This window comes from Allorhodopirellula solitaria, assembly GCF_007859855.1.
Lineage (GTDB): Bacteria > Planctomycetota > Planctomycetia > Pirellulales > Pirellulaceae > Rhodopirellula > Rhodopirellula solitaria.
Genome location: NZ_SJPK01000023.1, coordinates 1 through 45,823, shown reverse-complemented (window position 1 = coordinate 45,823; position 45,823 = coordinate 1). Strand labels below are relative to the sequence as shown.

At 58.9% G+C, this 45,823-nt stretch carries 29 protein-coding genes; 13 read left to right on the top strand and 16 right to left on the bottom strand.

The window, feature by feature from the left end:
- Nucleotides 1–250 (bottom strand): hypothetical protein (locus tag CA85_RS22730; RefSeq protein WP_222435506.1); only part of this gene is annotated, 250 nt, incomplete at its 3' end.
- A gap of 613 nt (nucleotides 251–863) precedes the next feature.
- On the opposite strand from CA85_RS22730, the gene CA85_RS22725 reads away from it, so the two are divergent.
- Together CA85_RS22725 and CA85_RS22720 are read left to right on the top strand one after the other, a co-directional pair.
- The gene (locus tag CA85_RS22725) at nucleotides 864–1,280 is read left to right on the top strand and encodes a BlaI/MecI/CopY family transcriptional regulator (protein WP_146393687.1); all 417 of its coding nucleotides are present in this window, start codon (nucleotides 864–866) and stop codon (nucleotides 1,278–1,280) included.
- A 1-nt stretch (nucleotide 1,281) separates the two neighbouring features.
- The gene (locus tag CA85_RS22720) at nucleotides 1,282–3,843 is read left to right on the top strand and encodes a M56 family metallopeptidase (RefSeq protein ID WP_146393685.1); all 2,562 of its coding nucleotides are present in this window, start codon (nucleotides 1,282–1,284) and stop codon (nucleotides 3,841–3,843) included.
- A 561-nt stretch (nucleotides 3,844–4,404) separates the two neighbouring features.
- Here CA85_RS22720 and CA85_RS22715 read toward each other — a convergent pair.
- From CA85_RS22715 to CA85_RS22705, 3 genes are all read right to left on the bottom strand, one after another.
- Complete coding sequence (locus CA85_RS22715) at nucleotides 4,405–5,052, bottom strand: Uma2 family endonuclease (RefSeq protein ID WP_186775148.1); 648 nt, start codon at nucleotides 5,050–5,052, stop codon at nucleotides 4,405–4,407.
- Between the two features lie 283 nt (nucleotides 5,053–5,335).
- Nucleotides 5,336–6,721, bottom strand: coding sequence for a phospholipase D-like domain-containing protein (locus tag CA85_RS22710; RefSeq protein WP_146393682.1), 1,386 nt, complete (start codon nucleotides 6,719–6,721; stop codon nucleotides 5,336–5,338).
- A 39-nt stretch (nucleotides 6,722–6,760) separates the two neighbouring features.
- Nucleotides 6,761–7,192 (bottom strand): DoxX family protein, encoded by a 432-nt coding sequence (locus tag CA85_RS22705; RefSeq protein WP_146393680.1) that lies wholly within the window; start codon nucleotides 7,190–7,192, stop codon nucleotides 6,761–6,763.
- 814 nt (nucleotides 7,193–8,006) lie between these two features.
- On the opposite strand from CA85_RS22705, the gene CA85_RS22700 reads away from it, so the two are divergent.
- Together CA85_RS22700 and CA85_RS22695 are read left to right on the top strand one after the other, a co-directional pair.
- A complete protein-coding gene (locus CA85_RS22700) occupies nucleotides 8,007–8,222 on the top strand; it encodes a hypothetical protein (protein WP_146393678.1) in 216 nt (71 codons plus the stop codon).
- A 174-nt stretch (nucleotides 8,223–8,396) separates the two neighbouring features.
- The gene (locus tag CA85_RS22695; RefSeq protein ID WP_146393676.1) at nucleotides 8,397–9,629 is read left to right on the top strand and encodes a DUF1559 family PulG-like putative transporter; all 1,233 of its coding nucleotides are present in this window, start codon (nucleotides 8,397–8,399) and stop codon (nucleotides 9,627–9,629) included.
- Nucleotides 9,630–9,701: 72 nt separating this feature from the next.
- On the opposite strand, the gene CA85_RS22690 is transcribed toward CA85_RS22695, so the two are convergent.
- The 3 genes from CA85_RS22690 to CA85_RS22680 are packed head-to-tail and all read right to left on the bottom strand — an operon-like array spanning nucleotide 9,702 to nucleotide 12,744.
- Nucleotides 9,702–11,396, bottom strand: coding sequence for a hypothetical protein (locus tag CA85_RS22690; protein ID WP_146393674.1), 1,695 nt, complete (start codon nucleotides 11,394–11,396; stop codon nucleotides 9,702–9,704).
- Entirely contained in the window at nucleotides 11,393–12,337 is a 945-nt protein-coding gene (locus tag CA85_RS22685) for an ABC transporter ATP-binding protein (protein ID WP_146393672.1), read from the bottom strand. Before CA85_RS22685 ends, CA85_RS22690 begins: the two co-directional genes overlap by 4 nt.
- Entirely contained in the window at nucleotides 12,334–12,744 is a 411-nt protein-coding gene (locus CA85_RS22680) for a GntR family transcriptional regulator (protein ID WP_146393670.1), read from the bottom strand. The genes CA85_RS22685 and CA85_RS22680 overlap by 4 nt, the downstream gene beginning before the upstream one ends.
- 320 nt (nucleotides 12,745–13,064) lie before the next feature.
- Between CA85_RS22680 and CA85_RS22675 the strand changes: the two genes are divergently transcribed.
- From CA85_RS22675 to CA85_RS22670, 3 genes are all read left to right on the top strand, one after another.
- Complete coding sequence (locus tag CA85_RS22675; protein WP_146393668.1) at nucleotides 13,065–14,630, top strand: sulfatase; 1,566 nt, start codon at nucleotides 13,065–13,067, stop codon at nucleotides 14,628–14,630.
- A 138-nt stretch (nucleotides 14,631–14,768) separates the two neighbouring features.
- Complete coding sequence (locus tag CA85_RS25205) at nucleotides 14,769–14,933, top strand: hypothetical protein (RefSeq protein WP_186775146.1); 165 nt, start codon at nucleotides 14,769–14,771, stop codon at nucleotides 14,931–14,933.
- Between the two features lie 425 nt (nucleotides 14,934–15,358).
- A complete protein-coding gene (locus tag CA85_RS22670; protein ID WP_186775145.1) occupies nucleotides 15,359–23,335 on the top strand; it encodes a beta strand repeat-containing protein in 7,977 nt (2,658 codons plus the stop codon).
- Nucleotides 23,336–23,870: 535 nt separating this feature from the next.
- Here CA85_RS22670 and CA85_RS22665 read toward each other — a convergent pair.
- The 8 genes from CA85_RS22665 to CA85_RS22630 all read right to left on the bottom strand — a co-directional run bounded on the left by CA85_RS22665 (nucleotide 23,871) and on the right by CA85_RS22630 (nucleotide 32,753).
- Nucleotides 23,871–24,326, bottom strand: coding sequence for a hypothetical protein (locus tag CA85_RS22665; protein ID WP_146393664.1), 456 nt, complete (start codon nucleotides 24,324–24,326; stop codon nucleotides 23,871–23,873).
- A 33-nt stretch (nucleotides 24,327–24,359) separates the two neighbouring features.
- Nucleotides 24,360–24,812 (bottom strand): acyl-CoA thioesterase, encoded by a 453-nt coding sequence (locus CA85_RS22660; RefSeq protein ID WP_246113083.1) that lies wholly within the window; start codon nucleotides 24,810–24,812, stop codon nucleotides 24,360–24,362.
- 183 nt (nucleotides 24,813–24,995) lie between these two features.
- Complete coding sequence (rpsR, locus tag CA85_RS25900; RefSeq protein ID WP_246113082.1) at nucleotides 24,996–25,274, bottom strand: 30S ribosomal protein S18; 279 nt, start codon at nucleotides 25,272–25,274, stop codon at nucleotides 24,996–24,998.
- A gap of 133 nt (nucleotides 25,275–25,407) precedes the next feature.
- Nucleotides 25,408–29,385: a hydantoinase B/oxoprolinase family protein gene (locus tag CA85_RS22650; RefSeq protein ID WP_246113081.1), complete on the bottom strand. Its 3,978-nt coding sequence runs from the start codon at nucleotides 29,383–29,385 to the stop codon at nucleotides 25,408–25,410.
- 11 nt (nucleotides 29,386–29,396) lie between these two features.
- Nucleotides 29,397–30,743, bottom strand: coding sequence for a Trk system potassium transporter TrkA (gene trkA, locus CA85_RS22645; RefSeq protein WP_146393660.1), 1,347 nt, complete (start codon nucleotides 30,741–30,743; stop codon nucleotides 29,397–29,399).
- A gap of 4 nt (nucleotides 30,744–30,747) precedes the next feature.
- Nucleotides 30,748–30,939 (bottom strand): hypothetical protein, encoded by a 192-nt coding sequence (locus CA85_RS22640; RefSeq protein WP_146393658.1) that lies wholly within the window; start codon nucleotides 30,937–30,939, stop codon nucleotides 30,748–30,750.
- A gap of 397 nt (nucleotides 30,940–31,336) precedes the next feature.
- Complete coding sequence (locus tag CA85_RS22635) at nucleotides 31,337–31,531, bottom strand: hypothetical protein (protein ID WP_146393656.1); 195 nt, start codon at nucleotides 31,529–31,531, stop codon at nucleotides 31,337–31,339.
- Nucleotides 31,532–31,583: 52 nt separating this feature from the next.
- Nucleotides 31,584–32,753, bottom strand: a complete 1,170-nt coding sequence (locus CA85_RS22630) for a DUF1559 domain-containing protein (RefSeq protein ID WP_146393654.1) — start codon at nucleotides 32,751–32,753, stop codon at nucleotides 31,584–31,586.
- A gap of 534 nt (nucleotides 32,754–33,287) precedes the next feature.
- Between CA85_RS22630 and rph the strand changes: the two genes are divergently transcribed.
- Both rph and CA85_RS22620 read left to right on the top strand, forming a co-directional pair.
- A complete protein-coding gene (gene rph / locus CA85_RS22625; RefSeq protein ID WP_146393691.1) occupies nucleotides 33,288–34,055 on the top strand; it encodes a ribonuclease PH in 768 nt (255 codons plus the stop codon).
- 87 nt (nucleotides 34,056–34,142) lie between these two features.
- Nucleotides 34,143–35,519 (top strand): hypothetical protein, encoded by a 1,377-nt coding sequence (locus tag CA85_RS22620; protein WP_146393652.1) that lies wholly within the window; start codon nucleotides 34,143–34,145, stop codon nucleotides 35,517–35,519.
- Between the two features lie 4 nt (nucleotides 35,520–35,523).
- Here CA85_RS22620 and ribD read toward each other — a convergent pair whose 3' ends face one another.
- Complete coding sequence (ribD, locus tag CA85_RS22615; protein WP_146393650.1) at nucleotides 35,524–36,654, bottom strand: bifunctional diaminohydroxyphosphoribosylaminopyrimidine deaminase/5-amino-6-(5-phosphoribosylamino)uracil reductase RibD; 1,131 nt, start codon at nucleotides 36,652–36,654, stop codon at nucleotides 35,524–35,526.
- Between the two features lie 436 nt (nucleotides 36,655–37,090).
- On the opposite strand from ribD, the gene CA85_RS22610 reads away from it, so the two are divergent.
- From CA85_RS22610 to CA85_RS22595, 4 genes are all read left to right on the top strand, one after another.
- Nucleotides 37,091–38,953 (top strand): DmsC/YnfH family molybdoenzyme membrane anchor subunit, encoded by a 1,863-nt coding sequence (locus CA85_RS22610; protein ID WP_146393648.1) that lies wholly within the window; start codon nucleotides 37,091–37,093, stop codon nucleotides 38,951–38,953.
- Between the two features lie 56 nt (nucleotides 38,954–39,009).
- Nucleotides 39,010–41,247, top strand: a complete 2,238-nt coding sequence (locus CA85_RS22605; protein ID WP_146393689.1) for a molybdopterin oxidoreductase family protein — start codon at nucleotides 39,010–39,012, stop codon at nucleotides 41,245–41,247.
- Nucleotides 41,248–41,262: 15 nt separating this feature from the next.
- Complete coding sequence (locus CA85_RS22600; protein ID WP_146393646.1) at nucleotides 41,263–43,089, top strand: NirA family protein; 1,827 nt, start codon at nucleotides 41,263–41,265, stop codon at nucleotides 43,087–43,089.
- Nucleotides 43,090–43,177: 88 nt separating this feature from the next.
- Nucleotides 43,178–44,797: a sulfite reductase subunit alpha gene (locus CA85_RS22595; RefSeq protein WP_146393644.1), complete on the top strand. Its 1,620-nt coding sequence runs from the start codon at nucleotides 43,178–43,180 to the stop codon at nucleotides 44,795–44,797.
- Nucleotides 44,798–45,823: the final 1,026 nt, after the last annotated feature.

Sequence of the window (45,823 nt, the reverse complement as noted above, 5' to 3'; positions counted from 1 at the left end):
GCAGCTGGGGGCTGTAGCGTTGCTCGACGGCTTGCGGCGAAATGCTCACCCCCAAACTGGCGGCGGTGTCAGCGATGTGATCCGCACCGGCGCGAGGATCTGAAAGAAATCCGAGGATGAACGCCTGAGCTAAAGAAACGGGTGAAAACTTCCTAACGCGTTTGACGCATTTGGCGACATCATTGGCCTCAACGGCAACGGTCGAAAAAGTGGTCTGTAGTAAATCGGCCAGCGCCGTTATTCTGTCCATGCGGAAACTCCGTTCTCCGAGGTGACGAGGTTGCAATTCAAGTCACTTTATGAACGGTTTTCCGCTTTTTTTATAGATCAATCCTTAACTTGATGCCTATGAGGTCAGCGCAGCGCCACCTGCGGTTGTTCCGATTAGCGGCTCTCACCCTACTTCGCATGCGGAAATCGGCGGAAGGCAATCGAAATAGAGACGCTGCGCACTGAAGCCGGCTAGGCAAGTGGATCCGAGGGGCACTTGTTGTGCGAGAGTCTTGACCGCCGTTCGACTCGGACGCAAACTACCGTTGATTCAATGAAACCAGCCTTGACTCGGCTGTCAAAACGCTATGTTCTCCTGGTTTTTACAGGGAAACCTCGATTGATACTACGGTTTTCTCTTTTCAAAACGCTGCTTCTCGATTGGCACATACATGAGGGAGCAAGCTTGTGAGGAACTGGCAGAGCAAGACGTGCCTGCGGCATCGCGGGGAAATGGCCTGACCGCCAGGCACGCCGCCCCACAGGAAAACGAGCTCCCACCGGCGCCGGGGTAATTCACTTGACATGGCTACATAATGTAGTCACCATAATGGCTACGCTCTGTAACCATCGTTGCAAAAGGTAGCTTTACCATGGATACGAATCAGCCAGATTTACCGGCCTTGTCCGAGTCGCAGCTTGAGATCATGGAGATCATCTGGGATTTGGGCGAAGCGTCTGCTCGGAATGTTCGCCAGCGACTTCTGAACAAGCGCGAGGTTGCTCGCAATACCGTTCGCACCCTTCTGCAACGGATGGAAGAGAAGGGCTGGCTTACTCATCGTCAGCATGGGCGCACGTATCTGTACACCGCTACCCGATCTCGCGGATGCGCAGTGGGAAAACAGGTGATTGAAATGTTGGATCAAGTTTGTGGGGGATCGCCGGAGGCATTGATGGCAGCAATCATAAACTACCGTGGCCTGAGCTCAGCCGAACTCAATCGAATTCGCGAGATGCTCGACACGGCAAAAACTGAATCGAAAAACTCCCCAAAGCGAGGCAGGTAAAATGAACTGGCAAACGTATTTGTCGGGAACTCAATGGACGCATGCTGCTGGGTTCGCCATCTTGGCTGTCGTTCTGATTTCAACCCTATCGGTTTCCATCGCCCGCGTCGCTCGCAAGCGACCGACCTGGAAGCACGGCATCCTATTGTCGGCACTCGTGGCGTGTTTGCTCGCGGCGGCCTTAGGCACGATCACTGGGATTCGCCCGTTGTCGATCATCGCTGTACCCGTTGCAATAATCCCGAACATCGATGCGGCAGCGGTCACTGTCGGAGATAATTTGGTGTTGGACGACCCTGGACTCATTGGTGTGAAAACGCATCGAGCGGATTCACGTGAACGACCGGTTGCCGAGCCAGACCACACCTCCAGCACGTCAGTGATAAAGCCTGGTCTGGGAGCGAGTGATGGAGCGCTCGCGTCTCTTGAGTACCGTAGAGATTTTCAAATCCAATGGCCGATCATACTCGCGGCACTTTGGTCGTTTGGGACCGCTTGGTTGCTTGCGTTCGCTTTTCGTAGCCACCGCCGTGGTTGGTTGATTCGTCACTGGGCAACGCCACTGAACGTGGCCCGACTGCAGGCATGTTCGACCGTCGCCCGCGATCGTGTTAGATTGAAAAAGATGCCCGCGATTTTGCAGACCGCTGAAGTAGCCTCGCCTGTCGTGCATGGATGCCGCAAGCCAGTTGTTTTGCTCCCGATGGCCATGCTCGATTCCGTTTCGAACGATGAATTGACGGATATTCTTGTTCATGAGTTCGCACACGTTGTTCGTCGAGACACCATGGTGATTGCGGCCGAGACATTTGCGAGAGCCCTGTTTTGGCCGATCATTACGGTCCATCTCATGATTCGAGAACTGGGTCGTGCTCGTGAAGAAGTGTGCGACAATTTTGTACTCTCGTATCGCGATCCGATCACTTACGCTGGGACCCTTCTCAAGATCGCTCAGTCTCTAAAGCCAAGTCGTATTGTGATTCCTTCAGTAGGAGTTTTGCACTGGCGAGGAAGATTCGAGACGCGAGTCGCTGCGATCCTGGATCCGCAGCGGAGTCATTCGCACCATCTTTCGTTGCCCATCTTTATTTTGGTTGCGAGCCTGTTTGTCGCCGCGAGCATTGTGATTTCGGGCACTCGGCTCGTCGCCACGGAGAGGCCAAGCACGATTGAAACCACCGAAAAGAAGGAAACCAACGCGAAGGCAGTTGAATCGAAACCGGTGCAATCGACTCGCGTGATCACGGTCCGGGGCACGACGAAGAACCTGGAGGGAAATCCAATCGCTTACGCGAAAGTTCACTTGATCAGCCTACACACGCCACGTCAGCAAATCGCCGTGACGACCTCGGACGAAACCGGGAACTTTGTTTTCGAGGACGCTGTGATGCCGGTACGACCCGCAACCGGAGTCGGGTCTTTGAATGTCTTCGGATTCGCAGAAGGCTATGGGTTCATTTGGCATGGACTACAGCACGTCGCCCCTGGCGAACGTCCAGAACACGAAGCGAAAGGCCCATATGATAACAATTTCTTCAATGGAGAAGAGATTCGAATGGACTTGAACTTCCCACTGGAAAGAAAGTTATTCGGGCGCGTGCTTGACGACCAGAACGCTCCCGTCGTCGGCGCAGAGGTGTCGATCAACCATCTGGATTACCTTTATACCGAGGGACGGGCGATGCGCGTGATTGAACGTGAATTCTTTGGATTGAAGTTATTGCCGAAATCGAAACGTGTTGTTCAAACGGATGCGAATGGAAATTTCACCTTTACGGGGTTGCCGAAAGACACCGTCGCTTGGGTTCAATTGACCCATGACGACTACGCAGTACAGAAACGGTACGTCGCGATCACCGATCAAGCCATTTCGCAGTACAAGTATGTGATCAACTCCGGCATTACAGTTCGCGATGGCAAGGATGTTCGATTTCCTATCTTCAAGACTCAAGCCGTATCGATGAGTCCGATAGTGTTTCGTGTCGTTGCAAACGAATCGGTTTCAATTCGGATTATCGATGACCAAAACGCCCCGCTTGCTGACGCTTTGATTTTTGCAACATCAGGCGACCGAGGAACGGGGACATCGATATATCAGAAAACGGATGCCGAAGGTGTCGCCCGGTTGGCGCTGCCACCTGGCGAATACCGATTGTCGATTGATCCAGTAAAGCTGACGGAATTCGTTCCGTTCAAACATTCGCTGACGATCCATGCCGACAACGACAATCAACCAATGAACATCACGGCACCACGTGGGGCCGTACTGATCTTCAAAGCGATCGATGCCGACACAGGAAATCCGATCGCAGGCGTCAGTTTCTGGTGTGAGTTGGACGAAAGTGGGGGGAGCCACAGCGTTCAATCCTGGCCTGGCTATGGTAACGACCCGGTGACCGATAGAAACGGGGAATTGCGTATCGTCGTGAATCCAGGCACTCGAGAGTACGGCGTCGATGAGTTGGAAATGCCCACGGGCTACCGCTGCGAATTGCCCGTGCGAAACATCGACTGCCGGTCCGGGAGCACGCTAAGGGTCACATTTGAATTGCAGCAAGAATAGCCGTACAGCCCAATGGGGCAGGCAAGGTCTATCCGTGCCCTTTCGCTCTTTTCTTGGCATTTCGGGGCTCATTCGACACAAGCTTACAACGGCACGATGGTTAAGCGTTTTTTGTTCTGGCAACAGGCAAGAGCGGGGCAGTTTGTTCAGCGAATTCGTGTAGTTGAAAGATGCCTCAGGAGACCTTACATCATGTACCTTCGCACGCTTCGGTCAGAGGAACTCGAATGAATCATTCAAGCTCCTTTTCAGATTCGAGTCCCGGCTCCTTTCCCGCATTTGGAAAACGCCCATCCTTCGCTTTTTCTTGCACCTGACCACTCAATCAATCCGAGCGGTGGCTCGCCTCCAATCTGGGGCACTGCGAGCAGGGAACAGCTCCCCGTGCGTCCCATCGAATCATCGCTAAAACAGTCAGGGCGTCACTCGCAAGCATGCGGTGCCGCTTTTATCGACGCGACCAATCCAATCAAGGGCTGATCTTTGCGCCTCTGCGATTCTGTCAAATCACTTCCATCTGATCCTCCGATCACGCTGAGTTTGAGCGAATCCAACTCAGCATTACTCATTTCTCGCCGCGTCGTAGTCCTCTTCAGTTTCTTGTACGCCACTGGCGGTGAATTCGACACCGTCGTAGGCGTCGCTCATCGGCAAGGTGCAGTCAATGAACGGGAAGTCAATCTTGGTGTCGATCCCCTCGTAGGTCTCTCGCAAGAAACCGTCGCTGGTTCGCCGCATGGCGATCGCGAACGGGATGTGTTGTTCCAAGATGACGTAGCATTCCAGTGACGCGATCTTCAAGTAGACATTGAGCTTTTCATCCAGGTCATAGGCACGAGTCGATGGTGACAGGACTTCGATGATCAAAATCGGTTGGTCCTGAAACAGATCCGTAGGAGCGTTGCTTTTGCAAATGACCTGAAGATCAGGGTAATAGAACCGCTTTGAATGCTGCTGGGTGATGCGGAGCTTCATATCGGAGTCAAAGGGTCGGCAAGGCTTGCCTTTGAGCGAACTGCCAATGGCTAGTCCACAATTCATCTTCACGACATTATGACGGACCGTCGCTCCCGACATCGCGCGCACCCAGCCGTCAATGTACTCGCTCTTGGTGTCCGACAATTCCTCGGCGGCCAGATACTCGTCGACCGTGGTGAATTCAGGTTGCCCAGCAGCACTCATCGTTGGCTCCCCTGCGGTGACTGGCATTTTCAGTTGTCTCTGCTTCCGTGATTTCGATTTGCAATTCATTGTACAGCTAGGGATGGCGAGTTCCCAGCTCGTTTGCCGCGATGCCCGCAGGGAACCTCGGGTGAGGTGATTGCAGGCCCCTGCATGGGACGTCGATTCTCTTCATTCGGCGTTCTCGAGCCCCAACGGGGCGGCTGTATGAAAGCCCAGGGCATCGCCCTGGGTTTGGATAGCGAAATATTTCGGTAGCCCCAACGGGGTGGCCCTCATGTTCGCCCTTTCAAATGGCAGTCAAGTTGATTTACAGTTCCGACGCGAACAGTCGCACGGTGGTGGCCATCATGGCTCGGAAGGTGGATTGGTCGGTCACACCTTCCTCGCACTTGTCCATCAAGTCCGCATACCAATCGCTCAGTCTTTCGATGGTGGGTTGGTCGTGCACGACGACGGACAGTTCGTAGTTGAGAAAGAACGAGCGGACATCGAAGTTCGCCGAGCCGACCAGCGCGGTCATGTCATCGACGATGCCAAGTTTCGCGTGCACCATCCCGCCGCCATAGCGAAAGACTCGCCCGCCATGTTCGACGAGATCGCGGAAGTAGTCATAGCGAGCATAATCGACAGGGCGCAAGTCGCTGACTTGGGGCACCATGATCCGCACATCGATGCCGCGGCGACAGGCCAGTTCGAGGGCCCGCATCGCACTGGGCGGGGGCACACAGTAGGGTGTGCAAATCCAAATGCGTTTCTCGGCATGATGGATGGCAAACTGCCAGAAATCATCGAGGATTTCGGCCGGGCCGTCTGGCCCGATCGGCATCACGGTGAGCTGCGAAGTGGGCTCGCCTTCGATTGCCTCGGCATCTTCGAGTTTCGCTGGGGGTAGTTCCTCCTCGGTTTCAAAGTTCCAATCGCTGCAGAACACGGATTGCAACTGTGGTGCCGCTGGGCCTTCGATCCACAGGCTTAAATCGATCCAGGTATCCTCGGCGTCGCCATCGGTCATCTCATCTTCGACGATATTGGCGCCGCCCAAAATTGCTCGCTGGCCATCACAGACGGCGAGTTTGCGGTGGTTGCGAAAGTTCAGGTAGGCCAATCGGGAGAGCTGCGACATCGCTTTGAATCGTACCGCCCGGCCGCCCGCGTCGCGAAGCCTCTGCAGTTGCTCTTCGGGTACCATGAAAGAACCGAAACCGTCGACGAGCAGCCGTACCTGAACACCCGCCCGCGCCTTCTCACAAAGACGATCGACAATCAGGCTACTGGTTTGTTTGTCATCGAGGATGAACGTCGTGATGTAGATCGCCTCCTTGCCGCTTTCGATTAGGTCCAAGAACGCCTGACGCACGTCGCGGACGTCGGTGAGGATGCGGACGCGGTTTTTTTCGGTAGGTAGGCAGAGATCCCGCGACAGCAACATGCGTTCGAGGGCCGTGTCGGGGCGATCGTCGGATTCCGGTTGCCGCGGCATATCGACCAACCCACGAGACTCGTGCTCGGCCGAGACCTTGCGGCCACCGAGCCATAGGAACAACAGTAACCCGACCGGGGGCGAGAGCAGGACGAGTCCCATCCATCCCACCTTACCAACACTATGACGCTCTTGGTGGCGTATGATCGTCATGGCGATGATGGTCAGGAAGGCGCCAGCGACGGAGCTGAGATAGGCGACAATCCAAATCATGGTACCCTTCGCTCCGCAGTCATCGGGAAGCCAGAGGTTCTAGAAATCGCCGGACCTCTTCCGTTTCTCATCTGCTGGTTCGCGGTTGTCGAGGCTGAAGGCCCCTGATCCATTGGCGATGACGAACAGCATCGTGCCCATCAACGCGAGATTCTTCATGAACTGAATCATCTGTGTCTGACGCTCGGCGCCTTCGAGGGTCCAGAAGTCGTGGAAGTAATAGGTCGCCAGGACCAGGAACACCAATAACAGGGTGGCACCGATTCGAGCCTTGTAGCCAGCGATCAGCGACAACCCGCCAGCGATCAAAAAGACGATCGCACCGGCCAGCATCACTTTGGGCTGAGGCACACCTGCGGCCGCCATGTGCTCGCAAACCTGATTGAAATTAGGGATCTTGTTTCCCACGGCACTGAGCAAGAAGATTGTCGCAATCAGGATGCGACCGATAACCGAAACGATACCTTGCATGGATGCGCTCAGAGTGCTGTGGAAGAGGAAGATGACTTCGACCCCCACCATGATAGTCTTTTTAACAATCCCACCAACCCGGCAAACGGCAGTAGCATAGGCTTCCAGCCTGTGTAAGCCGCGCCCGTCCCTGAGCAGATTCGCAAAGCCGCATGAGCCGAGCTCTGCTGAAAATTTCGACTCTTGTGCCAGCGGGTGACGATGTGGGCGAATCGCGAATACGAGGAAACCAGTCGTTTTTTCCAAGACCGTTGCCACACGATGCGTTTGGCTGATGAGTTCTCGCTGCGTAGCGACTGACCGAGCACCAGCTTTCCGTCCCCCATGCTCTCTTCATTTACGGCTGATCCGACGGAAGCGTGCGCCCGAGGTTTTCAAGGCATGGCTCCCGTATCGAAGGATTTATTTGTGGGATGTGATTATCAATGTTAGACTGGCACTGCCGGGAGAAACGGAGCCGAGCTCTGCAGAGGTGCTGGCTTGGCAAGGGATATCTCGGTCGCCAGCGTTTCCCTGCAAAAGCGGTACGCCAATGGTGTTGTCGGTCCCTGGCGAGCGTTTGTTCGTCAGGGACGCATTTTTGAACGATCATTGGATACGAGAGCCATGCCTCAAAAAACCTTCCGCTGTGCTCTGCGCACGCTTCGGTCGGATGAACCTCATTTACGTGGTTTTGTGTCGTTTTATGTTACTGAAAACGGTGTGCAGCGGCGAGTCGGCCGGGTACAATAGCGGGTGCGTATTGGTTATTCCCCCCATTGCTGTGGGAGTAACCAAATGTGAAGCTTCATTCTTTTTTTCGCGACATTATAAGATGCGTTCTATCTTTTGGCGACGGTTCCGATCTGCCGCCCTGATTGCTCCACTGTTACTGGTTGGCTGTTCCGGCGAGCCCACCCCCAATGCATCGACCAATGAGATCCAGGACTACCTGGCAGAGAACCCCGATGCTGTGGTTAGCGATGAAGACAAGGCTCCCAGCGAGGAGGAGCAGTATCAGATGTCCGAGGAACTCGCACCGACACAATGACTGGTTCGGTCGAATCGAAGTATCCCACCGGGGTGTTGTGTTGGTCGGCGCTGAGCGATCATCACGTTGCTGGCGATCGACTCAGCCTGAATTTTCTTGTGCACGGAGGGATCGGCAGGCTACGTTTAAGCTTGCGCCCCCTCGTCATATTTTTTCTTTTTTGGAGACAGTGCAATGGCTAATCGTCAAACGCGTGTCGGATTCACACTCGTTGAGTTATTGGTGGTGATTGCCATCATCGGAGTCTTGGTGGGATTGTTGCTTCCCGCCGTACAAGCGGCGCGTGAGGCCGCCCGGCGAATGAGTTGCAGTAACAACGTCAAACAGATTGGTTTGGGACTACACAACTACCATTCGGCCTTCCAGCAACTGCCGGTGCAACGCGGCGGAACGTCACTGGTCTTTGGCAACAATGACCCACAGTCACGCGTGCCTACTACAATCAACGGGACGCACGGTGGCAACAACCTCAATAACCTGAGCGCCCTGGTACCGCTCACCGCTTTCATCGAACAGCAACCTCTCTGGCAACAAATCAGCAACCGCTTTGCCGTGACGGATCCACCGTCGGCTGCGGGGACTTACTATTTTAGCGCAATGGGTCCCAATCCCGACATCAACCTGAGCCAGCAGGGGACTTATCGCTACGACCCCTGGATGACGGATATTCCTACCTTTCGTTGTCCAAGTGACCCCGGCACAGGGTTGCCTGGACAGGGCCGAACCAATTACGGAGTTTGCGTGGGAGACGCTCTGGGGTTGCAAAATGATGGGGGAATTAATCAGAACGGGACGGTCAACGCCGTTCGTTTACCGCGTGCCCGGACCAGTTGTCGGGGGATGTTCTTTCCGCGAAACGCGATGCGTTTTCGCGATGTACTCGACGGTCTCGCCAATACGATCATGGCGGGTGAACTCAATACCGACCTCGGTGATCGCCACGCGACCAGCCAGGCTGTCAACGGCAGCAGTGGCGGTAGCATCATCAACGACCCTTCACGATGCCGCAATTACGTCGATCCGAACCGACCACAATTTTGGCAGTCCGGCGCACCTTTGAGTGGTGGCAGCCAGCAACAACGAGGTCTGAAATGGGCCAGCGGCTACACCATCAACACCGGAATCACGACAATCCTGCCTCCCAATAGCCCGCTCTGTACGCATGGCAATGGAACTTGGCGAGAAACCGGGGCGCCCCCGAGCAGCCGGCATCAAGGTGGTGTGCATGTCCTGATGGGCGATGGCGCGGTCAAATTCATCACCGATTCCATCGAAGCGGGAAACCCCAAAGCCGGAAACATCTGGTGGGGAGCCAGCGGCGCTCGCGCACCAGGCCAACCAAGTCCCTATGGTTTATGGGGAGCCCTGGGCACCCGAGCGCTCCGCGAGGTCACTGGCGAGTTCTAAACAGATCTTCTCTGCTCTGAAAACATGGCATTGGCTTCCAGCCTGTGAATTTTATCCACACAGGCTGGAAGCCTATGTTACCTGATGGTGACGGTTGGCTCGGACGGCCAGCGGCCCGGCAAACCAAACCGATAGCGGGATCGCCAGCGATGTCGCCATCAACACCGTGACAAACCGCACGCCACCGAGTGGCCAGAGGGCGTACCAAGCCACCGCTGCCAAAACCACTGCGACACACCACCCGGTGATCCCCGAGGCAAGCTCACGCCACGAGAACATGTTCTTGCTCGCCAGCCAGACCACGCTGGCATCAAAGAGCAACTTGGCGACGATAGCGAGATAGAAGAGCTGGTAGGACCACTGCAGCCAATCGTCGAGGCTGCGGCGGACGTGTTCCCAGTCCCCTTGCTGCATAAACCAGCTCAAGCAACTGATCAGGGTAACGATGCTCGCCATGCAGACGACTCCGATCGTCCACAAAACGAGCGATTGCCTACCTCTGAGCAAGACGCAGCCTTGGCGTAGAGTGAGCCCAAGCATGGTTACCAAGATGGCGAGATAAATCGCGACGACGATTCGTAGGGGAGTCAGCGACGACGCACTGTCTGCTGCGAGCTGGGTCCACCACTGCGAGGCGGCCACGCGGTTGCTCGGCCAAATGAAACAAGTCATCCACAGCAGAGTCATGACGCCTATCGCGGCAGGGTATTCCCTCAAGTAGGCACGCAGCCGCACCCAGGCGATCGTCCGCGTGGGCAATGGGCTAGCGATCAGATAGCTCGGCAGCGAGCTGCGGGCTCCCCACACCGTCGGCTCAAACCTTGCAGACACGGTCCAGCCGACGATGATCGTGACGAACATCAAGGTGATGATCGCAGTGACGGATGAAAACGGCACAAGAAAAATCAAAATGGCGATGACGGGGGAAATCATCAATACCTGCCGTAACTTCGTTGCACGGGATCGCTTGCTGTCGTACCAGTCCAGTGCGTCCACACAGCCGGGGAAAGACCGTGAGGTTGCCGCCACTGCCCGATCGCAGGCAGCCGCTGTCGTGAACTTGGATTGCTGGGACCCTGTCTGCTGGGAATCTGTCTGCTGGAACGCCGCGACCCGAGCGAGCTTCACGCTGGAGTAGGCAATCGCAATCGACGCGATGTAGCAGGCCACGATCCCGAAGGCTGCCCATGGCATCCATTCTGGAATACTCGCGAACACGATCATCGCCCCCAAGCCAACGAAATACAACATTGGAATGGCGACAATCAGTAACGCGATCCGCAGCCATGCGGCGCGAAAGGGCATCCACACGAGAGAACACATGGCAATCGCACACGCCGACATGCCGAGCGATTGAGGAACGATCACCAGTGCAAAGGGCGGGATGTCCTGACCTCCAAACATCTGGACGATGAGCAAGACAATCGCCCACAGCATTGAAATCCAAGCGGTGATCAATCCGGCCGGGATGATAGCGAGCTTCCAGTTGACGATCGGTTGGCGAAGTAGCCATGGATCGTAGCCGCTGGTCGGGTCGAGCAAGCTTGATTTGCGCGAAAATCCGAACAGGGCGAGCGAACCGAACAGGCCAGAGAGCAACGCGAGGTAGCCAACGCTCGCTGTCATTCTCGCCAACCACATCGGTGCTCGCGAAATCCAGAGCAGCGGCGTGAAAATGGCCGAAACAAGCAAAGCCGAAAAGAGGAGCAGCAGAAAAATCCGATACCGGGTCCAGGCGTACTTCGTCAATGCGTAGGTTGCGTTCATGCTGAAAGCTCCTCCACCGCGGGCGTTCGGGGAATCGTAGCCAGCTCCCGGTCGTTGACCCGTGCTGAAAACCAACGCTCGAGACTGAGAGGGCGGACCTCGTGAACGAGCTCACCGCCAATCTCGCGCCGTAGTGTCGCTTCATCGGGGTAAGCTCTGCGATCGACTGCGACGGACCACTCCCGCCCACGGTTCTGCCAACCGAAGAAACCAGGCAGTTCGCGTTGGGCCAGGTCATCGATGGAGAGCTCACCGACCACCTCACAGTAACGTTCTGGCAACTGCTCCGTCGCGATCACTTCCAACAGCCGCCCGCCGCCGATCACACCGACCGTGTCACATACCCGCGAAACCTCGTCGAGCAGGTGGCTGGAGAACAACACCGTGCGGCCTTCGTCCGATGCCGTCCGCACGACCGCTTCGAGGATGTCCTGGCGGGCGATCGGGTCCAAACCGTAGCTCGGTTCGTCGAGAATCAAGAGCTGCGGCCGGTGGGCCAATGCGACCAGCAATCCGGCTCGGGCACGCCCACCCTTGGACATGTCGGCGAGCTTGGTAGATCGGTCCAATGAGAACTGCTCCAACAGTTTGTCGCAGAGCTGGTCGTCCCAGTTGCGATAGAGGGCACGCATGAAATCAATCAGCTCACCGACCCGCATCCAACGCGGCAGGACATCCTCTTCAGCGACGTACCCAACATGCTGCATGACGCTTTCGGGTGTCTGCGTCGGGTCTTCGCCGAGCACCCGCACACGACCCGTTCGCGGGCGCAGTCCACCAATCAAATGCCGGATCAAGGTCGTTTTACCAGCCCCGTTGAGACCGACCAGCCCGAAGACACACCCGGTCGGGATAGAGAGAGTGACGTCGTGCAGCGCCTCGCTACGCCGGAATGCACAACTGAGATGATCGATTTCGATCGCAGGATGGGAAACACTCATTTGGATTCCTTGGCAGGAGTAGGAATGGGGGCATCGTGGAGTTTGGCGTTGCGTTGGGTCATCTGCGCCAGCAGATCATCGAGCGGCACGCCGAGCTGTTTGGCTTGCACGAGAACGCGATCAATGTGCGGCGCGATCAAACGCCGCCGCTCGGCTGCGGTCAACTTCGCCTCGCTCGCTGCGACGAAGGTGCCGACGGTGCGGCGTTTCTCAACGAGACCCTCGTTCTCCAACTCCCGGTAGGCCCGCGCCACTGTGTTCGGGTTCACTCGGCTGCTCTCGGCCAGCCCACGGATCGTCGGCAACTCGTCGCCGACGCCGAGCTGCCCAGAGACAATCCGGTAACGAATCTGCTCGACGATCTGTTGATAGATCGGCGGCCCGTCGGTCGTGATGTGCAACAACATCTTGTTTCCTTGTGTTAATTCAATAGTACAAGGTCGGGTTGGCGGAGTCAAACGAAATTCTGTTGAGCCAGAGCCGACAGGCTCTGCTGTCATGCGGGACAAGCCCCCATGGGAGCGGGGTGAACGCTTCGCTTTTCTGATCACAAAACGGGGGCGCCCTGTCAGACAAGCGGACAGCGGATCCGGTTTTTGGGGGGGGCAACAGATTTTCATCCCCGCCACCGACATCGTCTGAGCCGATACACTGGGCGTCATTCCTTCCCCCATCGTCAGTCGATTCGATGAAGTCAATTTCCTTCGTCATTTTGCGAGTTGCCCCCATGCCCATTCGATTTGCCCGTCGGTTCGTCTCTCCCGCAATCCATCGCGTCGCTCTTATTTTGCTGGTGGCGGTCGTCGGTAGTCGCGCCTTCGCAGCGTCGGGGCAATCTCAGCAGTCCGGTGCGGCAGGTAAGCCTGTGATTGCAGCGGCGCCTCAAACTCCCAATGTGCTATTCATTGCTATCGATGACATGAACGATTGGACTGGATTTCTAGGAGGGCATCCGCAGGCCCATACGCCCAACATGGATGCACTGGCGCGTCGCGGGGTGAGTTTCACCAACGCGCACTGCGTCGCGCCGGCCTGTTCACCGTGTCGTCTGGGGTTGCTTTATGGGGTTGAGCCGTTTCACTCCGGTCTGTACCCGTTCTACAATCACCAAGAGATCCAATCTTGGGTAACCAAACGCTACACCAGCCTACCCAAGACGCTGCGTGATCAGGGTTTCGAGACGTTTGGTGCGGGCAAGATCTTTCACTCCAGCGCCCACTTCGACATCGATTGGTCGGACTATCACAAGCCGCAATCAAAGAAGCTCGTCTACAAGCCTGAGCAGGGGTACCAGATTGGCAAGTCGAAGAAGATGGCGTTCTGTCCCACGACCAACCCGCTACCAGAGCATCCCGACTATCAAGTCGCTGATTACGGCATCGATGTAATCAACCGCGAACATGACAAACCCTTTTTTCTCGCGGTGGGGATCGTCAAACCTCACTTGGCGTTCGTCTGTCCAGAACAGTTCTTCGACTTGATTGAACAGCCTGTTGAACCGCCGCCGATCCAAAGCCGGGACTTGGTCGACGTGCCCTGGGTCGGCCGGTCGATGGCCAAGCTCAGTGATGACCTCAAGTTTCGCAACGACGAAGCTTGGCAACGCGTGCGGCACGCCTACTTGGCCTGCAACGCTTGGGCGGATTTCAATATCGGTCGTGTCCTCGATGCCCTCGCGGCCAGTCCACATGCGGACAATACCGTGGTCGTTCTCTGGTCCGACCATGGATACCACCAGGGCGAGAAACGGAGCTTCCGTAAGTTTTCCTTGTGGGAGGAATCGACTCGCGTTCCGCTGATCATCTACGATCCACGCCGTCATCAGGGTGAGCCGGCCGATTGCGTCCAACCCGTTTCTCTCATCGATCTGTACCGCACGGTAGACGATTTAGCTGGCGTCGAAACGCCATCCTACGTCGACGGTGACAGCTTGTTGCCGCAACTAAATGATCCCACTGAAGTGATTACCGAGCCCGCCATCACGACCTGGGGGCGCGGCAATTACAGCTTGCGAGACGCCCGCTATCGCTACACCCGGTACTACGATGGCGGCGAGGAGCTCTACGACCACCAGACCGACCCGCAGGAATGGAACAACCTGGCGGAGGATCCCGATCACCAAGACGTCAAGCAACGTCTGGCGGAGTTCTTGCCACAGAACGAAGCCCCACTGCACCGCGAAGGCGTCGGCTTGTGGAACGTCATCGACGCCGACCGGCCCAGCAAACTCAAGAAGTTTCAACAAAACACTTGGCCCAACTTCGCCAAGAAGCTCCAGCCTGAAATTCAATAAGCAACGCACGATCAATTTCTGTCGTAGTGGACGAGGCGACGAGTCCTGCGGCTTTGGACTCGTCGCCTCGTCCACTACTATAACCGACACTTATTCATCGTGTGTTGCTAAGCTGCTGCTGCGATCTTCTCGCTGTTCGTGCCGGATACTTCAGCGTTCGAGAAGATCGGGAGCCTCTTGCTCTCGCTCTTTGCTTTAGCGTTTGGGCTGCTGATGATTTATCTCTATTACGTTGCCCTGATGGCGATGGTCGAGTTGGTGCGGGGCGTCAAGGACATCGAGCGGAATACACGCCCGGACTGACAGTGGTTTCACGCGTTGCTGCGTCCTGAGCAGGCAGACGCGGTGAAAGTAATCAGTTTCCGCTGAGAAACTCTAAATTTCTTTCGTAGCGGTGGGCAACGTCACAACGACTCAGTGTGGCTTCAAGCCCCGCTCAAGGCCGGTTTGCGGCAGCCGCAGCGCAGTCACGGCATGATAGATGCGGCCAGTCTCGCGCACGCCAGGCGAAAGGGGGGTAATGGGCAATCCTGTTAAACTGAATTCCTCATCGCCTGCATCGAGCCGACGTTCTGTATCATGCACAGCGTTGGTGATTCGCTACTGGACCGTCCCTACACCTGGAGTAACTCATGCTTGGACTCAAACGACTCACATTGGCTGCTAATCGCGCAGGTCGCGCTCCGTTCCGGCCGCGCCGCGACTCGCGGGCGCCGCAGCGGCGGTCAATGGCTCGTCGTGTCCTCGCTGAGCAATTGGAGGATCGCCGGCTGTTGGCGGCCTATGTCGTCGACACCAGCATTGATGCCGTTGACGCAACCGATGGTGTGGTGAGCCTGCGAGAAGCGATCCAGGCGGCGAATACGAACGCAGTTGTCGGTGATGCAGCGGCCGGCGAATCGGCCGTGCCGGACGCGATTACCTTCGCTGATGGGCTGTCGACGATCACGCTCAATAGTCAGTTGGCAATTACCGAGTGGCTCGCGATTTCGTTGGGCGATGCTGCCGATGTCACGATCAGCGGGAACGACCTGTCGCGGATTTTCTACGTGGATACCGAGGGTGGCCCGGAGCGGGGAGACGTCTCGATTTCAGGTTTGACTTTGACCGGTGGTTCTGCAGAATCAGGTGGTGCAATCTACGTTCCTGCTGGTCAAAATCTGACGCTCGACTCGGTCACCTTGATGCAGAATGTGGCGACGGGAAGTGATGTCGGGCAGGGTGGTGGAGCGATCTACAATGCGGGCCAGCTCAGCATACGCGGCGGAGTCATCAGCGAGAACGCTGCGACTGGCACGTCCGGCAGTGGTGGCGGCGTGCTCAACGATGGCGGTAGGCTGACGGTTGAGAACGGTACGGTGATCTCGGACAACCGTGCCAATCGAGCCGGTGGCGGTATTGAGACGGTCGGGGTCTTGGGCACTGCGTTGAGGGGCGATGTGATACTCGACGGAGTGACGCTGCAAGACAATACGGTCAACACCGAGGGTGCGACTGGTAACCCGGGCAACGGCGGTGGGTTGCACATTACAGGCTCCGGAGTTGTGACGATCAGCGGCGGTGAGGTGACTGGCAACTCTGCTGTTGAAGGCGGAGGGTTATGGAACTCGGGTGTCGGCACGCTAAGCGTCACCGGTGCGACCATTTCCGGGAACACGGCCAGCGGCGATGCTGCCGACAACGGCGGTGGCGGCGTTTTCAACGACGGTGGCATAACCACTATTTCTGGCGGCACGATCAGCGACAACGTTGCCGACGGTACGAGCGGCAGCGGCGGTGGTGTGCTCAATAATGGGGGCACGCTGACGATCGACAACGGCACCATCCTCTCAGGCAACCGCGCCAATCGTGCCGGTGGCGGGATCGAGACCGCCGGCGGTGATGTGACACTCGATGATGTGATCCTTCGCGATAACACAGTCAACACCGAAGGCGCAACCGGCAACCCGGGCAACGGCGGTGGGCTGCACATTGGAGGTGAGGGAGTCGTCGCGATCAACGGCGGTGAAGTGACTGGCAACTCTGCTGTCGAAGGCGGAGGGTTATGGAACTCGGGTGTCGGCACGCTAAGCGTCACCGGCACGACCATTTCTGGGAACACGGCCAGCGGCGATGCCGCCGACAACGGCGGTGGCGGCGTTTTCAACAATGGCGGCGTGACCATTATTTCTGGCGGCACGATCAGCGACAACGTTGCCGACGGTACGAGCGGCAGCGGCGGTGGTGTGCTCAATAATGGCGGGACGCTGACGATCGACAACGGCACGATTCTCTCGGGCAACCGCGCCAACCGGGCCGGCGGCGGGATCGAGACCGCCGGCGGCGATGTGACACTCGATGATGTGATCCTTCGAGACAACACAGTCAACACCGAAGGCGCAACCGGCAACCCCGGCAACGGCGGTGGGCTGCACATCGGAGGTGACGGAGTCGTCATGATTAGCGGCGGTGAAGTGACTGGCAACTCTGCTGTCGAAGGCGGCGGTCTATGGAACTCCGGTGCGGGGGTTCTGAACGTGGACGGCACGCTGATCGCCGACAACACGGCCGTTCGAGGCGGTGGTGTCTACCAGCAAGAGACAGCTACGACCGAATCATTTACCGTGGACCTGGATACTCTCAACGGTGCCTACGGTTCGACCGCGTCCGGAACAGCGACGATTACGCTCGATACCTCGGACGTAACGGGGCCTGAGAGCGGTACGGCGACCATTCGGGTTCAAATCAACGCGACCGGACTCCCTGATTTGACGGACGTCGAGGGCGGCATTCATGTCGCTCACATTCATGGCCAGTTCGCGGGCAATGCCGACCGCCCGGCGGCCGATCAAGGCGATGGCCCATTCTTCGACGGTGAAGGTGGAGCGGCCAATGGCTTCCCGCCGAGCGATTCGACGACGCCGACCACAGCAGACGACGGCGCCAACAACATTGACGAGTCGGGTGAGTTGGGGCAGTCTGCTGACTTCTTGGATTTCTTCGAGGGGCGTCCTGACTACGGGCCAGTCGTGTTGAACCTGAGTGCGAATCAGCTGGACTCGGCGCCCGACGGCACACCTCCGCTGACGTTCTTCTTCGAGCAACTCGCTGCGGGAAACATTGACGCCGGGGCTGAGTTCCCCGTCGGTACGACGTTCAATCGGGACACGACTTACACGTTTGACCTCAGTGACGCCGACGCACGTCGCCAGTACAACAACCTGACACCACTGGACACGCGCGAGATCGTGCTGCATGGACTCGTAGTTCCGACGGAGGTATCCGATGCGATTGATGCGGCCACGGGCGCCACACCGGGCAGTCCAACGGCGGGCGTCGACCAAGGCGACGGCACGTCGTTTCGTCGTACGGCCCCGATTGCCGCTGGCAAGATTGGCGAAGCGTCGGGCATGACCACAATCACCGATGCCACGATCACCGGCAACACTGCGACGGGTGATCTGGCGACCGAGGGTGGCGGCGGGATCTACAATGAGGGCGGCACACTCAACGTGAGTGGCTCGACGATCGCCTCGAATGCCGCCAGCGGTACGTTGGGCAGCGGTGGTGGGATTTTCAGTTTGGACGGTGAAGTCTCGCTGAACGCGACCACCATCGGTGGTGAGTTGGAGGGTTCTGGCAACACGGCCAATCGTGCCGGTGGCGGAATCGAAGTTGTCGACGGCCAGGTGTCGCTCGAAGGTTTCGGAAGCCTTTCCAACAACTTCGCCGGAATCAACGGTGGCGGCGTGCACATCACGGGTGCTGCCACGGTGGACTCTTCGCAGACCACCTACACCGACAACACCGCTGCGAGCGAGGGCGGCGGTCTGTGGAATTCAGCCACAGGAACAATCAATATTGATGGCGGTATCATCTCGGACAATGTCGCCAGCGGTGATGAAGCAGACAACGGTGGCGGCGGGATTTTCAATGACGGTGGCTTGGTCACGACCTTCGGCGGCGTGATCAGCGACAATGTTGCCGACGGCACAAGCGGCAGTGGCGGCGGCGTGCTCAACGATGGCGGAACGCTGGAGTTTGGCAACGGCACGATTCTTTCAGGCAACCGCGCCAATCGTGCCGGTGGCGGGATCGAGACCGCCGGCGGCGATGTGACACTCGATGATGTGATCCTTCGCGATAACACAGTCAACACCGAAGGCGCAACCGGCAACCCGGGCAACGGCGGTGGGCTGCATATCGGAGGTGAGGGAGTCGTCGCGATCAACGGCGGTGAAGTGACTGGCAACTCTGCTGTCGAAGGCGGAGGGTTATGGAACTCGGGTGTCGGCACGCTAAGCGTCACCGGTGCGACCATCTCCGGGAACACGGCCAGCGGCGATGCTGCCGACAATGGCGGTGGCGGCGTTTTCAACAATGGCGGCGTGACCATTATTTCTGGCGGCACGATTAGCGACAACGTTGCCGATGGTACGAGCGGCAGCGGCGGTGGTGTGCTCAATAATGGCGGGACGCTGACGATCGACAACGGCACGATTCTCTCGGGCAACCGCGCCAATCGTGCCGGCGGTGGGATCGAGACCGCCGGCGGCGATGTGACACTCGACGACGTGATCCTTCGAGACAACACAGTTAACACCGAAGGCGCAACCGGCAACCCCGGCAACGGCGGTGGGCTGCACATTGGAGGTGAGGGAGTCGTCATGATTAGCGGCGGTGAAGTGACTGGCAACTCTGCTGTCGAAGGCGGCGGTCTATGGAACTCCGGTGCGGGGGTTCTGAACGTGGACGGCACGCTGATCGCCGACAACACGGCCGTTCGAGGCGGTGGTGTCTACCAGCAAGAGACAGCTACGACCGAATCATTTACCGTGGACCTGGATACTCTCAACGGTGCCTACGGTTCGACCGCGACCGGAACAGCGACGATTACGCTTGATACCTCGGACGTAACGGGGCCTGAGAGCGGTACGGCGACCATTCGGGTTCAAATCAACGCGACCGGACTCCCTGATTTGACGGACGTCGAGGGCGGCATTCATGTCGCTCACATTCATGGCCAGTTCGCGGGCAATGCCGACCGCCCGGCGGCCGATCAAGGCGATGGCCCATTCTTCGACGGTGAAGGTGGAACGGCCAATGGCTTCCCACCGAGCGATTCGACGACGCCGACCACAGCAGACGACGGCGCCAACAACATTGACGAGTCGGGTGAGTTGGGGCAGTCTGCTGACTTCTTGGATTTCTTCGAGGGGCGTCCTGACTACGGGCCGGTCGTGTTGAACCTGAGTGCGAATCAGCTGGACTCGGCGCCCGACGGCACACCTCCGCTGACGTTCTTCTTCGAGCAACTCGCTGCGGGAAACATTGACGCCGGGGCTGAGTTCCCCGTCGGTACGACGTTCAATCGGGACACGACTTACACGTTTGACCTCAGTGACGCCGACGCACGTCGCCAGTACAACAACCTGACACCACTGGACACGCGCGAGATCGTGCTGCATGGACTCGTAGTTCCGACGGAGGTATCCGATGCGATTGATGCGGCCACGGGCGCCACACCGGGCAGTCCAACGGCGGGCGTCGACCAAGGCGACGGCACGTCGTTTCGTCGTACGGCCCCGATTGCCGCTGGCAAGATTGGCGAAGCGTCGGGCATGACCACAATCACCGATGCCACGATCACCGGCAACACTGCGACGGGTGATCTGGCGACCGAGGGTGGCGGCGGGATCTACAATGAGGGCGGCACACTCAACGTGAGTGGCTCGACGATCGCCTCGAATGCCGCCAGCGGTACGTTGGGCAGCGGTGGTGGGATTTTCAGTTTGGACGGTGAAGTCTCGCTGAACGCGACCACCATCGGTGGTGAGTTGGAGGGTTCTGGCAACACGGCCAATCGTGCCGGTGGCGGAATCGAAGTTGTCGACGGCCAGGTGTCGCTCGAAGGTTTCGGAAGCCTTTCCAACAACTTCGCCGGAATCAACGGTGGCGGCGTGCACATCACGGGTGCTGCCACGGTGGACTCTTCGCAGACCACCTACACCGACAACACCGCTGCGAGCGAGGGCGGCGGTCTGTGGAATTCAGCCACAGGAACAATCAATATTGATGGCGGTATCATCTCGGACAATGTCGCCAGCGGTGATGAAGCAGACAACGGTGGCGGCGGGATTTTCAATGACGGTGGCTTGGTCACGACCTTCGGCGGCGTGATCAGCGATAATGTTGCCGACGGCACAAGCGGCAGTGGCGGCGGCGTGCTCAACGATGGCGGAACGCTGGAGTTTGGCAACGGCACGATTCTTTCAGGCAACCGCGCCAATCGTGCCGGTGGCGGGATCGAGACCGCCGGCGGCGATGTGACACTCGATGATGTGATCCTTCGCGACAACACAGTCAACACCGAAGGCGCAACCGGCAACCCGGGCAACGGCGGTGGGCTGCATATCGGAGGTGAGGGAGTCGTCGCGATCAACGGCGGTGAAGTGACTGGCAACTCTGCTGTCGAAGGCGGAGGGTTATGGAACTCGGGTGTCGGCACGCTAAGCGTCACCGGTGCGACCATCTCCGGGAACACGGCCAGCGGCGATGCTGCCGACAATGGCGGTGGCGGCGTTTTCAACAATGGCGGCGTGACCATTATTTCTGGCGGCACGATTAGCGACAACGTTGCCGATGGTACGAGCGGCAGCGGCGGTGGTGTGCTCAATAATGGCGGGACGCTGACGATCGACAACGGCACGATTCTCTCGGGCAACCGCGCCAATCGTGCCGGCGGTGGGATCGAGACCGCCGGCGGCGATGTGACACTCGATGATGTGATCCTTCGAGACAACACCGTCAACACCGAAGGCGCAACCGGCAACCCCGGCAACGGCGGTGGGCTGCATATTGGCGGTGAGGGAGTCGTGACGATCACGAATAGTACCGTGACGGGCAACTCGGCTGTCGAAGGTGGTGGGCTTTGGAACAGTGGCGCGGGCACGCTCACTGTTGATTCATCCACCGTGGCGGATAATGCGGCCGATGATGGTGGTGGTGTCTACAGTTCCGGTACCGACGGTGATATCACTGTGACCAACTCCACGATCGCGGGCAACACAGCGATTAACGAAGGAGGCGGGATTGCGAGCGAGGGAGGCAACGTGGTGCTAACGAGCGTCACGATTGCTGAGAACTCCGCGGCCACGGGCGGCGGCATTCAATCTGACGGCGGGATCGTTTCGGCAATCAATGCGTTGATAGCATCCAATACTGCTTCGACGGGGCCCGATATTGCTGGCGAATTAACCAGTAACGGAAACAACTTGGTCAGTGACACAACCGATACCAATTTGATCAGTGCATCGACGTCCGACTTGCTGGATGTGGATGCTCGGTTGGAATCGCTCGCCGACAACGGTGGTCCGACGCAGACGATCGCCTTGCAGGCCGGCAGCCCCGCTCTCGGTGCTGGCGTGGCTGCAGGATTGACTGTTGATCAAAGAGGAGTCGCCCGCCCGCAAGGAAACGGTATCGACATCGGAGCTTACGAATCGGCGCTCAATGCGCCCGGAGTATCCATGCTGTCGATCTCGCCAGCGAACGCCGATCGAGCCGAAGGTGACACGGGCTCGACGCCGCTCACGTTCACCGTCACGCGTAGTGGCGAGACCTCGACGGCGGCGTCCGTTGACTACACGGTTTCAGGATCAGGTTCCAATCCCGCCAATGCAGGCGACTTCGTCAGTGGATTACCAGTTGGGACGATCGATTTCGTCGCCGGACAGACCTCTCAAGTGCTGACGATTGAAGTCTCTGGAGATCGCACGGCCGAGCAGGACGAGGGATTCACTGTGACGCTAAGCAATGCGTCGGCCGGTGCAGCGATTGCCGAGGATGTCGCATCGGGAGTGATTCGCGATGACGACCGTGTCGATGGTGACACTCGAATTGTGGTACCCACTCAAGTCGTCCGGCCTCACGTGATCCCTGGCGACGGCGTCCCCACGGCGATCATTTTCCAAGCCGTCACCGATGCCACGGTAACGGTGTTTCCGGTGGGAATCGCTTCGGTAACTGAAACAGTGTGGATTGTTGACGGGGATACGCTGCAGATTAGCGAGTATATCGACGGAGCCGCGACGGCCGAGGTGACTGCGGGAGGCCTCTACTCGATCATTTTTGAGCCTCAAAGCGAGGATCGAATTTTCTCAGTTCGTTCATCCGCCGGGATCGACTCGTTGTCCAACGAGCCCGCGACCAATATCGTGCAGCCCACGGATACCTCCGCCAACGGAGAGACAACTGCCCTCGATGCGTTGAGAATCATCAACGCACTCAATCAGCGTGATGGTGCCAGTGGCGAACCGCTCTTAGCGGGAGGGGCATCCAACGCGTTCTTGGACGTCAACCGAGACAGCTCGATCACGGCGTTGGACGCACTCGTTGTGATCAACTATCTCAATCGCCAAGACGCAGGCCTAGCTGGGAACCCCAGCGGCGAGAGTCTCGCGGCAGCCCCACAGCAGGAGTTCTCCGCCGCTGCGGTGGGTGCAGCCCAGCAAGCAGACGATTCTGCTATCGATCAAGCTTTTGCAGGAGAGACGACTCCAGCGGGCTGGTCGCCGACAAGCGAGTCGGCCGAGCAGACGATTGCCGCGAGCGTCCCAGCGATGACCGCCACAGACGTCGATGCGGCCTTAGAAGCCGACGACGACGATGCTGACGACCGGCTCGCCCTGCTCGGAGACACCAACCCATTGGCTGGAGTGGTGTAAGAAAGTAGCCAGACGGCTCCGCCCGTCTGAGCTGGGGAAGAGAGTGCTGGATTCTCGCGACGGTCGGAGCCGTCGGTCGACTATGTAGCCAGACGGCTCCGCCCGTCTGAGCTGGGGGGAAGAGAGTGCTGGATTCTCGCGACGGTCGGAGCCGTCGGTCGACAATGTAGCCAGACGGCTCCGCCCGTCTGAGCTGGGGGAAAGAGAGTGCTGGATGCTCGCGACGGTCGGAGCCGTCGGTCGACAATGTAGCCAGACGGCTCCGCCCGTCTGAGCTGGGAAGAGAGTGGTGGGTGCTCGCGACGGTCGGAGCCGTCGGTCGACAATGTAGCCAGACGGCTCCGCCCGTCTGAGCTGGGGGAAGAGAGTGGTGGGTGCTCGCGACGGTCGGAGCCGTCGGTTGACAAAGTAGCCAGACGGCTCCGCCCGTCTGAGCTGGGGAGAGAGAGTGCTGGATTCTCGCGACGGTCGGAGCCGTCGGTCGACTATGTAGCCAGACGGCTCCGCCCGTCTGAGCTAACGAAGGCGTTCCCGGTTATTCGCAGTCGCGGATTTGCTTGAGCAACGCTGTGAAAACCATTTCGTTGGCGTCAAAGTCCCGGCTTTCGGCTTGGAATTGGACCAAGATCCTGCCCGCGATCGGCATTTGGTCGCGGGTCGATGCGGGCGCGTCGAGTAGGACGATGCGCGAGAAGACGACGAGATCGAGATGATAGAAGCTAAGGTCGACGCAGCGTTCGTCGTCGGCGGCGCCGGTGAGGTGCACCTCGTCACTTTCCACATCGGTGTACTGCTCACGAAGCATATTGGTGATTTCATCAACCAATTCGTCATCGCCGCGTGTGATCGGCAGGGTCTCGATCGAAACAAACCCACCGCTAGGCAGATCAAACGTCGCTCCTTGATCACCTTCGTCGTCTCCACGGGGGACGAGCTTCCAGTTATCGGGATAGAGCAGTTTGAGGCCGAAGCCCTCAAAAGTGGCAGGCATGGGTGAGGTCACTCCACTAGAAATCGAGGTGTGTCAGGAAGAACTCGATGTGGTCAGCGCCAGACGCATTGGTTCAGGCACGGGGTTTTTGATGAGATTGCCGCCTGGAGCGAGTCGGCAGCAGACGACTGAGATTCGACCGACCGCGACGAGCCGGGAGCCACAGGCGATATTGTGGCGATAATGGATACTACTGGTACCAACTCGTTCGACAAACAGCGAGATATCGAGGACGTCTTCAAACCGAGCGGGCCCAAGATACTCACACGCCGCAGCCACGCGCGGCCATGTGAGGGTGTCAGGCGTCTCGTGATGCGGCAGTACGGAGACGCCGATCGACCGAAGAAACTCGTGCTCCACGGATTCCATCATCGGAAAGAATGCCGAAAAATGGACGATCCCCGCTGCGTCGGTATCGCGAAACTCCACGCGGCGACTCGTTTGGAATCGGGCGACTGGGTCGCCAGCCGCTTCAGGATCGTTCACAAGCGGCCTCAGAGAGTAGATGGTTAGCCAGTGCCTCGCCGGGCTGTCGATTAGTGAGCCGAGATGCGGAAGCGGCCGGGTGGGCGACGCTACCCGGGGCCTTACGGCCCTCGGCTCAACACTGCGGCGACAACGTCGATTAAATCGACCGCCCGCTACGGCGTTCGGTTTAAATGGACCGGACTACTCGCCGACGTAGGGCAGCAGGGCCATGAAACGAGCTCGTTTGACAGCTGCGGTAACCGCGTGCTGGCTGACGGCGGTACAACCGCTCTTACGGCGACCCATGATGCGACCTTGCCGGTTCACCATTTTCGACAGCAAATCGATGTCTTTGTAATCGACGTACATCGGTCGAGGGCGATGGCCATCGACGAAAATTGGGTCTTTCTTGCGGGTACGGCTGCGGACGCGTGAACGTTTGCGGGCACGGCTACGCGTGCTCATCGGGCGTGGAGGCATGGTTTTCCTGGAAATGGAAGGCGAATGGTCTTTATCGGTCGGCTCATTGAGACACGTGTCTCCAGTCGACTCGCCGAAGGGCCGCACATTGTGACGATCTCGCTACGGATTTGCAATGCGTGATCGATAGAAATTATGAGTAGCCGCCGCCGCCTGGGGTTTCCATCCTCAATCGCTCGCCCGGCTCCACCTCCATGGAAACACAGCCTTCGAGTGGGGCCTCTCGCCCATCGCGGATCAACGTCTGGTGGCCGGGCGTTCCCGGCTCGCCGCCGCCGACCCCATAGGGCTGGGTCGTCCGCCGCGAGGTGATCAATGAAAGCGTCAGTGGCCGGAGGAACTCGATTTCACGAACGATGCCGTCGCCGCCGCGATGCTGCCCTGCGCCACCGCTGCCGCGGCGGATCCCAAATTGTCGCAGCCGCAGTGGCAAGCGAGATTCGAGCACTTCCGGGTCGGTGATCCGGGTGTTGGTCATGTGGGTGTGAACCGCGTCGGCACCATCAGCATGAGGAGTCGCTCCCGCCCCGCCGCCGATCGTTTCGTAGTATCCAAACGTGCTGTCGCCCAACAGTAGATTGTTCATCGTACCTTGCGACGCCGCCGCCACGCCAAGGGCCCCGAGTAAAACATCGACCACGCGATTGGACGTCTCGACATTGCCTGCGACCACGGCGGGGCAGCGTCGCGGATCGTCGTCGCCGGGCGGATCGAGCAGTCCCGGCGGAATGATCAGTTCGATTCGGTCGAGCACCCCGTCGCAGAGTGGCAGTTCGTTGGGGGTCACACACCGCAGTACATACAGCACTGCGGCGGTCACGATAGAACGAGTCGCGTTGAATCCATGCGGATGCACCGGACCGGTTCCCGTAAAATCGATCGTCAGGCTTTGGGCCTTTTGCTTGTCGCTGGAACGGCTCGCGCGGAGGGAGACCTGCACGGGAGTCCCATCATCGAGTTGATCAGCAAAGCTCCGAGGCGAATCCCCGAGCGATTCGATCCATCTCGCAGTGGCCTCTCCAGCAACGCTCATCAACCGAGCGAGCAGCTTCGTCAACCGCCCAGGCGGCAGAGAATCAGACAGCATCGCCATCATCCGTGCTCCCTCGCGTCCCGCCGCCTCGGCGGCCGCGATGTCGGCCATGTTTTCGTCGACATTTCGAGATGGGTAGGGAGCGGTCTGGAGCAGTTTTCGCAGTGACGCATGGTGTGACTCCCCGCTCCGGGTCAACGCCATGTTGCGAATCAAGACGCCTTCCTCGGCCAAGTTCGTTGCTGCCGGCGCCATCGAGCCGGGGACCATCCCACCGATCTCAGCATGGTGACAGCGTGAGGCAACAAAGTAGTCGCAGGGCCATCCCGCCGGTCGCTCCCGCGACTCCGCTTCACAGAACACCGGTGTCACGACGGTCACGTCCGGCAGATGCGAACCACCTGCAAAAGGATCGTTGCTAAGGAAACAATCGCCCGGCTGCATCTCGGGAAACGAGGCAATCATGCTGCGAACGGTATGCCCCATCGCTCCGAGGTGCACGGGCACGTGGGCCGCATTAGCGACCAGCGACCCGTCGCCCAAGAAAACAGCGCAGCTATAATCACGGCGTTCTTTGACGTTCACGCTCACGCTCGTGCGTCGGATCACCTCGCCCATCGCTTCGGCGATACCCTGCACCCGGCGGCTAACGATTTCCATATCAACGGCATCGTTGCGGGGCTCGGAATCAGCGTTCGTCGACTCGGGAGCGACCGTCGATCGGTGCATTTCGAGCACTCCCTCGTGATCGACCGTCGCAGTCCAACCCGCCTCGATCACGAGTATCGAATGGGGCGAGGCCACGATTGCTGGTCCGGCAATCGAGTCGCCGCCGCGGAGTTGCTCGCGATCCAAAACCGTCCATTGGCCATTTTTATCAATGGGCGTCGGCACGGCTTGTGTTTCCCCACTAGTTTGCGAGCCCTCGAGTGATGCAGAGGGTGGCTCGGGCGAGGAGGGGCGGGCAGGTCTTTGGATCGTGGTTTCACAACGTAGCGAGACGATCTCAATCGGCATGTTCACGCGGTCGTACCCGAAGATAGACCTGTGTTTAGCGTCCATCCGGTCGGCCAGTGTCTCGATGGGTTCGATCGACAACTCGAGTGTGGATTGAGTGCCGGTGTATCGCAAGTCGGCCCAAACCTTGGCGTTGACTTGGTCGTCGTCCGCGGTGAGGTTGGCCAGCGATTCCTCGGCGTGGAGGACGGCGAAGCATTCTTGGCGGAGGGTGGCGGCTGCGGCACGCAGATCGGTTTGGCATAGCGGCGAGCTGCTGCGTGAAACGTCGCGATCACCCGCCTGTTCATTGGCAGTCAGGCCCGATGCGACCGTGCCCTGTTGAGCAGCCGTTACGATGCGACCGATCGCAGCCTGGCCGATGCCCACGGCGGACAGTATCCCGGATTGGGGATGGTCGACGATATGCGACATTCCCAGAGAATCGGCGATGCGGCAGAGATGTCCGCCCGCAGCACCGCCGAAGCCGACCAAGGTCATGCCGCGGACATCATTGCCCGCCGCAGTCGTTACGCTCCGAACCGCTTCGGCCATCTGTGTCACCGCGATCCGCAGGAAGCCCTCGGCCAGCTCTTCAGGGGACGTCGCGATCGATTCGGGCAGCGATCGATGAACGGCTTGCAGTGCCTGCTGCGCCGCAGCGACGTCGAGAGGAAATGGAAACCGTTTGACAGGCAATCGCCCCAGCACAACGTTGACGTCGGTGATCGTCAGCGGCCCGCCGCGCCCATAACAGGCTGGACCGGGGTTGGCTCCCGCGCTATCGGGGCCAACAAACAGCCGTCCGTCCTGGCATCCGCAGATCGATCCTCCGCCAGCGGCGACGGTATGAATATCCATCATCGGGCTGAGCACGCGAATGCCGCCGATTTGGCTTTCTTGGCGGCGGCCGATCTCACCATCAAAACGGCTGACATCGGTACTCGTGCCACCCATGTCCAGCCCCACTGCACCCGGTAGGTCCAGTTTCTTGGCAATCTCCGCCAGGGCGACGACGCCGCCCGCCGGTCCCGACAAAACGCTTTCGCGACCGTGGAAGCCATCGGACGCCACCAGGTTCCCGCCACTGGTCATCCACCGCAGGTAGCATCTCTCGCGTCCACCGAATTGTTGCTCCACCCGCCGCACGTAGTCCTCGAGTACCGGTTGCAGGTAGGCGTCGAGTGTCGTGGTTTCGGCGCGGGGGACGATCCGTGGCAGGGCCGCGACCCGGGTCGATCGTACCACCCGTCGAAAGCCGGTTTCTCGAGCGATCCGCTCGGCGATCCGTTCGTGCACGTCGTTGACGTAGGAATGCATCAAGCAGATTGCGAGCACTTCGGGTCGGTCAGCGGAATCGTAGATCGACTGGAGTTGCTCGCGCAGTCGATCTTCGTCCAAGGGGGTTAGCTCTTGGCCGCCCGCCGACAAGCGGCCCGTCACTTCGATGACTTGACGCGGCAGTGGCGTGGGTTTGACGATATCGAGCTCAAACAGTTCGGGGCGGTCTTGCGTCCCAATGGCCAACAAATCGCCGAAGCCCTCGGTGATCAACAGGGCCACGTCTGCGCCGCTGCGGGTCAAAATCGCGTTGGTCCCGCGGGTGGTCCCGAGTCGCACTTGAAGCGACGGCAGCGGTTCGATCAGCGGCAGGTTCAGGAGCAACCGCGTGGCGAGTACCGGGGCCTCCATTTCCGCATCCAGGGTCAGCCGCGCCGCGCCGACATCGACCGCAGTGAGTCGATGTTCCCGGTTCAGACGCAGCGCCACATCGACAAGGTCATCGCCAGCGACCTGGTCGCTTGGTCCAGCGGGCGGCGCACTGCGTCGGCATTCCATGACGCCGCCGAGTTGTCGGCCATCGGCGGCGATGAGGTGGGCGCCCACCCAAAATCCATCGAGAGCCAAAGGCGATGGCATGCGGACGAGGAGTTCGCGGGAGCCCGTGAGGCTGGCGATGTCGACCGTTACCAGGCCGCTGCTGAGTACTTTTAAGGACGACTGATCGCTCGCGCCGTCAACGGCTCGCGTGACCAAACAATCGGTAAAGGTACCGCCAATGTCTGCCCAGACTTCGATCATGATCGAAACAATTAACTTGGGTTGAAGAGGTTCAGGATTTCATCAGTATCATCGAGATCGATGAGAGCGACAATGATATCGCCCACCTTCAGGACGTCGTCCGCGGTCGGGACGCGAACAAAACCATCACGCTGGATCGCCGCGATCAGGCAGCGTCCTGCCAGTGGCAAGTTGGCCAAAGTTGCCTGCGTGATTGGGCTGCCCGGCATGACTTCGAGTTCGTAGACGCCGATGGATCCATTGGGGAGCCTCACCTGGCTGATGACGGCGCCCTCGTTTAGAAATCCCAGGACCTGGCGAGCCACGACATCGCGTTCACTGACGGCCAAGTCGATGCCGAGTTTGCCAACGACATTGGCGTAGTCGGGGCGTCCGACGACACACATCACCCGCGACGCACCGAGTTCCCTCGCTTCGACACCCGCCATGATGTTGTTCTCGTCGTTGCCGGTGCAGGCGACGAAGTAATCCACGGTACCGCCGCCTTCATCCTCCAGCACGCTGCGGCGGTTGGCGTTGGCTAGCACGACGGTGACGTGCGGCAGCAGCTTGGCGAGTTGTTCGCAGCGGTGGGGGTCTGTTTCCAATAGCACGACCCGGAAATCTTCCTTGCCGAGTAGATTGGTCAGGTGATAGCCGGTTTCACCGCCACCGGCGATCATGACTTTCGTCCGCTTGCGAGCCCGTTTTTCACCCCCAATGATCTTCCGCGCCACACTGATAGCGTCTGGCATCCCGACCAAGCTCACGCGGTCTCCCACGTGGGTTTCGTCCGCACCGCTGGCGATCCACATCCGGCCCTCGCGTGCTAGCGACCCAATCCGCACGCCTGGAGGAAGGTCGAGCTCGATGAGTTTTTTGCCCGCCGCGCTCGCCCCCGGAGCGACCTCCATCTCGTAGACTTGCAGCTGACCGCGAGCAAAATGTTCGAGCGGTATCGCGTCGGGGTTGCGGATGGCACGGGCGAGCTCGGATGCGGATAGCTGTTCGAGCGATAGCAGGCTGTCGATACCAAAGTGCTTTTGATAGTCAAACGTCGCGAGGTCGCGGAAGGCGGGCGCATAGACACGAGCGATCGCGCGGCGCGCCCCCAGCTCCTTGGCCATGCTCGCCGCGACAATGTTGACTTCATCGTTGCCCGTCACCGCCAGACAGAGGTCGGCACTGAGAACATCGGCCGAAAACAGCACAGTGCTCTGGGACGCATTGCCCTCGATCGCCCGCACGTCGAGCTCGCTGTTGATCGCCCGCACGATCTCTGGATCGCTATCGATCAGTGTCACACTGTGTCGGCGACGGCACAGCATATCGGCGATCCACCGCCCTACGGTGCCGCCTCCGAGCGTCAGAATTCGCATCGGCCTATACCATCCAATCCATGATCAGCATGGCGGCAAAGACAATTGCCATGAAGCCTGTGATCCAGCGTGCTGTATGGAACGCGTGTTTCAGAATCAACTTCATGTCCTCGTGCCGAGTCGCACCGAAGACCAGGGAAATGGCGACGATCAGCGGCAGGTAATACAGCAGGTATGTCCAAGAGATCGTGAGCATGGGTGGTTTCGCCGGGGAAAAACGTTGGCCATCGATCGTTAGCCGACGGATCCTGTCACGGCATCCTAGTGCAACGCCCCACCGGCTGGCAATGCGCGGGCAAATTGGGCGTGATTATCTGTGCCGAACCTATCGGCACCCGGGACGCATGCGAGCTGTTGATTGCCTACAAAACGAGATCCCCTGTCAGCGGGTCCGACAGGGGATCCCCGTTTGGTGATTAGAAGCATGGATCGCTCGCTCCGCTCCCCTGTGGACCTGCCCCGCATGACAGCAAAGTTCGTCTACTGAAAAGCTTTCGAAAAATTTGCCACTTGTTGATCACGCGATGCTTGTGCGTCCCGGCTCACTTGAGCGATCCCGCATCTTGGGAGGATTGCAAGCCATCGGCTATTCGTTAGGCGCCGCTGTCTTCGACAGGGGCAGCCTCTTCGGCCATTTGTTCGGGCGACATCTCGACAGGCTCCAGTTTTTCCGTGCTGTTGTCGGGGCCGCAGCCAGCCATCGGGACCATCGATGCGGCGACGAACAGCATCAACGCGAGCGGCAGGGAGCAGGTGCGGATGGCGTGGTGAATTGTCAAAGTCTTCATTCAGATACCTTGGAGTAGGAATAGAGGGTGAGCGTGGAAAGGCAAGCGAAACTCAGATTTCACTTTGGAGAACTTCGTTGTTAGCTCGCGTACCGATGCTTCCGAACAGCCCGTAGGGGCTGGCTGCGCCAGAGGGGAGCGAGGTCGCATCGCCGGGCATGACGGCTGGTGATTCTGCGTTGCCGCAGTCGACCGAATCCGTGATGAACTTCACCGCACCATCACCCATCACGATGTGGGCACCGCCCTGGTGATGGCTGCTGGGGGGACATTGGCCGGAGTTTTCCCAGTCCGCACCGAAGCACATTTCACGGTTCGGCCCAGTCGAAAAGCTGATGCTGGTGAACAACGGCAGTGAGTACGCCCAACGAGCCCCGCGGCTGCGGTTGGCGTTGGTATCGAGGGTGACGCCGGTAGGACGCCAGTACTGTGGCCGCTCGGGATCGATGTCGTCGCGACAGGCATGGGAACTACCACGTGTGCCCGTTCCGCCCCATCCATTGCCGAGGCTCGGAAGCGAGCGTGTGTCGCGGTCCTGCAAGCCGTTGATCATCTCTCCCAGCATCGCCGTGTTGCTCAGGCCGTCGAGCGTATCGCGGAACTGGCTGGGGTGCCGTGGCACAAACATTCCACGGCAGGTCCCCTGGGCGCGGTCGATGAAGACCCATTTGCCTTGGCCACTGTTGAACTCGTGATAGCCCGCTTGTCCATAACTCGGCGAATCACCCAACGCGTTGGAGCCATAGTTGGTCGCTCCCAATCCCCAGGTCGATACCGCGGGGTCGCTCGGGCACTTGAACGCTTGTAGCTGGGTCGCCCATGGATCATAGGCACCCTGCCAGCCCGCGCCTCCCATCGCAGCCCAACCTTCGTGGGGGTTGCTGATCTGTTGCCAAAGAGCTTGCTGTTCGATGAAGGGCAGCATGCCCACGAGGAAGCTCAGTCGACGGGCGTTGTGTCCCGGAGCGATATGGGCGTCTCCTTTATCCACATTCGGCAGGAAGGTGCCGCCTGCCTGCATGGGTAACTGGTTGTACGTGGAGTGGTAATTGTGAACCGCCAACCCCAATTGTTTCATGTTATTGCTGCAACTCATTCGTCGAGCCGCTTCGCGAGCGGCCTGCACGGCGGGCAACAACAAACCAACCAGAACACCAATGATGGCAATTACCACCAGCAATTCCACGAGCGTGAACCCGTGACGAGTCGAACGGATTTTCATGAGAGAGCCCCGAGAATGAAGACAAGAAAACGCGAGAAGCAGGTCTTCGCCCACCGAAACACAGTCAATGAGCGGACTTGTGGAATGAAGGCTACTTCAGCGTTAGGCGGTCGTCTAGGGTAAAAAGTTTCTCTTTAATGCTATTTCTGAGAAGGCAGACACAATGGTTGATTGGTTTCGGCCTCCGCGCCGCGGTCGTGAGAACAGCATTTTTCAAGCCCCGGCGAGCCGAGTCGTCTGGTGGGATAGTCGACCGACGGCTCCGCCCGTCGCGAGCACAGAGCGTCCCTCTCGCCCGTGGACTGCCTTCCTCGGAAGACTGGCTAAAGGCTCGTCATCGGACCCTCCCAGCTTCGCCGGGCGGGTAAAGTAAATCGTTGAGTCACAATCACTCAGAAACTGCATGGTCTCTCCGGCGAGCCGAGTCGTCTGGCTACATGGTTTCTCCCCTGAACCACTCGGATGAGGAAACGGATCCTGCTACGATTTGGTGCAATGAAAACCTCGAATCCTCTTGCTAGCGACTCCGCTCTGATGACCAACTCCCCTTCCGCGTCGACTTCTGCCCGCCCGCACGATGCCTTGCGTGAGGTGCAGATTGAGTGTGGTTATCTCGAATCGAACCCCGCCAGTGTGCTGTATCGCAGCGGCAAGACAATCGTGCTGTGTACCGCATCGGTGGAGACCAAGGTGCCGCCCTGGATGGCCGGTCGTGGCAAGGGATGGGTGACGGCCGAGTACAACATGCTGCCGGGCAGCACGAGCCCGCGGAAACGACGCGATCGAAGCGGGAAAGTCGATGGGCGGACCACCGAGATCCAGCGTCTGATCGGTCGCAGTCTCCGCGCCGTTGTCGATCTCGAGGCGCTCGGTGAACGTTCAATCACGGTCGACTGTGACGTTTTGCAAGCCGATGGCGGGACTCGCACCGCCTCGATTACGGGCGGGTTCATCGCGTTGTCACTTGCTGTCGAGCAACTCGCGTCGACGCCGTTGCTCGACCCGCCGATCGTTGTCGCTGATGTTCTGCCCCGCAGCGTCGCGGCCGTCAGTGTCGGGGTGGTTCACGGCAAGATCGTATCGGATCTCGACTACCAACTGGACTCCGCTGCGGACGTCGACATGAACGTTGTGATGACGGGTGATGGCCGGTTCATCGAGATCCAGGGGACCGGCGAGGAAGCCACCTTCGATGACGAACAGCTCGCCGGGATGCTCGCGGTGGCTAAGAAGGGCATCCGAGAGCTCACCCAAAAACAGTCTCAGGCGATTGGTTCGCGGAAGCCGTCCTCGGTCGATTGACTCACGCTGCACAATCGACGGCCGCTCCGCGAACTGGTTGGTGGGCCGCTACAATGAACGCTCCGTCGCACTATCAGGAGCATTTCGATGAGTCGCTTATCTTCGTCGTCAATCGGTTGGATCGCGACCGTCATTCTCTTCGCGTCGGTGGGGTGCACTCGTAAAACATACGAACTGCACCTCACGGCCGAGGGCGAGACGATGCACCGCACGCTGACGGTCAAACGAAAAATTGCTAGAAGCGACGACGAGAGTAACGCTGGTAGGTCGCCGCTCTCTGAATCTGAGATCGCTCACATGCGAGAGTTCTATGATCCTACACTGGAGGAGATCCGTGAGGACTCGCACACCTTCGTGGGCCATTTTGAAAATGAGATGCCCGCCGATGTGGGCGGCACAGGCAGCTACGCATTTTTCGAATCCCCGCTAGGCACGACCTCGCTCTACAGCGAACGGTTCCGGGGAGAGGATGACCTGCAGCAGGTTGTGGAGAACCGCCAGGAAGCTGTCGACCGGATCGTCGACTTGCTCGTGAATTGGTCTCAGGAGGAGTTCGCTGGCGAGCCCATCCAGGTCCGCGTCGAGTCGTTGTTGGACGAAGATATCCGGCGGGATTTGAAAAACCTCTCTGCGTTCGGTTGGGCGTTTGAGATGGTACACGATGTCGATACCGACGCCGTCGTCGAGCGATTGACGGCGCGGGCGGGGTTGTATCTCATCGAACGCGATTACTTCTCTTTGGTTGATTTGCCGAGCGTCATGCGAATTGCCAAATCCGAGGATCAACGTGCGGTCATGGGTCTACTTCGCGATACCGTCATTCGAAAGCTCCAATTGAGCGAGGACGATCCCGCGATCACGCCACTGGCGATACTCGGTGATCCCGAGCGGCTGGCGGCATCGCTACGAGCGTCGATTTTTCAAACGCAAGCCTATCAGGCTGGATGGGCTCAATATGAACGGGGACATCCTGAAGTGCGCGGTCGCGAGCCCAATGCAGAAGACTTGGATCCCTTGGCGGTGCTCGTCGGCGATCTTTTTCGACTGTTGCCTCGAGTGTTTTTTGCTTCGACTCAGGTCAGGGTCAGATTGAAGTGCGACGCCAGGCCCTTTGCAACCAACGCGAATTGGGATCCGGGCGAAGGTGTTTTGGAGTGGTCTGAGCGGATCGCCGATGACAATATTCCTGCGATGATTTTCGCGGCCTGGAGCCTTCCCGGCGCCGAGTTCCAATCGAAATGTTTTGGCGAGACGATCCTCGCCGACGAGCCATTGGCAATGTTCGTCTATTGGTACGAAGGTTTGTCAGATGTGCAGCGCCAACAGTATGACGCTTTTCTCGACACGCTTTCGCCGGGCAGTGAATTGGTTGGGAAAATCGAGGCGTTCGAGTTTGCAGATAACGAGGACCTCGCCGAGCTACCGAGTTCGCTGCTCACGAAAGCGATTGAGAACGCACGGTAGGAAGCTAGTTTTGTCTTCGATAGACGATGCGAACGTCATTGTCGAAGGAATCGATCTGGTTGATCTGGAACGAGGGCGATTGCGTGAGCTCGGCAAAGCCGGGATCACCGACGGGGCCGGGAGCGGATTGGCCACCGATCAATTTTCCCCCGATGTAGACATGGCACTCATCGATTTGACCTGCCGCTGCGAAGCTGCCCAGTAGTTTTCCGCCGCCTTCGATCATTAGGTTCGTCAGTGGCTGGCCAGCCGGGTTCTCCTTGCTCCCGAGTCGCTGGAGGCCTTCGTCGATCATGGCGGCCGGATCGACACTTTCGCAGCGGACGATGTCGACACCCTGATCGATCAGGGGCCGTAGGTCCGCCTCACTAAGCTGCGGTCCCGCGATCAGCCACACTGGAGATTCGGTGGCTGTTTGAATCAATTGCCGGTCCAGGGCAGGGACACGCGTTTGGGCGAAGATGATTCGGTGGAGCGTACGGGGGCCGCTCGGACGCGCCGTCAGCAGCGGATCGTCCGCGACGACCGTACCCATCCCGACCGCGATGGCGTCGACGCGGCCGCGGAGGGCGTGCACTTCGCGACGAGCCGATGCGCCGGTGATCCACTGGCTCTGCCCGCTGGCCGTCGCGATCCGTCCATCGATGCTCATCGCCCACTTGGCAATGACCCAAGGTCGCCCGGTTCGAACTCGTTTCAGGTAGGCAGCGAGTTGCTCGGTGGCGGCGTCTACGGCCACGCCCGTGACGACCTCAATGCCCGCGCTGCGTAAACGCTCGATACCTCCGCCAGCGACCTGTTCGAAGGGGTCCACCACTGCGACGACCACGCGTGTGATCCCGGCGGCGATCAGGGCGTCGGCGCAGGGCGGGGTCTTGCCCTGGTGACAACAGGGTTCGAGGGTGACGTAGGCTGTTGCGCCGCGGGGATCTTGGCCAGCCTCGGCGCAGTCAGCCAAGGCGTTGACTTCCGCATGTCCTTGACCGTAGACCTCGTGGTAACCGCGGCCGATCACCCGCCCGTCACGGACGAGCAAGCAGCCGACCATCGGATTGGGTTCGACCCGGCCGAGGCCGCCCCATGCCAATTCGATGGCGGCGGCCATGTGGGTTTCGTCGAAACGTTCTGTGGTCATGGTCGAGGAGTCGTTGGTGGCGAGTGCAGGTAGCCAGCGGACACGCAGTGCCCAGAGGGTGTCAATGATTGGCGAAGCTTTCCCAGGCCATCGGCCCGTTATTGATAGATGTAACGATGATGGGCGCGGGCGTCGAGCATGATGATGAAATGGGAAGTGGTGGGGAAGCTACCCGTCTGCGAGGCACTTTTCGCCAAAGCTGCTTGTTTGTTAGGCACATTCACACGACTGTGCGACGCGGTCCGGTCGGATGCAGGTCTCGAATCCGGTGGCCATTAGGTGAGTTACTGCCCCGCAGTCGGTCCGGTGTGGATTTCATTTGGGGCTAGGCGGTGGTTGTGTGACGAGGAGATGTGGTTTGGCCCAGTGGATGCGTTCACTGGTTCGCAACTGTACCGTTTCTCGCTTCTTGCTCGTTGATTGAGCACCCCCCCGTATGTCGACGACTCTTCCCCACGAACCGACGACCCACGACCTATCGCACTCCACACGATCACCGTTGTCGTTTGCCGACAATGATTTTGATCTCGTGGGGATGCTATTGGAGCAGCAGCAGTCGCTCACGGCTGTCGAGCAATTCTCCGAGGCGCATTCCGCCGGAGAGCTCGAATCGTCCTGCTCAGTAGCTGGTTCTGAGCCGTCTCAATCGATCTATTATCGTCGTCTGATGCCGGCGACGGCGCCGCAGTCGGGGCAGCAGCTCGCCTTCGAGGTGAACCTAGATACCTGTAGCGGTTGCAAAGCCTGTGTCGTTGCCTGTCACACCATGAACGGGCTCGAGGAGGACGAGAGCTGGCGCAAGGTTGGAACGATGGTGATCGGTGCTCCCGAGGTGGAGTTGCCAGTCGTGTCGACGATCACCTCGCCCGAGCCGTCACCGGTTGCGATCGACGTCACGAATGTCCCTGCCGTTGGGGTCCAGCACGTCACCACGGCCTGTCACCACTGCGAGGACCCAGGTTGTCTCAATGGTTGCCCGGTCAAGGCGTATGTCAAAGACGACGTGACAGGGATCGTCAAGCATTTAGATGATCAATGCATCGGCTGCAAATACTGCACAATGATGTGTCCTTACGAAGTACCCAAGTACAGCAAACGATTGGGGATCGTGCGAAAGTGCGATATGTGTCATCAGCGATTGAAGGCGGGGGAAGCACCGGCATGTGTGCAATCCTGCCCGAATGAAGCGATTGCGATTCGAGTCGTTGAGCAGGCCTCGACTGTTGAAGACCACAGCCATTCCTTGATGCCCGAGGCACCGAGTTCGTCCTTGACGCGTCCCACGACGCAGTACATTGGGCAGCGAAGTGAGCAGGTAGCTTCGGCGAAGCCTCAGGATTCAGCGATCGATGAAGTAGCCGAGAGCCACTGGCCGCTCGCCATCATGCTGGTGGCCACCCAGGTTGCCGTTGGCATGATTCTCGTTGAGCAGGTTGTTTCACTCGCCGTGTCGCTGGCGGGTTCGGCGATGCCGATCGCGGCGACACGACTGACGGCGAGCGTCGCTTTATTAATAACGATCGTGGGAATGAACTTCGCTCCCCTGCACCTGGGCCAACCCCTGCGGGCATGGCGAATTTTCTTGGGCCTGCGGACGTCCTGGCTAAGCCGCGAAGCCGTGCTGCTCGGCAAGTTCGCCGGTGCCTTAGCGGTCGCCACGGGCCTGTTGTGGCTGCCGGTCCTCAAAACATGGGCTCCCGATGCATGGACGCAACGGGTCCCCGAATGGGTCGTGATCCCAGGCTGGGCGGCGGGCGCGGCGCTTGTCGCGGCGGTCGTTTTGGGTTTGGCGGGCGTGTATAGCAGTGCCATGATTTACATCGTCACGCGACGCGAACTTTGGCGTTCGTCGCGTACGCTGCCGCGGTTCCTCGCGACCGGGTTGGTCGTCGGTACGGCATTGGCCGCGACCACGATCGGCTGGGCAGGCGGTTCGGAGGCGACCGTGATCCTACTCTTAATCGTCGCCGTTCTCTCCGGGGCAACGAAGTTGTTCTGGGAATTAAGCTTTCATCTGGGGGCGAGCGTGGAGTTGTCGACTACCGATCGACTGGACATCCGCAGCCAAAACCTAGTCGCTTCACGATTGTCGCATTTGCGGTCACTGCGGCTCGGCGCCGGGTGGGCGGGACTGGTCGGCTGCATGGTCGCGGTCTGTTTGATCGGTGTCGGCGAGACGACGCCCGGCTTGTGCGTTGCATTGATGGGATCGCTGACACTGCTCGTCGCCGAGACCGCTGAACGGTTGTTGTATTTCATGAGTGTCGTCTATCACCGCATGCCGGGGACATTGAAATGAGCGTGGATATTGTTTCGAGTCCAGTACTCGATGGAACGACTGATTCGCAGAAGCGGATGCGTTTCGAGTTGCCGCAGATTTTGCAGCGGCGTCAGGGCCACATGACTCGGGAGCTGCTCTTGCATCCCGGTGATCATGGCTTGGGCATGACTCATCGCTCGATGGCTGCCGAGGCCACGACCACGGCAACATGTGGCTATTGCTCGACCGGCTGTGGTTTGCGTTTACATTTACGCGAGGGCGCCGCGGTCGGCTTGACGCCGGAAACCAAGTACCCAGTCAATCTCGGCATGGCTTGTCCCAAAGGCTGGGAATCGCTGCGAGTGCTCGATTCGCCCGAGCGTGCCACCATGCCGCTGCTCCGCGATGCAGACGGGAACATGCGTCCGGTCGAGTGGGATGAGGCGCTGCGAACCTTCGTAACCGAGATCCGTGGTGTGCAAGAGCGGCACGGCGACGAGTCGGTAGCGTTCCTTTCCACGGGCCAGATCCCGAGTGAAGAGATGGCGTTTCTCGGGGCGCTGACGCGGTTTGGAATGGGGATTCGCCACGGCGATGGCAACACACGCCAGTGCATGGCAACCGCGGTGACAGCGTACAAGGAATCGTTTGGTTTCGACGCTCCGCCCTACACCTATGACGACTTCGAGCAGAGTGATTGCCTCGTATTCATCGGTTCAAATCCGTGCATCGCCCACCCGATCATGTGGGAACGCGTGCTGCGAAACCCAAACGATCCCGCGATCATCGTGATCGACCCGCGGCGAACCGAGACGGCCACTGCGGCCACGCAGCACTTGCAAATTCGCCCCAAGAACGACTTGGCGCTGTTGTACGCGATCACCAATGTGCTGATCCAACGAGACTATGTCGATCACGATTTCGTAGCTGCTTTGACCGAAGGTTTTGATGAACTGCGTGAGCATGTCGCGGCCTATGACGTTGAATCGGTAGCCCGTCAGGCGGGGATCTCGCCCGAGTCGATCATTCGCACCGCGGAGTCGATCGGAACCGGCCGAGCCGTTTCGCTGTGGTGGACGATGGGTGTCAACCAAAGCTATGAAGGCACCCGCACGGCACAGGCCATCATCAACATCGCTCTGTTGACCGGCAATGTCGGCCGTCCCGGCACCGGAGCCAATAGCATCACGGGCCAATGCAATGCGATGGGCTCCCGACTTTGGAGCAACACGTCCAACCTAATCGGCCATCATCGATTCGAAGACGAGAACGACCGGCGGAAGGTCGCGCACACGCTCGGCATGGACGAGGCCAGTATCCCCAGCGAGGGCAGTTGGAAGTACGACCGGATCATCGAAGGCATTCGCCGTGACGAAATCAAAGGGTTGTGGGTGATCGCCACCAATCCCGCTCATAGCTGGATCCATCAGTCGGACGTGCGGGAGCTCTTTGACAAGCTGGATTTCTTAGTCGTTCAGGACATGTACCATACGACCGAGACCGCCCAGCACGCCAATCTCGTGCTGCCCTCCGCGGGCTGGGGAGAGAAGGAAGGGACGTTCATCAACAGTGAACGTCGCTACGGGCTGCTCAAGAAGGTTCGCCGCGCCCCTGGCCAGGCTTTAGCCGATTTCCATATCTTCCGCGCCATCGCTCACTATTGGGGCGTCGGGGACCAGTTCGCCAAGTGGACCGATCCGGAAGCCGTGTTCCGCATTCTGCAGGAACTCAGCCGAGACCAACCCTGTGACATTACCGGCATCGATGGGTACCGGCATCTCGATGCCTGCGGCGGTATCCAGTGGCCCTGGACTGCTGCAGATGCAGCCAAGAGTCTGGGCGACCCCGAGGCGACCTGCGGCGGCAAACCTGAGCAGGAACGTCGGCTATTTGCCGATGGACACTTCTACCGGCCCAACGGGCGTGCTCGTTTCGTGGTCGATCAAGTCCGCGAGATGCCAGAGCGGCCCGATCCGGTGTACCCCATCCTGTTGTTGACCGGCCGCGGTACGGTGAGCCAATGGCACACACAGACGCGGACCCGTCAAAGCCCCGTGCTCAAGACGCTTTATCCGACCGAAGCCTATATCGAAATCAATCCCGTCGATGCCGACGAACTCGGGGTCGTCCATGGTGAAAAAGTGGACGTGCTATCGCGTCGCGATGAGATCACGGTGACTGCCAATGTCACCGCGACGGTACAGCGCGGGCAGGCATTCATGCCGATGCACTACGAAATCACCAACCGTCTCACACTGCCCCATTTCGATCCACACAGTGGTCAGCCGAGCTACAAAGACTGTGCTGTACGTATCGTCGCTAGAAACGAGTAGGACCTAATCTGAATCATGTCGAACAATCCAGCATTTACCGAATCGCAGAAACAATACCTCAGCGGGCTCACGTTCGGGACGGACGTCGCCCGAGCCGTCCGTGGACTGCCAGTTATCTCCGGCAGTGGAGGCAGCGGAACGTCGATCGAAGTCGGCGGAGGGGGAGCGACCGTCGATGGCAAAACGGTTCCGTACGGACCGGAGAAGATCGCCTTGGATGCCCAGGCCGCTACGGTGGGCGCCGGCAAGAAACTCTGCAAAGAAGAACTGGCCAAGCAATCCAAGAATCCATTGGACATGTGGGACGAAATCGTCGCTTGGAGCGATGAAGGCAAGTTCCCCAAGGGAGATGACGTTTTCCTACAGAAGTTCCACGGTCTCTTTCATGTCGCTCCCGCCCAGAATTCATACATGATGCGGCTGCGGATTCCCGGGGGACTCAATCACGCCTGGCAATTGACCGGTATGGCTGACCTCGCGGATCGTTCGGCGGGTGGATATCTCGATGTCACCACCCGAGCCAATCTGCAGTTTCGCGAGATCCCAGCCGATCAAGGGGCGTCGATGCTCTATGGCATTCGCGAACTCGATGTGATCAGCCTGGGCTCCGGTGGCGATAACATTCGCAACTGTACCGCGAGTTGCCTCTCGGGAATCGATGCCGATGAGTTGATCGAAACCATCCCGCTGGCCAAGAAGATGCATCACCACATCTTGAATCATCGCGAAATGTACGGCCTGCCACGGAAGTTTAACATCGCCTTTGATGGCGGTGGGCGTATCGCGTCGCTCGAGGATACCAATGATATTGGTTTCCGTGCGGTTCGCGTCGAGGAAGACGCCAGTTCCGAGGAAGTGCCCGCCGGGGTCTACTTTCAGCTCACCCTCGGTGGCATCACCGGCCACAAAGACTTTGCTCGGGACACCGGCGTCTTGCTCCTTCCAGATGAATGCGTGGCAGTGGCCGGATCGATCGTTCGTGTCTTCGTCAAGCATGGAGATCGGACCGATCGCAAGACAGCCCGGCTGAAATATGTGCTCGATGATTGGGGCTTTGACAAATTCATCGACACCGTTGAAAAGGACTATGGCAAGCCCTTGCGTCGCGTTGACGCTGCACGCGTGACGATCCCTCGCCATGAAGACCGGATGGCCCATGTCGGCTTCCACGAGCAAAAGCAGAAAGGGCGTTTCTATGTGGGCGTCGTCTTGCCCGTCGGGCGGATGACGAGTGACCAAGCCCGGGCTCTCGCTCATATCGCGGATGAGTTCGGCAATGGCGAAGTGCGTTGGACCGTATGGCAAAACCTGATTCTTCCCGGTATTCGCGAGCGTGATGTCGAGGAGGTGCAGGCTGCTATCCTCGCGTGCGGTTTGGACTATCGAGCCAGCTCGTTCCGAGCCGGACTGGTCGCTTGCACGGGCAGTGCGGGGTGCAAGTACGCAGGTGCCGACACGAAAGCCAATGCCATGACACTGGCCAAGGCGCTCGAGTCCCAATTCGAAATTGACGTGCCCATCAACATTCATCTGACCGGATGTCACCACAGTTGTGCCCAGCACTACATCGGCGACATCGGCCTGATCGCCTGCCAGGTCGAGCAGGGCGACGACATGGTCGACGGCTATCACGTCATGGTCGGTGGTGGATGGGGCGATCGACAAGGGATCGGCCGCCCGCTGCTGCAATCGGTCGTCTTCGATGATCTCCCCGCTTTGATCATCAACCTCATCGACGGATACCTCGCCGAGCGACAGGTCGATGAGTCGTTCGTTGAATTCAGCAGACGGAAAACGATCGAAGAGTTGCAATCTCTGACCAAGCTTGCGTTGGCCCAGTAGTCTCGTTTTTCTCGTTCCTGGCAATTTTCTGTTTCCCACGGCAATCGCCGTCCGCTCAGTTCCTTCTCTCTCTCGCAATCATCAAACCATGACAAACTTCATCCCCACGACTGCCCCGTTCAGTGAAGATCAGCGGGCTTGGCTCAATGGCTTTTTTGCCGGATTGACTGGAATGCAAACCGAAGGAGATCCCGCAGCGACGATTCAGGCCCTCGGTATCGATGCGGGTGCCGCGGTAGCCGAACCGGAACCGGAAGAGGATTTTCCCTGGCGGGATGCTTCGCTACCAATCGTTGAACGGATCGAGTTAGCCGAAGGCCGGCCACCCGAGCGGAAATTGATGGCGGCGATGGCGCAGCTCGATTGTGGTTCCTGCGGCTATGTCTGCCAAACCTACAGCGAAGCGATTGCGAGAGGTGAGGAAACCAACCTGACCCTCTGCAGTCCCGGTGGCAAAGAAACGAAGCAGATGCTGAAGAAGATCCTCGCTGAGAGCAAGGACGCCGATGGGGCACCAAGCGGACAAATGGGTTCCGGCAACGCGGGACCGTCCAACGGCGTCGCTGCCGCACGCAATGGCAAGGCCGCGCAGTGGTCCCGCAATAACCCGTTCTCGGCGAAGATGATCGAGTCTCGTGAACTCAATCTTGAAGGCTCTGCCAAGGACACGCGCCACGTCGTGATCGACCTGACCGGGTCTGGGTTGAAGTACAACGTTGGCGATGCGTTGGGAGTCCTGCCGAGTAATTGTCCCGACCTCGCAATGAAGCTGATTGAATCGATTGCTGCGGATTCTCAAATTACCGTGAGCACGCCTACGGGCGATACCAAGACGCTGCTGCAAGCTCTCTGTGAAGACTACTGCCTCAAGGATCCGAGCGACGAGTTGCTCGAGTTGTTGGCTGGTCGGATTCAAGATGAGTCTGCTCAGGAGACCTTGGGACGCATGCTCGAAGATGGGGTGCCCGATGGCTTTGACGTCCTCGATGTTTTGGAAGTGACCAAGGGCGTGACCGTGACGGCGACGGAAGTCATCGAGACGCTCGACCCGCTCAACCCGCGGCTCTACTCCATCGCCAGCAGCATGAAGCGGGTGGGCGATCAAGTCCACCTGACCGTGGGCAAGGTCGTCTATGAACGCGAGGGACGAGTTCGCAAAGGCGTCGCCAGCACAATGTTGTCCGACCGAGTGGGGGCCGGCGAAACCGTCCGCGTGTTCGTGCAACCCAATCATGCTGGGTTCACAGTCCCCGAGAACCTCGAAACGCCGATCATCATGGTAGGTCCCGGCACCGGGATCGCTCCCTTTGTCTCGTTCCTGCAAGAGCGAGCCGAATCGAAGTCACCGGGTAACAATTGGTTGTTCTTCGGCGACCAGCACGAGGCGTTTGACTTTCTCTATCGCGAGGAACTCGAGGAGTATCACGCCAACGGACTGCTGACGCGTCTCGATACCGCCTTCAGCCGGGATGGTGAACGGAAGGTTTACGTCCAAGACCGGATGCGAGAACAGGCTGCTGAGATGTGGCAATGGCTCGAATCGGGAGCCGCATTCTACGTCTGCGGTGACGCCTCCCGGATGGCCCGCGACGTCGACAAAGCGCTCCATGATATCGCCGAAACAGCGGGTGGTCTGTCCGCTGAAGAAGCCGCCGCCTACGTCAAAAACTTGGCCCAAAGCGGGCGCTATCACCGCGACGTCTACTGAGTCGGCGATCGGCTCCCACCACCGCAGCAGACGAGACGACAAGTCCAAGACCATCGTAGTGGACGAGGCGACGAGTCCATGATTCTCCACACGTCCTCCTACGCCGACGGCGTTGAAGAAAACCACCGGTGGTTTGCGCGAAAGCGAACACCACCGGATACGACGCCAGATGCAGGAACCAACCCCGCATAGGGTTGAAGATCATCCACGACGTGATCCGCGACCCACTCCAGGGTCGGCGCCGCTTCATCAAGGAACCACCGTAGGTGGCGCTGCGCTGACCTACGGCAATTTTCTATCATTCCTTGGGGCGTCGATTTAACGATTGCCGCATTCTATCTATTACTGAAGATAGCTCATGACACCGCCCCAACGGGGCAGTCCTATGACAGCCCCAGGCAACGCCTGGGGTTCCAGACACCACCGCCTCGCGGTAGCCCCAACGGGGCGGCTCTATTTGCATACGCCATCCGAACGGCATGATTGGGACGAACATCAGGGCCGCCCCGTTGGGGCTACCGAACGATTTCGCTATCCAAACCCAGGGCGATGCCCTCTTTATCCTACACATCTTTTTTTAGCCCGTTCCGAATGCAATATAGGCAGCAGTTCCCGGCGGCACCCCGCTATTGGGTGGATAGGCGGCATGTGAACTGCGATGGTTGGTTTTTAGAGGGCGTGATCGGTGCCGCTGCTGCGATTGTCGGCATCGAGCGTGTCAATTTCACTAAATTGGAACCAGCGGAAAGGAAAAACACTGACTTTCGCGACTCTCGAAGCGCACCGGTAGCGTCGCATTCCCCCGGGATTGCTTTTCCGACGCCCCAACGTTCGACTCGCTGAGCGGGTGACTCTATGGCGGTAAGAATTGATTCCGACACCGGTCACTCAAGATGGCATCGAGTATCTCGCAGTAGCTGCGAAAGATGAACGAATCAACGGCACTGCGAAGGCGAGACCAAAGACTGCGGCGCGAACCAAGTTTCGCAAGTACGGCTTGAAATAACGGACAGCACGCTTGCTGAA

Bases quoted from the DNA above. Each gene is read 5' to 3' on its own strand.
- CA85_RS22725 (WP_146393687.1), top strand. From the start codon at position 864: ATGGATACGAATCAGCCAGATTTACCGGCCTTGTCCGAGTCGCAGCTT.
- CA85_RS22720 (WP_146393685.1), top strand. From the start codon at position 1,282: ATGAACTGGCAAACGTATTTGTCGGGAACTCAATGGACGCATGCTGCT.
- CA85_RS22715 (WP_186775148.1), bottom strand. From the start codon at position 5,052: ATGCCAGTCACCGCAGGGGAGCCAACGATGAGTGCTGCTGGGCAACCT.
- CA85_RS22710 (WP_146393682.1), bottom strand. From the start codon at position 6,721: ATGATTTGGATTGTCGCCTATCTCAGCTCCGTCGCTGGCGCCTTCCTG.
- CA85_RS22705 (WP_146393680.1), bottom strand. From the start codon at position 7,192: ATGCAAGGTATCGTTTCGGTTATCGGTCGCATCCTGATTGCGACAATC.
- CA85_RS22700 (WP_146393678.1), top strand. From the start codon at position 8,007: ATGCGTTCTATCTTTTGGCGACGGTTCCGATCTGCCGCCCTGATTGCT.
- CA85_RS22695 (WP_146393676.1), top strand. From the start codon at position 8,397: ATGGCTAATCGTCAAACGCGTGTCGGATTCACACTCGTTGAGTTATTG.
- CA85_RS22690 (WP_146393674.1), bottom strand. From the start codon at position 11,396: ATGAACGCAACCTACGCATTGACGAAGTACGCCTGGACCCGGTATCGG.
- CA85_RS22685 (WP_146393672.1), bottom strand. From the start codon at position 12,337: ATGAGTGTTTCCCATCCTGCGATCGAAATCGATCATCTCAGTTGTGCA.
- CA85_RS22680 (WP_146393670.1), bottom strand. From the start codon at position 12,744: ATGTTGTTGCACATCACGACCGACGGGCCGCCGATCTATCAACAGATC.
- CA85_RS22675 (WP_146393668.1), top strand. From the start codon at position 13,065: ATGCCCATTCGATTTGCCCGTCGGTTCGTCTCTCCCGCAATCCATCGC.
- CA85_RS22670 (WP_186775145.1), top strand. From the start codon at position 15,359: ATGGCTCGTCGTGTCCTCGCTGAGCAATTGGAGGATCGCCGGCTGTTG.
- CA85_RS22665 (WP_146393664.1), bottom strand. From the start codon at position 24,326: ATGCCTGCCACTTTTGAGGGCTTCGGCCTCAAACTGCTCTATCCCGAT.
- rpsR (WP_246113082.1), bottom strand. From the start codon at position 25,274: ATGCCTCCACGCCCGATGAGCACGCGTAGCCGTGCCCGCAAACGTTCA.
- CA85_RS22650 (WP_246113081.1), bottom strand. From the start codon at position 29,385: ATGATCGAAGTCTGGGCAGACATTGGCGGTACCTTTACCGATTGTTTG.
- trkA (WP_146393660.1), bottom strand. From the start codon at position 30,743: ATGCGAATTCTGACGCTCGGAGGCGGCACCGTAGGGCGGTGGATCGCC.
- CA85_RS22640 (WP_146393658.1), bottom strand. From the start codon at position 30,939: ATGCTCACGATCTCTTGGACATACCTGCTGTATTACCTGCCGCTGATC.
- CA85_RS22635 (WP_146393656.1), bottom strand. From the start codon at position 31,531: ATGAAGACTTTGACAATTCACCACGCCATCCGCACCTGCTCCCTGCCG.
- CA85_RS22630 (WP_146393654.1), bottom strand. From the start codon at position 32,753: ATGAAAATCCGTTCGACTCGTCACGGGTTCACGCTCGTGGAATTGCTG.
- rph (WP_146393691.1), top strand. From the start codon at position 33,288: ATGACCAACTCCCCTTCCGCGTCGACTTCTGCCCGCCCGCACGATGCC.
- CA85_RS22620 (WP_146393652.1), top strand. From the start codon at position 34,143: ATGAGTCGCTTATCTTCGTCGTCAATCGGTTGGATCGCGACCGTCATT.
- ribD (WP_146393650.1), bottom strand. From the start codon at position 36,654: ATGACCACAGAACGTTTCGACGAAACCCACATGGCCGCCGCCATCGAA.
- CA85_RS22610 (WP_146393648.1), top strand. From the start codon at position 37,091: ATGTCGACGACTCTTCCCCACGAACCGACGACCCACGACCTATCGCAC.
- CA85_RS22605 (WP_146393689.1), top strand. From the start codon at position 39,010: ATGCGTTTCGAGTTGCCGCAGATTTTGCAGCGGCGTCAGGGCCACATG.
- CA85_RS22600 (WP_146393646.1), top strand. From the start codon at position 41,263: ATGTCGAACAATCCAGCATTTACCGAATCGCAGAAACAATACCTCAGC.
- CA85_RS22595 (WP_146393644.1), top strand. From the start codon at position 43,178: ATGACAAACTTCATCCCCACGACTGCCCCGTTCAGTGAAGATCAGCGG.